This window comes from Streptomyces sp. NPDC054770, from assembly GCF_053611985.1.
In genome coordinates, this window is the sequence record NZ_JBSHBL010000025.1 from 72,878 (window position 1) to 125,606 (window position 52,729).

General features: G+C 71.9%; 48 protein-coding genes and 1 pseudogene (1 of these 49 only partly in view). 20 read left to right on the plus strand and 29 right to left on the minus strand.

Features of this window, described 5'->3' with window-relative positions:
* From ACWGKQ_RS22565 to ACWGKQ_RS22590, 6 genes are all read right to left on the minus strand, one after another.
* Positions 1-135: the 5' end (the start) of a 6-phospho-beta-glucosidase gene (locus tag ACWGKQ_RS22565; protein ID WP_453293735.1), read on the minus strand. It extends 1,134 nt beyond the left edge of the window; 135 of the gene's 1,269 nt are visible here — the first part of the coding sequence; the start codon lies at positions 133-135; its stop codon lies off the left edge, out of view.
* 6 nt (positions 136-141) lie between these two features.
* Complete coding sequence (locus tag ACWGKQ_RS22570) at positions 142-1,035, minus strand: carbohydrate ABC transporter permease (protein WP_453293736.1); 894 nt, start codon at positions 1,033-1,035, stop codon at positions 142-144.
* Positions 1,036-1,037: 2 nt separating this feature from the next.
* A complete protein-coding gene (locus ACWGKQ_RS22575) occupies positions 1,038-2,006 on the minus strand; it encodes a carbohydrate ABC transporter permease (RefSeq protein WP_453293737.1) in 969 nt (322 codons plus the stop codon).
* A 2-nt stretch (positions 2,007-2,008) separates the two neighbouring features.
* Entirely contained in the window at positions 2,009-3,352 is a 1,344-nt protein-coding gene (locus tag ACWGKQ_RS22580) for an ABC transporter substrate-binding protein (protein ID WP_453293738.1), read from the minus strand.
* An 83-nt stretch (positions 3,353-3,435) separates the two neighbouring features.
* On the minus strand, positions 3,436-4,647 hold the full coding sequence (locus ACWGKQ_RS22585; protein ID WP_453293739.1) for an ROK family transcriptional regulator: 1,212 nt from the start codon (positions 4,645-4,647) through the stop codon (positions 3,436-3,438).
* A 265-nt stretch (positions 4,648-4,912) separates the two neighbouring features.
* Entirely contained in the window at positions 4,913-5,740 is an 828-nt protein-coding gene (locus ACWGKQ_RS22590) for a hypothetical protein (protein ID WP_453293740.1), read from the minus strand.
* 250 nt (positions 5,741-5,990) lie between these two features.
* On the opposite strand from ACWGKQ_RS22590, the gene ACWGKQ_RS22595 reads away from it, so the two are divergent.
* The gene (locus ACWGKQ_RS22595; RefSeq protein ID WP_453293741.1) at positions 5,991-6,524 is read left to right on the plus strand and encodes a hypothetical protein; all 534 of its coding nucleotides are present in this window, start codon (positions 5,991-5,993) and stop codon (positions 6,522-6,524) included.
* A gap of 12 nt (positions 6,525-6,536) precedes the next feature.
* On the opposite strand, the gene ACWGKQ_RS22600 is transcribed toward ACWGKQ_RS22595, so the two are convergent.
* A complete protein-coding gene (locus tag ACWGKQ_RS22600; protein WP_453293742.1) occupies positions 6,537-7,172 on the minus strand; it encodes a Uma2 family endonuclease in 636 nt (211 codons plus the stop codon).
* A 135-nt stretch (positions 7,173-7,307) separates the two neighbouring features.
* Complete coding sequence (locus tag ACWGKQ_RS22605) at positions 7,308-8,411, minus strand: mechanosensitive ion channel family protein (RefSeq protein ID WP_453293743.1); 1,104 nt, start codon at positions 8,409-8,411, stop codon at positions 7,308-7,310.
* Between the two features lie 391 nt (positions 8,412-8,802).
* On the opposite strand from ACWGKQ_RS22605, the gene ACWGKQ_RS22610 reads away from it, so the two are divergent.
* Positions 8,803-9,339 carry an HNH endonuclease gene (locus ACWGKQ_RS22610; protein ID WP_089107458.1) on the plus strand — a complete coding sequence of 179 codons (537 nt, stop codon included), beginning with the start codon at positions 8,803-8,805 and terminating at the stop codon, positions 9,337-9,339.
* Between the two features lie 36 nt (positions 9,340-9,375).
* On the opposite strand, the gene ACWGKQ_RS22615 is transcribed toward ACWGKQ_RS22610, so the two are convergent.
* From ACWGKQ_RS22615 to ACWGKQ_RS22635, 5 genes are read right to left on the minus strand one after another with little or no spacing between them, the layout of a single operon-like run.
* Complete coding sequence (locus ACWGKQ_RS22615; protein WP_453293744.1) at positions 9,376-9,984, minus strand: hypothetical protein; 609 nt, start codon at positions 9,982-9,984, stop codon at positions 9,376-9,378.
* Positions 9,981-11,279, minus strand: a complete 1,299-nt coding sequence (locus tag ACWGKQ_RS22620; RefSeq protein WP_453293745.1) for a hypothetical protein — start codon at positions 11,277-11,279, stop codon at positions 9,981-9,983. Before ACWGKQ_RS22620 ends, ACWGKQ_RS22615 begins: the two co-directional genes overlap by 4 nt.
* The gene (locus ACWGKQ_RS22625; RefSeq protein WP_453293746.1) at positions 11,276-12,037 is read right to left on the minus strand and encodes an ABC transporter ATP-binding protein; all 762 of its coding nucleotides are present in this window, start codon (positions 12,035-12,037) and stop codon (positions 11,276-11,278) included. The genes ACWGKQ_RS22620 and ACWGKQ_RS22625 overlap by 4 nt, the downstream gene beginning before the upstream one ends.
* A complete protein-coding gene (locus tag ACWGKQ_RS22630) occupies positions 12,034-12,942 on the minus strand; it encodes a zf-HC2 domain-containing protein (protein WP_453293747.1) in 909 nt (302 codons plus the stop codon). The genes ACWGKQ_RS22625 and ACWGKQ_RS22630 overlap by 4 nt, the downstream gene beginning before the upstream one ends.
* Positions 12,939-13,520 (minus strand): RNA polymerase sigma factor, encoded by a 582-nt coding sequence (locus ACWGKQ_RS22635; protein WP_453293748.1) that lies wholly within the window; start codon positions 13,518-13,520, stop codon positions 12,939-12,941. Before ACWGKQ_RS22635 ends, ACWGKQ_RS22630 begins: the two co-directional genes overlap by 4 nt.
* Before the next feature lie 184 nt (positions 13,521-13,704).
* On the opposite strand from ACWGKQ_RS22635, the gene ACWGKQ_RS22640 reads away from it, so the two are divergent.
* The 3 genes from ACWGKQ_RS22640 to ACWGKQ_RS22650 all read left to right on the plus strand — a co-directional run bounded on the left by ACWGKQ_RS22640 (position 13,705) and on the right by ACWGKQ_RS22650 (position 17,036).
* Positions 13,705-13,890 carry a hypothetical protein gene (locus tag ACWGKQ_RS22640; RefSeq protein ID WP_453293782.1) on the plus strand — a complete coding sequence of 62 codons (186 nt, stop codon included), beginning with the start codon at positions 13,705-13,707 and terminating at the stop codon, positions 13,888-13,890.
* Positions 13,891-15,936 carry a 4-alpha-glucanotransferase gene (gene malQ, locus ACWGKQ_RS22645; protein ID WP_453293749.1) on the plus strand — a complete coding sequence of 682 codons (2,046 nt, stop codon included), beginning with the start codon at positions 13,891-13,893 and terminating at the stop codon, positions 15,934-15,936.
* A gap of 65 nt (positions 15,937-16,001) precedes the next feature.
* Entirely contained in the window at positions 16,002-17,036 is a 1,035-nt protein-coding gene (locus ACWGKQ_RS22650; RefSeq protein ID WP_453293750.1) for a helix-turn-helix transcriptional regulator, read from the plus strand.
* Here ACWGKQ_RS22650 and ACWGKQ_RS22655 read toward each other — a convergent pair.
* On the minus strand, positions 17,027-17,986 hold the full coding sequence (locus tag ACWGKQ_RS22655; protein ID WP_453293751.1) for an SDR family oxidoreductase: 960 nt from the start codon (positions 17,984-17,986) through the stop codon (positions 17,027-17,029). The genes ACWGKQ_RS22650 and ACWGKQ_RS22655 overlap by 10 nt on opposite strands.
* A 182-nt stretch (positions 17,987-18,168) precedes the next feature.
* On the opposite strand from ACWGKQ_RS22655, the gene ACWGKQ_RS22660 reads away from it, so the two are divergent.
* Complete coding sequence (locus tag ACWGKQ_RS22660) at positions 18,169-18,432, plus strand: hypothetical protein (RefSeq protein ID WP_453293752.1); 264 nt, start codon at positions 18,169-18,171, stop codon at positions 18,430-18,432.
* Between the two features lie 64 nt (positions 18,433-18,496).
* Here the strand turns inward: ACWGKQ_RS22660 and ACWGKQ_RS22665 are convergent, their stop codons facing one another.
* Complete coding sequence (locus ACWGKQ_RS22665; protein WP_453293753.1) at positions 18,497-19,096, minus strand: TetR/AcrR family transcriptional regulator; 600 nt, start codon at positions 19,094-19,096, stop codon at positions 18,497-18,499.
* Between the two features lie 185 nt (positions 19,097-19,281).
* Between ACWGKQ_RS22665 and ACWGKQ_RS22670 the strand changes: the two genes are divergently transcribed.
* Positions 19,282-20,745: an FAD-dependent monooxygenase gene (locus ACWGKQ_RS22670; protein ID WP_453293754.1), complete on the plus strand. Its 1,464-nt coding sequence runs from the start codon at positions 19,282-19,284 to the stop codon at positions 20,743-20,745.
* Between the two features lie 5 nt (positions 20,746-20,750).
* Here the strand turns inward: ACWGKQ_RS22670 and ACWGKQ_RS22675 are convergent, their stop codons facing one another.
* The 3 genes from ACWGKQ_RS22675 to ACWGKQ_RS22685 all read right to left on the minus strand — a co-directional run bounded on the left by ACWGKQ_RS22675 (position 20,751) and on the right by ACWGKQ_RS22685 (position 25,206).
* Positions 20,751-21,209, minus strand: a complete 459-nt coding sequence (locus ACWGKQ_RS22675; RefSeq protein ID WP_453293755.1) for a DUF5707 domain-containing protein — start codon at positions 21,207-21,209, stop codon at positions 20,751-20,753.
* Positions 21,210-21,410: 201 nt separating this feature from the next.
* Positions 21,411-23,984: an aminopeptidase N gene (gene pepN, locus ACWGKQ_RS22680; RefSeq protein WP_453293756.1), complete on the minus strand. Its 2,574-nt coding sequence runs from the start codon at positions 23,982-23,984 to the stop codon at positions 21,411-21,413.
* A 205-nt stretch (positions 23,985-24,189) separates the two neighbouring features.
* Complete coding sequence (locus tag ACWGKQ_RS22685) at positions 24,190-25,206, minus strand: aspartate-semialdehyde dehydrogenase (RefSeq protein ID WP_453293757.1); 1,017 nt, start codon at positions 25,204-25,206, stop codon at positions 24,190-24,192.
* Between the two features lie 321 nt (positions 25,207-25,527).
* Here ACWGKQ_RS22685 and ACWGKQ_RS22690 point away from each other — a divergent pair, with 321 nt between their 5' ends.
* The 8 genes from ACWGKQ_RS22690 (at position 25,528) to ACWGKQ_RS22725 (ending at position 33,920) form a co-directional block, all read left to right on the plus strand.
* Positions 25,528-26,055: an RNA polymerase sigma factor gene (locus ACWGKQ_RS22690; RefSeq protein WP_453293783.1), complete on the plus strand. Its 528-nt coding sequence runs from the start codon at positions 25,528-25,530 to the stop codon at positions 26,053-26,055.
* 2 nt (positions 26,056-26,057) lie between these two features.
* Positions 26,058-26,819: a hypothetical protein gene (locus tag ACWGKQ_RS22695; RefSeq protein WP_453293758.1), complete on the plus strand. Its 762-nt coding sequence runs from the start codon at positions 26,058-26,060 to the stop codon at positions 26,817-26,819.
* 82 nt (positions 26,820-26,901) lie between these two features.
* Positions 26,902-27,366, plus strand: coding sequence for an NUDIX hydrolase (locus tag ACWGKQ_RS22700; protein WP_453293759.1), 465 nt, complete (start codon positions 26,902-26,904; stop codon positions 27,364-27,366).
* A gap of 244 nt (positions 27,367-27,610) precedes the next feature.
* A complete protein-coding gene (locus ACWGKQ_RS22705; protein WP_453293760.1) occupies positions 27,611-29,395 on the plus strand; it encodes a TIGR03767 family metallophosphoesterase in 1,785 nt (594 codons plus the stop codon).
* Positions 29,396-29,488: 93 nt separating this feature from the next.
* A complete protein-coding gene (locus tag ACWGKQ_RS22710) occupies positions 29,489-30,646 on the plus strand; it encodes a serine hydrolase domain-containing protein (protein ID WP_453293761.1) in 1,158 nt (385 codons plus the stop codon).
* A 162-nt stretch (positions 30,647-30,808) separates the two neighbouring features.
* Positions 30,809-31,225: a YciI family protein gene (locus ACWGKQ_RS22715; RefSeq protein WP_453293762.1), complete on the plus strand. Its 417-nt coding sequence runs from the start codon at positions 30,809-30,811 to the stop codon at positions 31,223-31,225.
* Complete coding sequence (locus tag ACWGKQ_RS22720; protein WP_453293763.1) at positions 31,225-32,394, plus strand: RNA polymerase sigma factor; 1,170 nt, start codon at positions 31,225-31,227, stop codon at positions 32,392-32,394. The genes ACWGKQ_RS22715 and ACWGKQ_RS22720 overlap by 1 nt, the downstream gene beginning before the upstream one ends.
* A 311-nt stretch (positions 32,395-32,705) precedes the next feature.
* The gene (locus tag ACWGKQ_RS22725; RefSeq protein ID WP_453293784.1) at positions 32,706-33,920 is read left to right on the plus strand and encodes a glycosyltransferase; all 1,215 of its coding nucleotides are present in this window, start codon (positions 32,706-32,708) and stop codon (positions 33,918-33,920) included.
* Between the two features lie 86 nt (positions 33,921-34,006).
* Here ACWGKQ_RS22725 and ACWGKQ_RS22730 read toward each other — a convergent pair whose 3' ends face one another.
* The 3 genes from ACWGKQ_RS22730 to pepN (ACWGKQ_RS22740) form a co-directional block, all read right to left on the minus strand.
* Positions 34,007-34,549 (minus strand): GNAT family N-acetyltransferase, encoded by a 543-nt coding sequence (locus ACWGKQ_RS22730; RefSeq protein WP_453293764.1) that lies wholly within the window; start codon positions 34,547-34,549, stop codon positions 34,007-34,009.
* 200 nt (positions 34,550-34,749) lie between these two features.
* A complete protein-coding gene (locus ACWGKQ_RS22735; protein ID WP_453293765.1) occupies positions 34,750-35,799 on the minus strand; it encodes a hypothetical protein in 1,050 nt (349 codons plus the stop codon).
* 207 nt (positions 35,800-36,006) lie between these two features.
* Positions 36,007-38,592, minus strand: a complete 2,586-nt coding sequence (pepN, locus tag ACWGKQ_RS22740; RefSeq protein WP_453293766.1) for an aminopeptidase N — start codon at positions 38,590-38,592, stop codon at positions 36,007-36,009.
* Positions 38,593-38,727: 135 nt separating this feature from the next.
* On the opposite strand from pepN (ACWGKQ_RS22740), the gene ACWGKQ_RS22745 reads away from it, so the two are divergent.
* Positions 38,728-39,390: a mycothiol-dependent nitroreductase Rv2466c family protein gene (locus ACWGKQ_RS22745; protein WP_453293767.1), complete on the plus strand. Its 663-nt coding sequence runs from the start codon at positions 38,728-38,730 to the stop codon at positions 39,388-39,390.
* Between the two features lie 60 nt (positions 39,391-39,450).
* A pseudogene (locus ACWGKQ_RS22750) lies at positions 39,451-40,226 on the plus strand (SAM-dependent methyltransferase).
* Positions 40,227-40,338: 112 nt separating this feature from the next.
* On the opposite strand, the gene ACWGKQ_RS22755 reads toward ACWGKQ_RS22750, so the two are convergent.
* Positions 40,339-40,989 carry a superoxide dismutase gene (locus tag ACWGKQ_RS22755; protein WP_453293768.1) on the minus strand — a complete coding sequence of 217 codons (651 nt, stop codon included), beginning with the start codon at positions 40,987-40,989 and terminating at the stop codon, positions 40,339-40,341.
* 147 nt (positions 40,990-41,136) lie between these two features.
* Between ACWGKQ_RS22755 and ACWGKQ_RS22760 the strand changes: the two genes are divergently transcribed.
* Both ACWGKQ_RS22760 and ACWGKQ_RS22765 read left to right on the plus strand, forming a co-directional pair.
* Complete coding sequence (locus ACWGKQ_RS22760; RefSeq protein ID WP_453293769.1) at positions 41,137-41,556, plus strand: hypothetical protein; 420 nt, start codon at positions 41,137-41,139, stop codon at positions 41,554-41,556.
* On the plus strand, positions 41,553-43,736 hold the full coding sequence (locus ACWGKQ_RS22765) for a tetratricopeptide repeat protein (protein ID WP_453293770.1): 2,184 nt from the start codon (positions 41,553-41,555) through the stop codon (positions 43,734-43,736). The genes ACWGKQ_RS22760 and ACWGKQ_RS22765 overlap by 4 nt, the downstream gene beginning before the upstream one ends.
* Here the strand turns inward: ACWGKQ_RS22765 and ACWGKQ_RS22770 are convergent.
* The 7 genes from ACWGKQ_RS22770 to ACWGKQ_RS22800 all read right to left on the minus strand — a co-directional run bounded on the left by ACWGKQ_RS22770 (position 43,682) and on the right by ACWGKQ_RS22800 (position 51,671).
* Positions 43,682-45,130, minus strand: a complete 1,449-nt coding sequence (locus ACWGKQ_RS22770; protein ID WP_453293771.1) for an amino acid permease — start codon at positions 45,128-45,130, stop codon at positions 43,682-43,684. The two genes, ACWGKQ_RS22765 and ACWGKQ_RS22770, sit on opposite strands and share 55 nt — an antisense overlap.
* Before the next feature lie 113 nt (positions 45,131-45,243).
* Entirely contained in the window at positions 45,244-46,134 is an 891-nt protein-coding gene (locus ACWGKQ_RS22775) for a TauD/TfdA dioxygenase family protein (protein WP_453293772.1), read from the minus strand.
* A 30-nt stretch (positions 46,135-46,164) separates the two neighbouring features.
* Positions 46,165-47,505: an LLM class flavin-dependent oxidoreductase gene (locus ACWGKQ_RS22780; protein WP_453293773.1), complete on the minus strand. Its 1,341-nt coding sequence runs from the start codon at positions 47,503-47,505 to the stop codon at positions 46,165-46,167.
* Positions 47,506-47,636: 131 nt separating this feature from the next.
* Positions 47,637-48,350, minus strand: coding sequence for an ABC transporter ATP-binding protein (locus ACWGKQ_RS22785; protein WP_453293774.1), 714 nt, complete (start codon positions 48,348-48,350; stop codon positions 47,637-47,639).
* Positions 48,326-49,168, minus strand: coding sequence for an ABC transporter permease (locus tag ACWGKQ_RS22790; RefSeq protein WP_453293775.1), 843 nt, complete (start codon positions 49,166-49,168; stop codon positions 48,326-48,328). The genes ACWGKQ_RS22785 and ACWGKQ_RS22790 overlap by 25 nt, the downstream gene beginning before the upstream one ends.
* Entirely contained in the window at positions 49,165-50,232 is a 1,068-nt protein-coding gene (locus tag ACWGKQ_RS22795) for an ABC transporter substrate-binding protein (RefSeq protein ID WP_453293776.1), read from the minus strand. The genes ACWGKQ_RS22790 and ACWGKQ_RS22795 overlap by 4 nt, the downstream gene beginning before the upstream one ends.
* 194 nt (positions 50,233-50,426) lie before the next feature.
* On the minus strand, positions 50,427-51,671 hold the full coding sequence (locus tag ACWGKQ_RS22800; protein WP_453293777.1) for an ROK family protein: 1,245 nt from the start codon (positions 51,669-51,671) through the stop codon (positions 50,427-50,429).
* 435 nt (positions 51,672-52,106) lie between these two features.
* Between ACWGKQ_RS22800 and ACWGKQ_RS22805 the strand changes: the two genes are divergently transcribed.
* The gene (locus ACWGKQ_RS22805) at positions 52,107-52,691 is read left to right on the plus strand and encodes a biotin transporter BioY (protein WP_453293778.1); all 585 of its coding nucleotides are present in this window, start codon (positions 52,107-52,109) and stop codon (positions 52,689-52,691) included.
* Positions 52,692-52,729 lie beyond the last annotated feature (38 nt).

A 52,729-nucleotide genomic window follows, 5' to 3' on the forward strand; every position in this document is an offset into this window, starting at 1 on the left:
CACCAGCTCCAGGCGTTCGGCGGCCGGGTCGACCAGGACGAGTTCCTCGATGGGCAGGGTGTCCCGCAGGCGGGCGAAACCGTCGATGAGTTCGGGGGTGTAGGTCGAGCCTCCGCCGACCACAGTGAGTTTCATACGTGGTTAACCCTTCACTCCGGTGAGCGTGACGCCCTCGACGAACGCCTTCTGGGCGAAGAAGAAGACGAGGATCACGGGGGCCATGACGAGCACGGTCGCGGCCATGGTCAGGTTCCAGTCGGTGTGGTGCATGCCCTTGAACGACTCCAGGCCGTAGGAGAGGGTCCAGGCGCCCGGGTTCTCCGAGGCGTAGATCTGGGGGCCGAAGTAGTCGTTCCAGGCGTAGAAGAACTGGAAGAGGGCGACGGCGGCGATGCCGGGCCTCGCCATCGGGATCACCACCCTGAGCAGGGTCCTGAGGTCCCCGCAGCCGTCCACCCTCGCCGCGTCCAGGTACTCGTTCGGGATCGTCATCAGGAACTGGCGCAGCAGGAAGATGGAGAACGCGTCGCCGAACGCCATCGGCACGATCAGCGGCCACAGGGTGCCGGAGAGGTCCAGCTGCTTCGCCCAGAAGAGGTACATCGGGATGATGACCACCTGCGGCGGCAGCATCATCATCGAGATCACCAGCATGAGCGAGAGATTGCGGCCGCGGAAGCGGAACTTGGCGAGCGCGTACGCCACCGGGATGGACGACACGACGGTCAGGACGGTGCCGAGGCCCGCGTAGAGCAGGGTGTTCTTCCACCAGGTCAGGAAGCCCGGCGTGTCGAACACCTTCCGGTAGTTGCTCCACTCCCAGGTGTGCGGGATCAGGTCCCGGCTCAGTGCCTGGCTGTCGCTCATCAGCGAGGTCAGGAACACGAACACGAAGGGGAGGGTGAAGAACAGGGCGGCGGCGACGCCGAGGGAGTGCACCGCCACCCAGTTGAGCAACGCCTTGCGGCGGGCGGTGCGTTCGGCGTCCGACACGGGGGCCCGCAACTGCGCGGGCCGGTCGAGTACCTGGGTCATCGTCAGTCACCTGCCTGGATGAGACCGCCCCGGCGCCGCATCAGGAACGCGGTGAACACCATGGACAGGACGAAGAGGACGAGGGCGACGACACACGCGGAGCCGTAGTCGAAGCGCTGGAAGCCGAGGTTGTAGACGAGCTGGGGAAGGGTGAGCGTCGACTTCTCCGGATAGCCGGGTTCGAACTGCGTCCCCGCGCCCTGGATCACGCCCGAGGCGACCTTTCCGGCGATGAGCGGCTGTGTGTAGTACTGCATCGTCTGGATGACACCCGTGACGACCGCGAACATCACGATCGGCGAGATGTTCGGGAGCGTGACGAACCGGAACCGCTGCCAGGCGGACGCGCCGTCCAGCTCCGCCGCCTCGTACTGCTCCGTCGGTACGTCGAGCAGCGCGGCCATGAAGATGACCATCAGGTCGCCGACGCCCCACAGGGCCAGCAGGGTCAGGGCCGGCTTGGACCAGGTGGGGTCGTTGAACCAGCCCGGGGCCGGGATGCCGACCTTCTCCAGGATCGAGTTGACCGGCCCGGTACCGGGGTTGAGGAGGAACGCGAAGGCCATGGTCGCCGCGACCGGCGGGGCCAGGTAGGGCAGGTAGAAGAGGGTGCGGAAGACCCCCGTACCCGTCTTGATCTTCGTGATGAGCATGCCGACGCCGAGTCCGAAGACGACCCGGAGCGACACCATCACGACCACCAGCCACAGGGTGTTGCGCAGCGCGGGCCAGAAGTACGGGTAGTGCTCGAAGACGTACGTCCAGTTCTTCGTGCCGGACCACGTCGGCGGTTTGAAGCCGTCGTAGTGCATGAAGGAGAAATAGACCGTGGAGATCAGCGGGTACGCGAAGAACACCGCGAAACCGATCAGCCAGGGCGACATGAAAGCGACCGTGCGCAGTGCCTGTTTCCGCTGCTTCGCAGCGAGGCCGGACGGGCGGCGCTGCGACGCCGACGTGATGGTGCTCATCGCTACTTCGCCTGCGCGATGTCGGTGTCGATCTGCTTGGCCGTGGCCTCCAGACCGGACTTGAGGTCCTTGACCTTGCCGCTCTCGTAGTCGTATCCGAAGTTCTGGATCGTCGCCAGGTACACACCGCCGTTGATGGAGGCGGGAGACGTCGTGGAGTTCGGGTTGGCGGCGATGTCCAGGAAGGTCTTGAACCGCGGGTCGTACGTCAGCTTCGGCGACTTCAGGGCGGCGAGCGTGGACGGCACGTTGTGGATGGCGTTGGAGAAGCCCACCACCGCGTCCGTGTCCGTGGTGATGTACTTGACGAACTCCCAGGCAGCGTTCTGCTTCTTGCTGTTCGCGGCGATACCGGCGATCGTGCCGGTGATGTAGCCCTTGCCGTACTGCGCGACCTGGTCGTCCGGCACCGGCAGCGGGGCGACGCCGATGTCGAACTTCGGCTTGGTGGCGAGCGCCATGCCCAGCCGCCATTCACCGTCGAGCTGCATGGCGACCTGGCCGGTCTGGAAGGGGTGCTTGTCGCCCCACTCGTCGCCCAGCGTCGCCCGGTACTTCTCCAGCTTCTGGAATCCGCCGAGTTCGTCGACGAGGTTCTTCTGGAGCGTGAACGCCTCGGTGAAAGCGGGGTCCTTGGCGACGTTCGACTTTCCGTCGGCCGTGAAGTAGGTGGGCGAGAACTGCGCCTCGTAGTGCTCGGTCGTGGTCTCCCAGCCGTGGTAGTCCGGCATGAAACCGAGCTGCTTGTAGCTGTCGCCCTGGGTGATCGTCAGTTTCTTGGCGTCCGCCTGGAATTCGGTCCATGTCTTCGGCGGGCTGGTGATGCCGGCCTTCTTGAACGCCGTCTTGTTGTAGTAGAGGCCGTACGCGTCACCGAGCAGCGGAGCCGAGCAGCGGTTGCCGTCGTACTGGGTGTACTCGTTCATCGCCTTCGGGAACGTCGTCGTCGGGTCGATGCCGGACTTCTTGAAGAACGGGTTCAGGTCGACCAGCGCGCCCGAGGAGCAGAACTTGCCCACGTTGTTCGTGGTGAACGACGAGATGACGTCCGGGGCCTTGTCGCCGCCGCTGCGCAGCGCCTGGTTGATCTTGTCGTCGGTCATGTTGCTGACGGCGTTGACGTGGATGTTGGGGTGCGCCTTCTCGAAGCCGGCGATCAGCGCGTTGACCGCCTTCACCTCGTTCGGGGCGCTCCAGGCGTGCCAGAAGTTGATGGTGGTGTTCGCGGAGGCGTCGTCGTCGGCTCCGGAGGAGGACTGGCCGGTACAGGCGGTGAGCAGGGCCAGCGAACTGGCGGCCGCGGTCAGGGCAAAAGCCGTCTTTCGGGCAGCAGAGGGTATGGGCATGGCGGGATCTCCCGGGGGCGGGCGGTGACGGAAGGGAACGGCTGTGCGGGAAGCTGAGGGGTGAGAGGGCGAGGGGCAGGGGCTCAGCGCGAGGTGTCGAAGACCTCGTCGCGGGTGGTCGCGAGCGCGCTCTCCAGCGCGCCGCGCAGCACGGGGTGTGCACGGACGTCGCCGACGACGAGCCGCGGCCGGGCGGCCGCCAGTTCCTCCAGTTCGGCCTGGACGAGGGCGCGCAGCACCTCGCCGCCGGAGGTCAGGACGGTGCCGCTGAGGACGACGAGCTCGGGGTCGAGGACGGAGACGAGGGAGGCGAGACCGGTGGCGAGCCGGGTCGCGTAGGTGCGGAGCAACTGGTGGTGGGGCCCGGTGGCGTGGTCGGCGGCGCGGGCGACGAGTTCGGCGGCGGACTCCTCGGGAGGCCCGGGCGGCACGTCCTCGATGCCCAGTTCGCGGGCCAGCCGGGGCACCGCCTGCGAACCGGCGAGTTCCTGGTAGCCACCGCTGTTGGCCTTGGTGACCTGGCGGACCAGCGGGGTGCCCGGCACCGGCAGGAAGCCGACCTCGCCGGCGCCGCCGGTCCAGCCGCGGTGCAGCCGGCCGCCGAGGACCAGGGCGGCGCCGAGGCCCTCCTGGTTCCACAGCAGCACGAAGTCGCCGTGGCCGCGGGCCGCGCCGAGCCGCTGTTCGGCGATGGCGACGAGGTTGACGTCGTTCTCGTACTCGACCGGCATCGGCAGCGCGGCGGCGAGGTCGTCGAGCAGTGCGGGGGAGTGCCAGCCGGGCAGGTGCGAGGCGTACCGCAGCCGGCCGGTGTTGGGGTCGAAGGCGCCGGGCGTGCCGATCACGACCCGGTGCACGTCGTCCCGGGCCAGCCCGGCCGCCTTCACGGCGCCGTCCAGGGCGTCCGTGACCTGCCGTACGACGGACTGCGCGGAGCGCCGGCCGGGGGTGGGCAGTTCGTACTCGCCGACGGTACGGCCGGTGACGTCGGCGACGGCGGCCCGGATCCGGTCCGGGTTGACGTCAAGGCCGGCGGCGTGTGCCGCGCGCGGATTCACCGAGTACAGCTGGGCGTTGGGGCCCGGCCGGCCCTCGCTGGTGCCGGTCGCCAGCACCAGCCCGGCCGCCTCCAGGCGGGCCAGCAGCTGGGAGGCGGTCGGCTTGGAGAGGCCGGTGAGCTTGCCGATCCGGGTGCGGGACAGCGGGCCGTGCTCCAGCAGCAGGTCCAGTGCGGCGCGGTCGTTCATGGCGCGCAGCACACGCGGGGTGCCCGGCGTACCGGCGGTTCCTGCCATGGGTTCGACACCTGCCTTTCCAGCCGCTCAGTTTCCCAGTGATCGGGACGATCGGTCCACCCGGGTGACCCGCCTGAACAGGCCACTCGTTGATCACTGTTAGGAAAGTTTCCTGTTGGCTGGAAACGTAAGCCGCCGGAGAGGGAGCGTCAATAGCCCGCCGGGGCGGCAACCCAGTCGTTACCTGCGCTTGGGCATGCGAAGGGCCCGCCCGGAAGATCCGGACGGGCCCTGCGGATGCGTGGTCGGCCTGAGAGCAGGACCGTTACTTCACCTTGATGTAGTCGCCGGTGGCCGTCGCCGCCGCGGTGGTCGTCGTACCCGCGAAGACGTACCGGTAGTAGCCGCTCTTCGACGCCTTCACCGTGGTGGACAGGGCGCCGCCGGTGCCGGAGGTGATCCCCTTCACGTTCGAGTACGTCTTGCTGTCCGCGGCGCGGAACTGGAGGACGGCCTTCTGCCCCGTGTAGCCCTTGTACGACGAGGAGCCCCAGTCCGCCCGGGTCAGCTTGCCCTTGACGGTGATCGTCCTGCCCTTGGCCACCGGCTCCGGCGAGGCGTCGGCGGTCAGCCTGGCCGCGCGCTGCACCTTGGCCGTGGCCAGGCTGCCCCAGATGGCCACGTCGGACTCGGAGCTGAGGAAGTCGTCCGAGACGGTGCCGTCGATGTGGGCGTACAGGCCCCCGGCCTTCCACGTCGTGGCGTCCGCGGCTTCGTACAGGTACTCGCCCGGGTCGACCGGGATGCTCTCGGAGCAGCTCTCGGTGACCGTGGTGTCCGTGGTGGCGGTCGTCGTGCAGGCGGGCATGACTTCCGGGTCCAGCTCGTTGTCGAGCGACTTCAGCGTGCCGCGGTAGAGCATCACCGCGGCGAACGTCTTCTCGTTGTCGATGACCAGGTCGGCGGGCCGGGTCAGGGTGTATGTCACCGGCACGCTCACCGTCTTGGTGGTGCCGACGACGATCGCCTTGCCCTTGTTCACGGTCACGTCGGAGAAGACCAGGTTCGGAGTCGCCGCGGAGGCGGCGGGCGCGGCGAGACCTGCGAGGGCCAGGGCACCGGACAGGGCGGTGCCTATGGCGAGCTTTCTCATGTATCCCCACAATCGAGACGGGTCCCCGGGCGACGTCGCGCTCCAGAACAAGGACCCGTAGTGGGGCGACCTTAGATCATCATCGACGCGGGGAGAATGCGGGGGGCCTGTGAAGACCTTCTGAATCCGGCCGCTGGCCGATTTGCGATCACGGCTGCGTCACGATATCCGTCGCCGCTGGTCACAAGGCTCCTTCTCACAGTTTCCTGCTCTTTGATCCCGACACGGACCAGGAGAACGGCGACTGACGATGTCCCCTCGAAGACGGTTGTTCGCACGGCTGTGGCGCAGTGCCCTGGGCGACTTCGCGGTGCCGGTCCTCACGCTGTGCATCCTCGACTTCGTCGACGACGGCTTCTCCTGGACGACGGTCGTGCGTGCCGTCGTCGGGTACCCGGTGGCCTGGATCGTGCTCTCGCTGCTGTGGGCCGGCCGGCGGGCCGGTTCGCTGGTGCGTCGTGCGCGCGGTCTGGGCGTCGAGGCCACCGAGAAGATCCTGGACGGCACCCAGACCCACACCCTCACCGGGATCCCGTTCGACCGCATCCACGCCGGACTGGACGCGGCGCGGCGGGCGTCGGACCTCACCGACGGCAACCCGCTCGACTTCCGCTGGCACCCCTACCGCACCCGGGTGTCCGTCCCGTGCTCGGTCACCTACGACCACACCTCCGGCGAGGCCCTCGTGGAGGTCCGCACCTCCGGAAACCTCGAGAGCGGCCTCTTCCTGGGCACCGCGTTCACGGCGCTCTGCCGGATAGTGCGCACGCTGGAAGGCCGTTGAGCCGAGGGTCGCTCAGTCGCGGAGGAACGGGGCCGTGTCGAGGGTGGGGTAGGGGGCGGGTAGGCGGAGGGGGCGGCCGAGGGATACCGTCACCTGCGCGCGGTAGCGACCGGCAGTGAGATCGTCGCCTGTGGATTCCGGGTCGTGGAAGCAGTACGCCTCCTGCTTCTTGCGGTGGACCAGGACATAGACGGGGACCCCGGAGTTTGCGTAGATGCGCAGCTTGGGGCCGGTGTCCGTTTCATGGTTCGTGGACGTCACCTCTCCCACGAGGCCGACCATGTCGATCGGGTACCAGCCCTTGTGGGTCTTGGCGTATGCCTCGTCCAGGTCTGTGGCCTTGCGGCGGCGGATGTAGAAGTCCGGGACGAGCAAGGCCTGGGTCCGGCCGTCCTTGTGCGCGGCGCGGAAGCCCATCCCGAAACCCGCAAGAGGGAACCCAGCGCTGTTGAGCTGGAGAAAGAGCTGTGCGACGACGTCGCTGTGTTCGGCGTCCGGCTGAGGCGGCACAATGCCCGTCTCCTCGAGGTATTCCGCCCGAATCGGCATTGGTGCAGCGGCCTCTTCGAACGAGATCAGCATGTCGATGGGGTCCACTTGCGGCACGACCGGCTCCATGACCTTCTCCATGATCGGCTCGGCGCTCATCCTGGTTCTCCTCGTCGCACTGGTGCCAGGCTAAGCCCGCGCTGGGCGCCCCGGCAGAACGATGGGGCACCCCGCGCGCCCGTGACGCCGGAATGCCCCACCTGTTCACTCGAACGAGTGTGCTGAACCGTTCCGCTACCTCCCCGCGGACGCCGACCGCTGCGGAGCTATCGGTGTCGTCGCCGCCGTCTGGGGCGAGTCCGAGTCGGAGAACGCCGACGGGGCGGCCACGGCCTCCGCGGGGTCCGGGGGCTCCTCACCCGAGAGGCCCGTGGGCACGCCGCCGACGATCCGGATGTCCGCCGCGTCGAACGCCCGCTTGATCCGCCAGCGCAGCTCGCGCTCCACGGTCAGCGCCTTGCCCGGCATGGTCTTGGCGGAGAGCCGGACCACCATCGAGTCGATGAGGACCGAGTCCAGGCCGAGGATCTGGATCGGGCCCCACAGCAGCTCGTTCCAGGGCTCCTCCTTGGACATCTTCTCGGCGACCTCGTCCAGGGTGGCCCGCACCCGGTCCAGGTCCTCGCTGGGCCGGAGCGTGACGTCGACGCCGGCCGTGGCCCAGCCCTGCGAGAGGTTGCCGATCCGCTTGATCTCGCCGTTGCGGACGTACCAGATCTCGCCGTCGGCGCCGCGCAGCTTGGTCACCCGCAGGCCGACCTCGACCACCTCGCCGGAGGCCACCCCCGCGTCGATCGAGTCGCCGACCCCGTACTGGTCCTCCAGGATCATGAACACGCCGGACAGGAAGTCCGTGACCAGGTTCCGGGCGCCGAAACCGATCGCGACACCGGCGACACCGGCGGACGCCAGCAGCGGGGCCAGATCGATCTGGAAGCTGCTCAGCACCATCAGCGCGGCCGTGCCGAGGATCAGGAAGCTCGCCACCGACCGCAGCACCGAGCCGATCGCCTGCGAGCGCTGCCGCCGCCGCTCGGCGTTGACCAGCAGCCCGCCGAGGGTGGTGCCCTCCGCCGACTCGGCCGTCCGGTTCATCCGGTCGATGAACTTGGTTATCGCCCGCAGCACGGCCTTTCTGAGCACCACCGCGATCACCACGACCAGCAGCACCTTCAGCCCGATCGCCAGCCAGGTCGACCAGTTCTGCTCGACCCAGCTGGCCGTGTGGGCGGCGCTCTCCTGGGCGTCCTGGAGCGTGGGCACGGTCGTTGTCGGCGACTCCGAGGGGGTCGGCGACGGCGACGAACCGGCGGCCAGTAGGACGGCGGGCAAGGACACGGCGGGTACCTCCAGGCGGTGCGCTACTGCCCTCCGGTACGGCGGTCAAGATCGGGTACGGCGTTCAAGGTCACGGAAAGGTCACCGGACGGACAGGAACACCACACTAACGGGGCATTGTGTGTGGGCCCCACCGATACGAGAAGGAGAGACCGTGCTCACGCCTGCTTCTCACCCGCGCGTGAACCGGCCCGCGGGAACCGGCCGCTGGAAAGGCCCGTTTGAAAGGCCCGCTTGAAAAGGGGGGCGACCGGGGGATGAATGCCGTGTGGTCGAAAACACTCCCAGCCCGTTACCGGGAGATGGTGGCGCGTCCACCAGCCAGGAGGGGAGACTGGCCACAGATCGTCCCGGCGCGAGCCACGCGCCGCCGACGCCCAAGGAGGCCCCCGTGCCGCATGTCCTGGTCCTCAACGCGTCGTACGAGCCGCTCGGCGTCGTACCGCTCCGCCGCGCGCTCGTCCTCGTCCTGGAGAACAAGGCAGTCGCCTTGGAGGAATCCGGCGCCTATATGCACAGCGCAACCGTCACAGTCTCCGCACCCAGCGTGGTCCGGCTCAAGCGATTCGTGCGGGTTCCCTACCGGGGCCCCGTGCCGCTCACCCGAAGGGCGCTCTTCGCGCGCGACGGGGGCCGGTGCATGTACTGCGGTGGCGTCGCAACCAGCGTCGACCACGTCATCCCGCGCAGCCGCGGGGGTCAGCACGTCTGGGACAACGTGGTGGCGTCCTGCCGCCGCTGCAACCACGTCAAGGCCGACCGCCATCTCTTCGAGATCGGCTGGCGGCTGCGGCACAAACCGGCCCCGCCCACCGGACTCGCCTGGCGCATCATCGGGACCGGCCATAGGGACCCGCGCTGGCTGCCCTACTTGCAGCCGTACGGCGCGGACGACGCCCTGGCCCGGATCGACGGCATCTCCGCCTGACGATCCGGGCCTTCGCATACCCCGTGGCTGGCCGTCTCAGCCACGGGGCCCTTCGGCACGCGCACCCCGTACGACGAACAGCGCGCCGCCCACCGCGAACGCCCCCAGCGCCGCCGCCCAGGCGCCCGGTTGCGCCCCAGGTTGCACCGGCCACGCCCACACCGCCACCGCGCTTCCGTGCGCCCCCGCCGAGCCCAGGTACACGGCACTGACGTAACCGAAGGCCGGCAGCCAGCTCAGCCGGGCCCCGAGCAGCACGGCCGCGGCCGCCGTGACACCCGTACAGCCCAGCGTGTTGCGGATCATGGCCGGTGGCCCGAAGGTCTCCGGATGCCCCAGCACCGCCACCGGCAGCAGCACGGCCGCCAGCGCGGTCAGCCCGGCCAGCTGAGCCAGCCGCCGCGGCCACCACGGCCGGACCGCCGTCCGGTCCAGTTCCTCACAGGGCGAGGCGAGGCTCACCCCGATCACCGCGGCCGCCAGCAGCGGGGCCAGCGCCACCACCGGCACCCGGCGGTCGGGGTCGAGGTAACTGTCGAGACGGGCCGCCGCCCAGACCGCGAAGGCGGCCGTCCCGGCGAGCGCGACGACAGCGGTGGGGACCGCGCGGGAGCGGGCGTGCAGAAGGAACGGGTTCGTGCTCACAGGGCCGGCGCTCCCTTCGGGTCGCAGGCCGCCCGGGCCGCGAAGTACGCCGACAGCCAGGCCCGGCGCTCCCGTTCGCCCATCGCCACCAGCCGGGCCCGGGCGGCGCGGCGGTCGGCCAGTGCGTCCCGGCGCTGCGCGTCGGCCCGGGCGTCCAGACCGTCGAAGTGCCGCTGGGCGGGGGAGGGCGCGAGGTAGTTCTCGACGGCGTCGTCGGCCACGCCGTCCGGATCGTCCGGACAGTCCCGCAGCAGCGCCGCCACGGCCTCCCAGGCGAACTGCTCCGGATCGGTCAGCCGCCCCCGCACGAACGACCAGCCGAGCGGGGTCAGCGACGGCAGTGCCACCTCGTCGTGACGCGTCCCGCCCGCCCGGCCCGTCCAGCGCACCGGCAGGTTCCGTACCCCCGCCAGCTTCCCCGTGACCCCCGACAGCGCCGCGCTGACCTGTGGCAGCGCGTCCGCGTACCGGGCGTTCACGCACACCGCCGGGGTGACGGACGTGTCGCACACCTGGCGGCCGGCCAGCGGGTCGGTGTGCCACAGCCCGTCCCCGGTCTGCACGAGCAGCGCGCCCGCGGCGGCCGCGGCGGCCAGCGGCAGCACGGCCGTCCACCGGCGCCGGGCCGCGTACGCCAGCACGGCCGCCCCCGTCAGACCGCCGGCCCAGACCGCCATCGCCACCGGCTGCCACCACACCGGCACCCACGTCGCCATGAACTGGCACGCGGGGTTCAGAAACCGCCCGGACCCCTCGTGCGCCGCCGCCGTCACCCCCAGCCCCACATACCCGGCCGTCGCCAGCAGCGGCGCCGCGAGCCGCGAGGGCACCAGCCGCCCCACCGCGTGACCGGCCACCACCGCGGCCCCCGACACGAACGCGTCGGTGGGCACGAGGGCCAGGCGGGGAGCGTCCCCCAGGGCGTACGGCCAGGTCGCGAGCAGCGCCAGACCCGCCGCCACCGCGTACCCGGCGGCCACCCAGAGGGCCACCGGCAGCGCGGACACCAGGAAACGGGACAACGGCGGCCGTACGACCGTCCCCCACAGCTCCTCCGTACGGCGCCGCCGCTCCCGGCCGCCCTGCCAGCAGCCGGCCGCCGCGGCCGCCGGGACCGTGACCAGCACGGCGTTGTGCAACTGCGCGGCCGTCTCCGCCCAGCCGCCCTGCCACCGGTCGGCCGACGCGGCCAGCACCACGCCCAGCGTCAGCAGCACGGTGAGCCCGGCCCAGGGGGCGAAACCCCGGCGGGCCTCCGTCCGGAGCGGCGCCGACGCCTGTGTCGTGACGCTCATCGCAGCACCCCCGTCGTGCGGTGGGCGCGCAGGGCCGCCGTGTAGCCGCGCTCGATCGGATGGTCGCCGGGTCCGTCGGACGCCTCGCCCAGCGCGGTGAGGGTGTCCGGTGTCCCCCGGTAGGCGACCCGGCCCGCGTCCAGCAGGGTGACCTCCGTGCAGGCCGCCGCGACGTCCTCCACCAGGTGGGTGGAGACGACCACGGTCGCCGAGGCGCCCAGCTCGCGCAGCAACTCCCGGAACTCCACGCGCTGTTCGGGATCCAGTCCGGCGGTCGGCTCGTCGAGCAGCAGGACCTCCGGTTCGTTGACGACCGCCTGCGCGATGCCGACCCGGCGGACCATGCCCCCCGACAGCGTCCGGATCTTCGCGTCGGCACGGTCGGCGAGTCCGACCCGTTCCACCGCCCGTTCCACCGCGGCGGGGGTCCGGTCGGCGGGCAGCTCCTTCAGCCAGGCCACGTACGACACGAACTCCCGCACGGTGAACCCCGGGTAGTAGCCGAACTCCTGCGGCAGATAACCCAGCCGGCCACGGACCTCGCCCAGGGCGCGGTGCTCCGCGGTGTCCCGGCCGAGCAGCTCCACCCGGCCGGCGGCCGGCCGGGCGACCGTCGCCAGCACCCTGATCAGCGAGGTCTTCCCGGCGCCGTTCGGGCCCAGCAGCCCGTGCACCCCCGTGCCGAGTGCGAGGTCGACCGAGTCCAGGGCGACGGTCCTGCGGTGCCGGACGCGCAGGCCGGTCACTCGTATGCTCAACGGTTCTCCAGGTGGTCGTAGGCGCGCCGGCGGGCGGCCAGCAGCGCGGCGCACACGGCGGCGGCCACGGCCCAGCCGGCCTGGGCGCCGTCGAAGCAGACGGCCAGCTGTCCGGCCAGCCGTGCGGTGAGGGGGCCGCTGTGCGCGGCGAGGGCCGGGACGAGGACGGCGGCCAGCCAGCCGCCGCCGGTCACCGCGGTCGCGGTACGGCAGCCGACGTAGGACGCGAGCGTGAGGGAGCCGAGGGTCAGTGCCAGCGCCGGCAGCAGCCAGGCGGCGGCACCGGGGGCGCCCGAGGCGGGCAGCGCGGCGCCGGTGAGGGTCAGGGCGGGGAGGCTGACGCCGAGGACGGCGGCGGTGCGGGTGAGGGCGAGGCGGAGGCCGCCGGAGGGGGTGGCCGCGGTGATCTCGTGCAGGGCGTCGGCGTGCGGGCCGTAGGAGAGGGCGACGCCGGCCACGGGGATCACCGGGGCGAGGGTGAGGAGGAGGGTGCGGGTGGCTTCGTAGCCTGCGGCCCGGTTCAGGAGGAGGGCGCCGAGGACGACGGTGAGGACAGCGAGGAGCCAGGTGCCTCGTAGGGCGGGGCCGAGGGACCAGAGGGTGGGGCGGAGGTGGGTGGTCGGCTGCCGGCCGGTGGGGGCTGGTCGCGCCAACGCGGCGGAGCCGCAAATGCCAGAGCCCCGCGCCCCTTCGGGGCGCGTTGCGGTCGTCGTCAGTATCAAGTCACGTACCTCGTCGAGGACTACTCCCGCCGGTGTGTTTCGTACCGCTGTCGAGACCCGGGTCGCGCAGGACGTGCAGGACTCCAGGTGTTTCTCCAGGGAGCAGGCGTCCGCCTCCGGCAGGGTGCCGGCGGCGTAGCGCGCGGCCAGGTTCTCGGAGGCGTGCCAGGGTGTCGTCGTCATGCCGGGCCTCCCGTCGGTGCAGGGTTCAGCTGGGACAGGGCCGCGCGGAGTTCGGCCCTCGCTCTGAGGGCTCGGGACTTGACCGTGCCCTCGGGTATGCCGAGCAGGCTCGCGGCCTCCCGGGTGGTCAGGCCGTCGACGACCGTGGCCCGGAGGACCTCGCGCAGTTCGGGGGAGATCCGGTCGAGGGCGGTGCCCACGTCGCCGTACTCGAGGGCGGTGAGGACCCGGTCCTCCGCCGACGGGGCGACGGCGGCCGGCGCGGGCAGGGGCACCACGCGCGCCACCCGCTCCTGCGCCCGGCGGGCGTCCACCAGCCGGCGGGCCGCGATGGTCCACAGCCAGCCGCCGGCCTCCTGCCCGCGGTGCCCGGCCGCCGACCGCCACACCGTGACGAAGGTGTCCTGGAGCACCTCCCGAACCACCTCGGGATCGGCACAGCGCCGGGTCAGCCGGGCGTGCAGCCAGCCCGCGTGCCGGTCGTACAGCTCGGCCAGTGCCGAGGCGTCCCCGGCCGCGACGGCCCGCAACAGCGCCGGGTCCCCGCCCGCGTCGTCGTTCTCACGGTGGCCCCCCATGGGGCGGAACAGTCTCACACCGTCTCTATCGATCACCCGGACGCGGTCGGTTCGCGGGCCGGCATCCGGCCGTCACGCGTGTCCTCGCGACGACGGGGTAGGGCTCCTCTGACCCGGCAATCGCCGGGGTACCCGACGTCATGACAAGGAGGCCGCCGTGGCCGCCGCAACGGTTCATCATCCGATCCCGGCCCAGTTCAAACCCCTGGTGGAGACCGTGGAGGAACCCCACCTGTGCGTGTTCAGCGCCGAGGGCGTCTGTGCCCAGGCCCCGCTGACCAGTGAGCCGCCGCTGCCCGACGCCGAGCCCCTCACCAGCGAACCGCCGCTCGCCGACGCTGCCCCGCTGACCAGCGAGCCGGGGTTGTAGATGAACGAAGCCCTGGACCCGGGGCTGTGCCGGCTCGCGGAGCTGCACGGCGTCGCCACCTCCTACAGCCCCGCCCCGGACCGTACGGTCGCCGCCTCCGCCACAGCCGTGACCGCCGCACTGGGCGCCCTGGGCGTCGACGCGAACGGCCCGGACGCCGTCCGCACCGCCCTCGCCGACCGGGAGCGGGAGCTCGCCGGACGGCTGCTGCCGCCGACGGTCGTCCACTGGGCGGACGCCGGCGAGATCGCCCTCGGCCTGCCCGCCGGCACCCGCCTGGAGGTGCGGACGGAGGACGGGGAGACCCGGGACGACGTGCGCGGCCTGCCGCTCGGGGTGCACCTGCTGACCGCCGCCGCTCCCGACGGCCGTACCGCCCGCGCCCACCTGATCGTCGCCCCCGACCGGCTCCCCACCCCCGCCGGCCGCTCGTACGGCATCCTCGTCCAGCTCTACTCGCTGCTGTCCCGCCGCTCCTGGGGCATGGGCGACCTCGGGGACCTCGCCGACCTGGCCGACTGGGCCGGACGCACCGCGGGCGCGGGATTCGTGCAGGTCAACCCGTTGCACGCGGCCGTACCCGGCGCCCCGACCGACCCGTCCCCCTACCGGCCGTCCTCCCGCCGCTTCCCCGACCCGGTCCACCTGCGGCCGGAGTCCGTCCCCGAGTACACGGCGACCGGCTCCGTCACGGACCGTGCCGGGCATCTGCGCTCCGCCGTCCTCGACCAGGGCGCCCTCATCGACCGGGACGCGGTGTGGGAGCTGAAGCGGGAGGCGCTGGAGACGGCTGCCGCCGCTCCGCTCACCCCCGACCGGCAGGCCGCCTACGACTCCTTCCGCGCCGCCGAGGGGCAGGCCCTGGAGGACCACGCCACCTGGTACGCGCTCGCCGAACGGCACGGCTCCGACTGGCACCGGTGGCCCGAGGCCCTGCGCGACCCCCGCTCACCGCAGACCGCCCGCGCCCGCGCCGAGCTGGCCGACCGGGTCGGCTTCCACTCCCGCCTCGCCTGGCTCACCGTCACCCAGCTCACCGCGGCCCAGCGCGCCGCCCGCGAGGCCGGGATGCCGGTCGGGATCGTGCACGACCTCGCCGTCGGGGTGCACCCGGCCGGCGCCGACGCCTGGGCCCAGCAGGACCACTTCGCCGCCGGGATGTCCGTCGGCGCCCCGCCCGACGCCTTCAACGCCCGCGGCCAGGACTGGGGCCTGCCGCCCTGGCGCCCCGACCGCCTCGCCGCCTCCGGCCACGCCCCCTTCCGCGAGCTCCTGCGCGCCCTCTTCCGGTACGCCGGCGCCCTGCGCATCGACCACGTGATGGGCCTGTTCCGGCTCTGGTGGGTACCGCAGGGCAGCCCGCCCACCGAGGGCACCTACGTCCGCTACGACGCCGAGGCCATGCTCGCCCTGCTGGCCCTGGAGGCGACCCGGGCCGGAGCGGTGGTGATCGGGGAGGACCTCGGCACGGTGGAACCGGGCGTGCGCGAGACGCTGGAGCGCCACGGGGTGCTCGGCACGTCCGTCCTCTGGTTCGAACGGGACTGGGCCGGCGACGGCCGCCCGCTGCCCCCGGAACGCTGGCGCGCCGACTGCCTCGCCACCGCCACCACCCACGACCTGCCGCCCACCGCCGCCCGCCTCACCGGCGAGCACGTCGAACTCCGCGACCGTCTCGGCCTGCTCACCCGACCCCTCGCGGAGGAACGCGCCGAAGCGGCGGCCGACACCGCGGAGTGGCTCGCCCTGCTGACCCGCCTCGGCCTGCTCGCCGCCTCCGAGTCCGGCGACGAGGAAGCCGAGATCCGAGCCGTCCACCGCTTCCTGCTGCGCACCCCGGCCCGCATGATCGGCGTCTGGCTCCCGGACACCGTCGGCGACCGCCGCCCCCAGAACCTCCCCGGCACCTGGGACCAGTACCCGAACTGGCGCCTGCCGATCGCCGACGCCAAGGGCCGCCCGGTGACACTGGAGGAGCTGACGGCCTCGGAGCGGGTACGGGCACTGTTCCGGACCCTGCACACAGACCGCCCTTCCCCACTATGACGACGCCCCGGCCCCCGGCGTGCGGAGGAAGGCCGTCCGGGGCGCCGGTCCACCATCCTTGAGCCATGCGTGCCGCCCGCCTGATCCGCATGGCGCTTCTCGTCCAGTCGAGCCCCGGTCTGACCGCCGTCGCCCTCGCTCGCGAGCTGGGCGTCTCCAGACGCACTGTGATCCGCGACGCCCAGGCTCTGCAGGAGGCAGGCGTTCCCATCCGGTCCGAGCGCGGCCGCGCGGGCGGCTACCACCTGGCGCCGGGCCACCGGACCCGGCTCACCACCCTCCATCCCACCGAGGCGGAGACCCTCTACCTCTCCGGTCTGCCTACGGCCCTGCGCGATCTGGGCCTGTCGGGCGCGGCGAGCACCGCCCGGCTGAAACTGTCGGCCACCCTGCTCCCCTCGCTGCGCGCGGCGGCCGAGTCGTCGGTGCGCCGCTTCCACCTGGACGCCCCGGCCTGGTTCCGTGAGCCGTCGGCACCGGAGCTGCTCCCGGAGCTGGCCCGCGCCGTATGGTCCGACCGAACGGTCGGACTGGACTATGCGCGGCCGGCCCGGGACGGCGCGCCGCCCCGCACGGTGACGCGCCTGCTGGAGCCGTACGGGCTCGTCCTGAAGGCAGGGGTCTGGTACGTCGTGGGCCGGGTCCCGGCCGAGCGGGCGGGCCGGGACGGCGCCTGGCGTACCTACCGCGTCGACCGTGTCACGGCACTCTCCCCCGCTCCCGGCGCCGGCGAACCCTTCGGCCGCGACCCGTCCTTCGACCTGGCCGCGCACTGGCAGGCCCAGGCCGCCGGGTTCGCCCGGGCGCTGCTGCGCACGACCGTCACCGTGCGGCTGACCGGGCGCGGCCTGCGGCGCCTGCCCTCCGTGGTGGACCCGGCCGGTGTGGCCGAGGCGCTGGCGTCCGCGACCGCGCCGGACGCCGCCGGGCAGGTCACGCTCGACCTGCCGGTGGAGTCGGAGGACGTGGCCTTCGGGCAGCTGACCGGGCTGGGCGCGGACGTGGAGGTGCTGGCCCCGGCGGGCCTGCGCGCCCGCTTCCGCGAGCATGCGCGGGCCCTCGCCGCCGTGTACGGCGCGGAGCCGGAGGATCAGCGGTAGTCCTCCGGCGAGCCGTCCTTCCCTCCGTACGTGACCTCCTCGAAGTACGCCAAGGCGTCCGGTCGGCTGCCGTCCACGTCCCGTACGCCGTATGCCCGGGCGAGGTCCGCGCTGGAAACGGACTTGCCGTTCCAGCGGGCGGCCCGGTCCGGGTCGGCGGCGAGCGCGGCGACCCCGCGGGCGAGGTAGTGCGGCGACTCGGCGATGGCGAAGTCCGGTTCCCGGTCGACCGCGTCGCGCCAGTTCTCCTCGCTCACGCCGAAGTGGGCGAGCATCTGCTCCGAGCGCAGGAAGCCCGGCGTGACGGCGACCGCCGTGCCCCCGTACTCCGCCAGTTCCTCGCCCAGCCCGAAGGCGATGCGGATCGGGGCGTTCTTCGCGAGGTCGTAGTAGAGGTTCCCGCGGTAACGGCGGTTGAAGGCCGCTGTGCCGTCGGTGACCTCCACGTGCAGCGGCGCGTCCGAGCGGAGCAGGAGCGGGAGGGCGAGCGCCGCGGTGATGACGTGCGAGCGCACCCCGAGGTCCAGGATGCGCAGGCCGTCGGCGAGCGGCGTCTCCCAGCTCTTCCTGCCGAAGACGGAGCCGACGAGCAGGTGCTCGCCGCCCCAGAGGTCGTTGACGAGGATGTGCAGCCGCCCCTGTTCGCGGCCGATCCGCTCGACGAGGACACGGACCTGGTCCGGGTCCAGATGGTCGGTGGGGACGGCGATGCCGGTGCCGCCGGCCCCCGTGACCAGTTCCGCGGTCTCCTCGATCGTCTCCGTGGTCCGGCCGACCTCGCTGGCGTGCCCGCGGGTGGTGCGGCCGGTGACGTAGACGGTGGCGCCGGCACGGCCCAGTTCGACGGCGAGGGCGCGTCCGGCACCGCGGGTGGCCCCGGCGACGAGCGCGACCCGGCCGGCGAGCGGGCCTTCCGGCCCGATGTCCTTGGTGCTGATGTCCTGTTCCATCCCACCACGGTGCCCGCCAAAGGTGACACCCCCCGTCACCTTTTTCCGGGGATCCGCGTGAGGAGGTCCCGAGGGCTCGGGGCCGGTCGCGCAGTGGCCGTGCGGAACACCGCACCCCGAGGCGGCCCGTACAGGTACCCCCGGACGCGCGCCCCCCAAGTCGGCCCGCTAGCTTTGGCTTCGTGGACAAGAAGAACGCCCTGCGCGCCGGCGCCCTGGCTGCCGGTACGACGCTGATGATGCTGCTCATGTCGTCGCCCGCCCTCGCGCTCACGCGTGACGACGGTGACGACCCCGGCAACGGCCTGAGCGTCATCCAGACGCTGGGTCTCTACGTCCTGACCCCGCTCGTGCTGTTCGCGGTCATCGCGGGCCTGGTGATGGTGCTGGACAAGTCCAAGGTCCGGGTCACCAAGCCGGGCGCGAAGGCCAAGGCGAAGGCCTGACACCCGTTTCTCCACCGAGGGCGCCGGTCTCCTGAGGAGCTGACCGGCGCCCTCGGCGCGTTCCTCAGGGGCTCGGCGCGGTCAGGTACCGCTGCACGGTCGGCCCGAGCCACGCCAGGATCTCCTCGCGGGCCAGCGCCACCACCGGCGGCAGCCGCACCACGTAACGGGTCAGCGCGAGCCCCATCAGCTGCGCGGCACACAGCCCCGCCCGCGTCGCCACCTGCTCGGGGTCCGGGCACACCCGCCGGGCCACCGGCACCACCTGCTCCCGGAAGATGCTCTGCACGCGCTCGGTCCCCGCCTCGTTGGTGACCGCGACCCGGAGCACCGCGGTAAGCTCCTCGTTCGCCTCCCAGATGTCCAGGAAGTGGCCCACCAGGGCCTGCCCGACCTCGGTGCGGGGCACCTGGGACATGTCGGGCATCCGCAGGTCGAGTGCGACGGCGGCCGCGAAGAGGCCGTCCTTGCTGCCGAAGTAGCGCATCACCATCGAGGGGTCGATGCGGGCGTCCTTGGCGATGGCGCGGATGGTGGCGCGTTCGTAGCCGTCGGCGGCGAAGCGTTCGCGGGCGGCGGCCAGGATGGCGGAGCGGCTGGCGTCGGAGCGGCGCGCCGCCGGGCCGTTCGCGGAATCTGTGCTTCTACTGGGGGTGCCGGTCATGCCAACGAGCGTAGGCCAACGGGCGTAGGCCAACAAGTGTTGACTGCGGAATGAGGCCGCTCTAGGCTGGTCAACAAGCGTTGGTCAACAGTCGTTGGCAATCAAGCGTCGGCAATCAATTGTTGGCCACCAGATGTTGGCAACCAGGTGTTGGCCAACGAGCGTAGGCATCCAGGAGGCCCCCCATGAACGGCACGACTGGCACCCCCGCCCCCGCCCCCGAACCCTCCCGCGTGATCGTCGTCGGCTCCGGCCCCACCGGCCTTCTCCTGGCCGGTGACCTCGCCGAGGCCGGCATCCCGGTCACCCTCCTCGAAAAGCGCCCCCACAAGATCAGCAACCTCTCCCGCGCCTTCGCCCTGCACGCCCGTGCCCTGGAGGAACTCGACGCCCGCGGCCTCGCCGACGAACTCGAGGCCGTCGGCGAGCCGCTCTCCCGGCTCAACCTCTTCGACGGCCTCACCCTCGACCTCGACGCCCTGCCCTCCCGATTCCGGCACGTCCTCGTCCTCCCGCAGTACGAGGTCGAGAAGGTGCTGGAGCGCCGGGCGGCCGAGGCGGGCGTCGACTTCCGCAACGAGTCCGAGGTGACCGGCCTGACCCAGGACGCGACCGGGGTCACCGTGCACGTCAGGGGCGCCAGGGGTGCCGAGAGCCTGCGTGCCGCGTACGTGGTCGGCGCCGACGGCATGCACAGCGCCGTACGGGAGGCGGTCGGGCTGCCGTTCCCGGGGCGGTCGGCGATCCGGTCCGTCGTCCTCGCCGACGTGCTGCTCGCCGAGAAGCCCCCGACGCTGCTGACGGCCGCCGCGGTCGGCGACGCGTTCGCGTTCCTGGCACCCTTCGGCGACGGCTACTACCGCGTCATCTGCTGGCACCGCGGCCACGACGTCCCCGACCACGAACCGGTCGGCCTCGACGAGATCAGGGAGATCACGCGGCTGGCCCTGGGCAAGGACTACGGGATGCACGACGCCCGCTGGATGTCCCGCTTCCACAGCGACGAGCGCCAGGTGCCCAGCTACCGGGTCGGCCGGGTCCTCCTGGCCGGGGACGCGGCGCACGTCCACACCCCGGCCGGCGGCCAGGGCATGAACACCGGCCTGCAGGACGCGGCCAACCTGGGCTGGAAGCTCGCCGCCGTGCTGCACGGCCACGCGGACCCCGGTCTGCTCGACACCTACCAGAGCGAACGCCACCCGGTCGGCAGGTCGGTCCTGCGCAGCAGCGGCGCCATCGTCCGCCTCGCGATGGCCAAGGGCCCCCTGCTGGCGGTGCGCGCCGTGCTCATCCGCGCGCTCGGCCACGCCGGCCCGGTCCGCCGCAGGATCGTCGGCCAGGTCACCGGCATCGGCTACCGCTACCCCGCACCGCGCGGCGCCCACCGTCTCACCGGCACCCGCGTCCCCGACCTGGCCCTGGCCGGTGGCGGCCGCCTCTACGAGGCCCTGCGCGGCGGCCGGTTCGTCCTGGTCACCCCGGACCCGGGCCCGGGCCCGCGGTACGGCGACGACCGGCTGGCCGTGGCGCACTGGAGGAGCGGCCGTCGTACGAGCGTTCTGGTGCGCCCCGACGGATACGTGGCCTGGGCGGGCGAGGACGCCCAGGCGCCGGACATCGAGAAGGCGCTGGCCACCCATGTCGGGTGACCGGTTCAGGCGAGGGTGAAGTCGGCGGCCTCGGTGTCGAGGGTGGTGTGGCCGTCCTTGGCCGTGGCGAGCACGGCGATGTGCCAGGTGCCGTGCGCGGACGACGCGACGTCGGCGGCGGACACCGTGTCCTGGTAGACGCACCGGACGGTGCGGCCGCCGGCCGGCGTGCAGGTCGCCGACTCCACCGAGGCCATGTCCCTGGCCGTCAGCGGCTTCGTCGCGAACTCGGACTTCTCCGGCCAGGCCAGCACCTTCAGGTTCTTGACGCCGGAGGGCGCGCTGACCTCGGTGGTGAAGGAGAGCGAGCCGTCCCGGCCGCCGTCGGGGGCGGTGTAGCGGACGGTGCTGTGTGCCAGGGCGGGCGACGGGGCCTGGTCGCCGGCGTAGGCGAGGGCGAAGGCCCCGGCGCCTCCGAGCACGACGACACCGGCGACCACGGACAGGGCGATACGACGGGACATGGCGAGTTCTCCGCAACTGGCTCAGGCTGTGTCAGCCGGATGGACCCGGCGCTCACTGCCGCGCCGTTGCGTCGATCCTCGCAACGCGCAGTAGCCCCGGGCGTGAGCACGGATACTCAACTCGTCCTGGGTGGTAGGTACTTCACCAATAAGGCGGGGCGCCCGGCGCAGATCGCACCGAGCGCCCCGCCGCCGCATCGCCTACTGGGCGGCCGCGTCCGCCGCCTGGGCCTTCAGGGCGCGCTCGACGCCCGCGCGGGACTCCGAGACGAGCCGGGCCAGTGCCGCGTTCGGCTGCGCCGAGGCCAGCCAGGCGTCCGTCCTGGCGAGGGTCTCCTGGGAGACCTGGAGGGACGGGTAGAGGCCGATCGCGATCTGCTGGGCGATCTCGTGCGAACGGGAGTCCCACACCGACTTCAGGATCTCGAAGTACCTGTCGGTGTACGGCGCCAGCAGCTCACGCTGGTCGGTCTGGACGAAGCCGCCGATCACCGCCTCCTGCACGGCGTTCGGCAGCTTGTCGGATTCGATGACCGAGGCCCACGCCTCCGCCTTCGCCTCCTCGGTCGGGCGGGCGGCGCGGGCGGTGGCCGCGTGCCGCTCACCGGCGGCGGTCCTGTCCCGCTCGTACTCGCCCGCGATCTCCGCCTCGTCGAAGCGGCCGACCGCCGCGAGCCGCTCCACGAACGCCCAGCGCAGCTCGGTGTCGACGGCCAGGCCCTCGATGGTGTGGGTGCCCTCCAGCAGGCTGTCCAGGAGGTCCAGCTGCTCCGGGGTGCGGGCGGTGGCCGCGAAGGCACGGGCCCAGGCCAGCTGGTGGTCACTGGCCGGCGCGGCGGACCGCAGGTGGGCCAGGGTGGCGTCGGTCCAGCGGGTGAGCAGGGCCTCGCGGGCGGCCGGGTCGGCGTACAGCTCGATGGCCAGCTTCACCTGGCGCTGCAGGGACTGGACGACACCGATGTCCGACTCCTTGCCGATGCCGGACAGCACGAGGGACAGGTACTCGCGGGTGGGGAGCTCGGCGTCCCGGGTCATGTCCCAGGCCGAGGCCCAGCACAGCGCGCGGGGCAGCGAGGACTCGAAGTCGCCGAGGTGGTCGGTGACGAAGCGCAGCGACTGCTCGTCGAGGCGGACCTTGGCGTACGACAGGTCGTCGTCGTTGAGCAGGAACACCGCCGGGCGACGGCGGCCGGCCAGCTGCGGTACGGCCGTCAGCTCGCCGTCCACGTCCAGCTCGATCCGGTCGGTGCGCACCAGCTTGCCGGTCGCCTCGTCGAGGTCGTACAGGCCGATCGCGATCCGGTGCGGACGCAGAGTCGGCTCGCCCTTGGCGCCGGCCGGGAGCGCCGGGGCCTCCTGGCGGATGGCGAAGGAGGTGACGACACCGTCGGCGGCCGTCTCCACCTCCGGGCGCAGGATGTTGATGCCGGCCGTCTGCAGCCACTTCTGCGACCAGGTGCTCAGGTCACGCCCGGAGGTCTCCTCCAGGGCGCCCAGCAGGTCGGACAGGCGCGTGTTGCCGTACGCGTGCCGCTTGAAGTACGCCTGCACGCCCTTGAAGAACTCGTCCATGCCGACGTACGCGACCAGCTGCTTCAGCACCGACGCGCCCTTGGCGTACGTGATGCCGTCGAAGTTGACGAGCACGTCGTCCAGGTCGCGGATCTCGGCCATGATCGGGTGAGTGGAGGGCAGCTGGTCCTGCCGGTACGCCCAGGTCTTCATGGAGTTGGCGAACGTCGTCCACGAGTGCGGCCAGCGCGATCCGGGGGCGTACGCCTGGCAGGCGATGGAGGTGTAGGTGGCGAACGACTCGTTCAGCCACAGGTCGTTCCACCACTCCATGGTGACCAGGTCGCCGAACCACATGTGGGCCAGCTCGTGCAGGATGGTCTCGGCGCGCGTCTCGTACGCCGCGTCGGTCACCTTGGACCGGAAGACGTACTGGTCGCGGATGGTCACCGCGCCCGCGTTCTCCATCGCGCCCGCGTTGAACTCCGGCACGAACAGCTGGTCGTACTTGGTGAACGGGTAGGCGTAGTCGAACTTCTCCTGGAACCAGTCGAAGCCCTGCCGGGTCACCTCGAAGATCGCGTCCGAGTCGAGGAACTCGGCGAGCGAGGGCCGGCAGTAGATGCCCAGCGGGACGCTCTGCCCGTCCTTCTCGTAGACGCTGTGCACCGAGTGGTACGGGCCGACGATCAGTGCGGTGATGTACGACGAGATGCGCGGCGTCGGCTCGAAGACCCAGGTGTCGTCCTTGGGCTCGGGCGCCGGCGAGTTCGAGACGACCGTCCAGCCGGCCGGCGCCTTCACGGTGAACTGGAAGGTCGCCTTCAGGTCCGGCTGCTCGAAGGAGGCGAAGACCCGGCGGGCGTCCGGCACCTCGAACTGGGTGTAGAGGTACGCCTGCTCGTCGACCGGGTCGACGAACCGGTGCAGGCCCTCACCCGTGTTGGTGTACGCGCAGTCGGCCACGACCCGCAGGACGTTGCGGCCCGCGAGCAGGCCGGGCAGCGCGATCCGGGAGTCCGCGAAGACCGCGGCGGGGTCCAGCGGATCACCGTTCAGGGTGACCTCGTGGACCGCGGGGGCCACCAGGTCGATGAAGGATTCGGCGCCGGTTTCGGCGACGTCGAAGCGCACCGTGGTCACGGACCGGTAGGTACCGCCCTCCTGCGCGCCGGAGAGGTCGAGATCGATCTCGTACGAGTCAACGGTGAGCAGCTTCGCCCGCTGCTGTGCCTCTTCGCGAGTCAGGTTTGTGCCAGGCACGCGGTCATCTCCTCGTTATGTGTGGGTTGCGCCATCCTTCCACGGCATCCCGGCGGGGGGCGACGAGGGAAAACCCGCGAGATTCACGCGCCCCGTAGGGGCGCGGGGCTGTGTCGATATGCGGCTCCGCCGCGTGGGCGCGATCGGGCACGACGGCGCCGCAGCCGCACGACGGCAGCTGCGGCACCCCCTTGGGCGCCCGGCCCTACTTCGACAGCTCTTCCGCCACCAGCTCCGCGATCTGCACGGCGTTCAGCGCAGCCCCCTTGCGGAGGTTGTCGTTGGACACGAACAGCGCCAGCCCGTTCTCCACCGTCTCGTCCCGGCGGATCCGCCCGACGTACGACGGGTCCTTGCCCGCGGCCTGCAGCGGCGTCGGGATGTCGGACAGCTCGACCCCGGGCGCGTCGGACAGCAGCTCGGTCGCCCGCTCCGGGGAGATCGGACGCGCGAACCGGGCGTTGAGCTGGAGGGAGTGCCCGGAGAACACCGGGACGCGGACACAGGTGCCGGAGACCTTCAGCTCGGGGAGCTCCAGGATCTTGCGGGACTCGTTGCGCAGCTTCTGCTCCTCGTCGGTCTCGTTCAGACCGTCCTCGACGAGGTTGCCGGCGAAGGGCAGCACGTTGAAGGCGATGGGCCGCTTGTAGACCTGCGGCTCGGGGAAGTCGACCGCCCCGCCGTCGTGCGTGAGCCGGTCCGCGTCGGCGGCGACCTTCTGCACCTGCCCCTGCAGCTCCGCGACGCCCGCGAGACCGGAGCCGGACACGGCCTGGTAGGTGGTGGCGACCAGCGCCTGGAGGCCCGCCTCCGCGTCCAGCACCTTCAGGACCGGCATCGCGGCCATCGTGGTGCAGTTCGGGTTGGCGATGATGCCCTTGGGGCGGGCGGCGATCGCGTGCGGGTTCACCTCGGAGACGACCAGCGGGACCTCGGGGTCCTTGCGCCAGGCGGAGGAGTTGTCGATCACCACGGCACCCTGGGCGGCGACCTTCTCCGCGAGCGCCTTCGAGGTGGCGCCGCCCGCCGAGAACAGCACGATGTCCAGGCCGGTGTAGTCGGCGGTCGCCGCGTCCTCCACCGTCACACCGTCGAGCACGGTCCCGGCCGAGCGGGCCGAGGCGAACAGGCGCAGCTGGGTGACGGGGAAGTCGCGCTCCGTGAGGATCCTGCGCATGACCGTGCCGACCTGACCGGTGGCTCCGACGATTCCGACCCTCACGGCGACTCCCTCTGCATACGTTGACCTGTGCCTGCGGCCTTTCCATCATGCGGCCGACCCGGGTCCGCCTGTCCAGTTCTTTGCGCGCCATGCCCACCGACTGGACCAACCGACCCGTGGAACTCCCGTTCACACCCCCGCTGAGCTGCATAAATTACCTCCGCCTGGCCGTCGTACCGCAAGCTGTGCTGCGCCGCGCGCCGGTGTGACGTACGCCTCCAAGGCCCGCCCGCGGACGCCGCGGAAAAGATTTCCGGGAATCCGGCCGAACGTTTCCGGGGGCTGCGGCGTCGTAGGAGAAACGCGGTGAGGGGGTGGGTTGTGCTGCGCAGAAAGGCCCGCCGCGCCCAGGGGGACCAGCACGGTGATCCTCTGGACGCGGACCAGGAGCGCCGGGTGCGGGCGGTGCTCGCGCTGGGCGGCGTACCGCAGGCGGACCTGCCGGACGGGGTACAGCAGGTACGTCTGCGGTTGCTGGAGCGGGCCGCCGGCGGCCAGGAGGCGCCGCGGGACGTGTCGGCGTGGGCGGCGGTCGTCGCCTCCCACCTGGCCATGGACTGGCACCGCGCCAAGCGCCGCCAGGAACGCCTCGGCGAACGGCTCGCCGCCCTCCGCCAGCCCGACCCCACCGCCGGAGAGGACAGCAGGCTGCTCTCCGTCGCCGTCGCCCGCGGCCTGGACGAACTGCCCGACGCCCAGCGCCAGATCCTCGTCCTGCGCTTCTACGCCGACCTGCCGGTCCGCGGGATAGCCGAGGAACTGGGCATCCCCGAAGGCACGGTGAAGAGCCGGCTGCACACGGCGGTACGGGCCCTGCGCGCCCGCCTGCACGAGGACGAGGTGGTGTGAGCATGACCGCCGAACACGACGACAACCCGGGTGGGCCGGGCGAGATCGATGCCCTGTTCGCCGTCCTCGCGGACGAGCCGCTCACCGGTGAGCAGCGCGCCGACCCCGCCTTCATGGCCGAGCACCGGGCGGCCACCGCCGATGTGGCGCTGCTGCGCGAGCAGCTCGGGATCATCGGGGACACCCTCGCCGCACCACCCCCGCGGCCGGAGCCCCGCCCCCGCCCGGCCGCGCGCCGCCGCCCCTGGCAGCACCCCGGTGTCCGCGCCCTCGGCCTCGCCGGCGCCCTCGCGGCGGCGTTCACCGGGGCCGTGTTCGGCATCGGCTGGCTCGCGGCGAACGGCGGTTCGAGCGCGATGTCGAACGGTGCCGGTTCCGACAGAGCCGCCGACAGCGCGTCGAGCGGGGCGAGCCAGGGCGGCAAGGAGCAGGCCGGCGGCCCCGGCTACCTCGCCTGCGCCCGCCTCGTCGTCGAGGGCACGGTCACCGGAGTGCGGCAGCTCGCGGACACCGGCACGGAACGCGTCACCCTGCGCGTGACCCGTGCCTACAAACCGGCGAAGACCGCTGAAGAGGTGCAGTTCCTCTTCGGATCCGGCACCGACGCCCGGGTCCGCACGGGCGCCCGCCTCCTGGTCGGCATCACAGGCGGCCGGCAGATCCCCGACCGGTACGCGGTCGGGGAGGCGGAGATCGCCCGGGAGCGGTCCTGGATCGTCCAGGACCTGCCCGCGTCACGGACGACGACGTGCCCGGACAGGTGAAGGGAGGGGCGGCCGCGAGCGCGCAACGGCGGTGGACGGAAAACCCGTTGGCCGCCGGCTCCGGGAGCCCTAACGTGCCGATGTGCGCGAGAAGCTCAGGGTGGCGGCCTACGCTGTGTGTGTCCGTGACGGTCAGATCCTGCTCGCCCGGTCACCGGCCGACGACGGCACACCCGAGTGGGTCCTGCCCGGCGGCGGTATGGAGCACGGCGAGGACCCGTACGACACGGTCCGCCGCGAACTCACGGAGGAGACCGGCTACCGCATCGAGGTGACCGGGCTGCTGGGCATCGACTCCTTCCGGCACCACTTCGCCGCCGAGGGCCCGCTGCGCCTCCCCACCGACCACCACGGCGTGCGGATCATCTACACCGGCGAGATCGTCGGCGGCGAACTGCGCAACGAGGTCAACGGCTCCACCGACATGGCCGCCTGGCACGACCTGGACGCCGTACCGTCTCTCAGGCACATCCGGCTGGTCGACGTAGCGCTGCGGCTGTGGCGGGAGCGGCCGGCGGCGGGACGGTTTGCAGAAGAGCACTCGTAAGCGCCGGAGACCCTCCCCTACCCCGGCAGATGAACGCGGAGTGACCGGGTCCCGGACTCCCGCGATCCGCTCCATGGCCGGTCCCCACCTCGGCTGATCCACGTACGGTGATCGGCGCTGCGCGTTGCCGCCGCGTTCACGCACAGGTCACCCCCGGTGCCAACGATCCAGAGTGAGCGGGAAGTTCGCGGAAGCGATCGCCCGCGACCACTGCCGACGCGTTCGTACTCGGGGAGATCGCGCCATGTCGCGCATACGCTCTGTCGCCACCTCCGCTGCCCACAAGGGCCGCGAGGCACTGGAGATCAACCGCCGTACCGTGCTCGCCGCCGCCGGAGCCGTCACGCTCTCCGCAGGCGTCGGCTACGCCCTGCGTCCCACCGACAGCGAGGCCGCCCCCGCCGCGGCCACGGCCGCGGAGCCGCAGCCGGTCGCCGAGGGCCGCCGGGCCGCCGCGGCCCCGCTCGCCCCCTACACCAAGGGCACCACCCTCGCCTCCGTCGCCGCGCCCCGCACCAGCTCCGGCTACCGGCGCCTCGGCGACGGCGCCGGCTGGTCGCGCGTGGTGCGCTCCGACCTCGCCGCCGCCAAGTCCGGCCGCGCGAACCGCCGTACCGCGCTCGCCGCGTTCGTGCAGTTCACCGACCTGCACCTGATGGACGTCCAGCACCCGCTGCGTCTCGAGTTCCTGCGCGCCCACGACCCGCACGCCTGGCGCCCGCACGAGGCGCTCACCGTGCCCGGCGCCATCTCGCTCGTCGAGCGGGTCAACGCGCTGCGCGGCGCCCCGGTCACCGGCTCGCCGCTGCACTTCGTGATGACGACCGGCGACAACACCGACAACAACGCCCACTCCGAACTGGAGTGGTTCATGAAGGTGATGAGCGGCGGCCGGATCACCCCCAACACCGGTGACCCCAAGCACTACGAGGGCGTCCAGAACAGCGGCCTCAAGCTGTACTGGCAGGCCTCCTCGACCGTCCGCGACCAGGACAAGGCGCTCGGCTTCCCGCACCTCGCCGGCTTCCTGGCCGCCGCGGTCCGCGAGGTGAAGAGCCCCGGCCTCAACCTGCCCTGGTACTCCACGGTCGGCAACCACGACGCCCTGCCGCTCGGCTGCTACGGCTCGCACGCCGACCCCTACCTCGCCGCGGCCGCGATCGGCGGCAAGAAGCTGATGACGGTGACCGACGCCGAGGCCAAGAAACTCCAGGACGCCATCCGCACCGCCAAGGACCCCAAGGGCAGCGGCTATCGCGACTTCCTGAAGGCCCACGCCCGGTCGATGCGCTCGGTCACCGCGGACGAGAAGCGCGCCCCGTACACCTCCGCGGACTACCTCAAGGCCCACCTGGACCCGGCCTACCAGGGCCTCGGCCCGGTCGGCCACGGCTACTCCAGCGCCAACGTGGCCGCGGGCACCCAGTACTACGCCTTCCGTATCTCCGACGACGTCATCGGCATCAGCCTCGACACGACGGACGCGGGCGGCCACTACGACGGATCGATCGGAACGGCCCAACTGGCCTGGCTGGAGCAGACCCTGAAGGAGAACAAGGACTCCTACGCGGTCGTCTTCAGCCACCACACCAGCAAGACGATGACCAACACCCGCCCCGACCCGGCCCACCCGAGCGACGGCCGCCACACGGGCGCCGAGCTGGTCACCCTGCTCAACCGTCACGCCAACGTACTGGCCTGGGTGAACGGCCACATCCACCGCAACCTCATCACCCCGCACAAGGCGTCGAACGGCAACTCCTTCTGGGAGATCACCACCGCCTCGCACGTCGACTACCCCCAGCTCGCCCGGGTCGTCGAGCTGACGGACAACAAGGACGGCACGATCTCCCTGTTCACCACCCTGATCGAGTCCGCCGCCCCGCACCGCACGGACTTCTCCGACCTCTCCCAGACCGGCCTCGCCGCCCTCTACCGCGAACTGGCCTTCAACGCCCCCGGTTCCAGCAAGGTCCTGGGCGGCAGCACGACGGACCGGAACACGGAGCTGGTCCTGAAGAAGGGCTGAGATTCACTCAACCGGCCCAACGTGGGCAACCTCGCCGATCAGGACGGTGTCCCTCCCCCCGACCGAGTACGACGACTCCACTGGGGGAGAGACATGTCCGTACGTACGACGCTGGTCGCGGCCACCGCACTGGCCCTGTCGGCAGCGCTCGCGGGACCGGCGCTCGCGGCCCCGGCCGGCCGGGCCCCGGCGGCACCCGCGGCCGGCCACCAGGCGGCCCGCAAGGCGATCGAGGCCGCCGTCGAGAGCGGTGTCCCCGGCGCGACGGCCACCGTCCGGGACACCCGCGGCACCTGGTCGGCGACCGCCGGGGTGGGCGACACCCGCACCGGCGCCCCGCGCTCCCCGTCCGACCGCTACCGGGCCGGCAGCATCACGAAGACCTTCGTGGCCACGGTGCTGCTCCAGCTGGAGGCGGAGGGCCGGCTGTCCCTCGACGACACGGTGGACAAGTGGCTGCAGGGCGTGGTCTCCGGCAACGGCAACGACGGCCGCCGCATCACCGTCCGCCAGCTCCTCAACCACACCAGCGGCATCTTCAACTACACGTCCGACGCCGACTTCGGCCGCACGTACTTCCTGAAGGACGGCTTCTTCGAGCACCGCTACGACACGCTGACCCCCGCCGCTCTGGTGGCGATCGCGACGAAGCACGCGCCGGCCTTCGCGCCGGGCACCAGCTGGGCCTACTCCAACACCAACTACGTGCTCGCCGGCATGGTCATCAAGGCCGTGACGGGACACTCGTACGCCCAGGAGATCACCGACCGGGTGATCAGGCCCCTGCACCTGACCGGCACCTCCCTCCCCGGCACCCGCACCACCCTGCCGCGCCCGAGCAGCCGCGCCTACTCCAAACTCGCCGAGACGACGACGGGCCCCAACTACGACGTCACCACCCTCAACCCCTCCATGGCCTCCTCCGCCGGCGAGCTGATCTCCACCTCCGCCGACCTGACCCGCTTCTACGAAGCCCTCCTGCGCGGCAGGCTCCTCCCTCCGCACCAGCTGAAGGAGATGAAGACCACCACTCCCATGCCCGGCGACCCCAACAGCGCGTACGGCCTCGGCCTGATGGACGTCACCCTCCCCTGCGGAGTCCACGTCTGGGGCCACGACGGCGGCATCCACGGCTCCTCCTCCGTGGCGGCCGGCACCTCCGACGGCCGCCACGCCCTGGCCCTCGACTTCAACGCCGACTGGACCGGCGACAAGGACGCGGTGGTCGTGGCGGAGTTCTGCGGGGGCTGATCCGCGGAGGGCGATCCGCAGGGGCTGATCCGGAGGGGCCGAGCACCGGCCACCGGAGCCCGGAAAAAAAACTTGGGCGGGGATGTCGAGATCCCGTGGCCGGCTCCGTCCCCGGGGTGAAGGCGACCACAATGGGCCGCACGAGCACCGAGGAGAGCCACCATGGCCAAGTACCTGCTGCTGAAGCACTACCGGGGCGCCCCGGCCGCCGTCAACGACGTACCGATGGACCGGTGGACGCCCGAGGAGATCTCCGCCCACATCCGGTACATGAACGACTTCGCGGCCAGGCTGGAGAAGACCGGCGAGTTCGTCGACGGCCAGGCCCTCGCCCCCGAGGGGCTGTGGGTCCGGTCCGACGGCGAGGGGCGCCCGCCGGTCACCGACGGCCCGTTCGCCGAGACCAAGGACCTGATCGCCGGCTGGATGGTGATCGACGTCGACAGCCAGGAGCGCGCCGTGGAACTGGCCGGTGAACTGTCGGCCGCTCCCGGGGCCGGCGGCAAGCCGATCCACGAGTGGCTTGAGGTGCGCCCGTTCCTGACCGCGCCGCCCACCGTCACGGACTCCTGCCACTGATGGACGAGGTCCTGCTCAGGAGCCTCACCCCGAGCGTGCTCACCGTCCTCGTCCGCCGCGGAGCCGACTTCGCGGCGGCCGAGGACGCCGTGCAGGAGGCACTGGTCGAGGCGGTCCGCGTCTGGCCCGCCGACCCGCCGCGGGACCCGAAGGGCTGGCTGGTCACCGTGGCCTGGCGGCGGTTCCTCGACGCGACCCGCGCGGACACCGCCCGCCGCCGGCGCGAGGACCGCGTGGACGAGGAACCGGCGCCCGGCCCGGTCCCCGCGGCGGACGACACCCTCCAGCTCTACTTCCTCTGCGCCCACCCCTCCCTCACCCCCTCCGCCGCGGTCGCGCTCACCCTGCGCGCCGTCGGCGGGCTCACCACCCGCCAGATCGCCCGGGCCTACCTGGTGCCCGAGGCGACCATGGCGCAGCGGATCAGCCGCGCCAAGCGCACGGTCTCCGGGGTCCGCCTCGACCGGCCCGGCGACGTCGCCACCGTGCTGCGCGTCCTCTACCTGGTCTTCAACGAGGGCTACTCCGGCGACGTCGACCTCGCCGCCGAGGCCATCCGGCTCACCCGGCAGCTCGCGGCCGCCGTCGACCACCCCGAGGCGGCCGGGCTGCTCGCCCTCATGCTGCTCCACCACGCCCGGCGGGCCGCCAGGACCGCGCCCGACGGCAGCCTGGTACCCCTCGCCGAGCAGGACCGGAGCCGCTGGGACACCCGCCTGATCGCCCAGGGCGTCGAGATCCTCCAGGCGGCCCTCGCCCGCGACCGCCTCGGCGAGTTCCAGGCCCAGGCCGCCATCGCCGCCCTGCACGCGGACGCGCCCACCGCCGGGGAGACCGACTGGGTGCAGATCGTCGAGTGGTACGACGAGCTGGCCCGCCTGACCGACAGCCCGGTCGTCCGGCTCAACCGCGCGGTCGCCGTCGGCGAGGCCGACGGCCCCCGGGCCGGTCTCGCCGCCCTCGCCGAGCTGGACACCGCCCTGCCCCGGTACACCGCGGTCGCCGCCCACCTGCACGAACGCGACGGCGACCGGACGACCGCGGCACGCCTGTACGCCGAGGCGGCCCGCAAAGCCACCAACCTCGCCGAACGCGACCACCTGACCCGCCGGGCCGCCCACCTCAACGCCCACCTCGACGCACAGCTCGACACCGACCGCGGCAGGTGACATCGTCGCGCGTCCGGGTGTTCTCACTTGCCGTTTTTTTGCCGTCGGCCGCGCTCGTCCGGAGGCTGCGGGGGAGTCGGATCCCCTCGTAAAAGCGCAGGTCAGAGCGGTGTCTGCGAGGCAAGTGGAATGATGTTGCCGACCGGAGGCGCGGCGCTCGCCGTGTAAACGCAGCCGACTCCGGCCCGAGACATTCTGTTCATCCGAATGAAACGTCCGTACCGCCTCATATCGGCTAACCCGCGGTTCGCGGTAATGGCTCGATCTGGTGCAAGGCAGGTGGTCGTGTGGGCGCTCGGCTCGGACTTCGTGTGCTCTCGGTCTACGAGGGCTTTTTCTCCGGGGGAGCCCGGATCGTGCACAGCGATGTGCTGCTCGGCCTGGTAGAGGGCGGACAGCAGTGGCATCGCGTGCTGAGTCTGCACGGTGAGGTCCACCGAGAAGCCACCACACAGCGCATGGAGGACGACGCCTGCTACCGCGCGCTCACGGCCGGTGGCATCGAGGTCACGTCGCTGGGCCGCACCGCCGGCCTCGTCGACGGCACCGTCGCGGCGTCGGTTTTCAGCGGGCCCGAGCTGGCCGATACGGCGCGGGCCATGGCCGGCGCGGACGTCATCCTGTCGCTGAAGGAGCAGCCGCTCGCGCTGCTCAACCAGGCCGGGCTGCCGCGCCGCCCCGTCGTCGTCTGCCTGCACCGGTCCGACCCGGAGAACCAGGGCCGGGCCCTGGACGAACTCAAGGCCGCCATCGCGGACGGCACGGTCGTCGCCTGCGTGTGCTGCGCCGAGTCCACGCGGGACGCGTACGAGGCCGCCGGGATCCCCGGTGAGCTGCTGCACGTGATCCCCAACGGGGTCGACCTGCTCCGCTTCCGGCCGGACCCGGCGCTGCGGCTCGCCTTCCGCGAGTCCCTCGGCATCCCCGCCGGCGCTTCCGGCACCCCCGTGGTCGTGTTCGCCGCCCGGTACGCCGGCATGAAGAACGTGCCGCTCTTCCTGCGGGCGGCCAGGGCGTGGCTGGCCCGCGAGGGCGGCGGGCACGTCGTCATGTGCGGGGCCGGGATGACCGAGGACAACCCCGCCCTCTGGGCCGACATCGAGGTCGCCTTCGGCGCCGACCGGGCCGCCCTCGGCGACCGCGTGCACCTGCTCGGCGTACGGCACGACATGGAGACCGTCTACGCCGGCTCCGACGTCGTCGCCCTCACCTCCGCCTCCGGGGAGGCCGCGCCGCTGTGCCTCATCGAGGGCATGATGTGCGGCGCCGTCCCGGTCACGACGGACGTCGGCGACAGCGCGTCGATCGTCGAGGGGCACGGGTTCGTGACGCCCTTCGACCCCGACGCGATCGCCTTCGCCTGGTCGGCGGCGGTGGCCGACAGGGAGCTCTTCGCCCCGGCGCTGGCGGCGAGCCGCGAGCGGTTCAGCCGCACCCGGATGATCGCCGCCTACGCCGACCTGCTCGCCCACGTCGTCGGCGACGACGTCCGCGACGAACTGCGTCCGGGCGTCAGCGGGCAGTAGCACCCGAGCGGTCCACGCCGCCGGTCCACGCCGCCGGTCCGTCCCGCCCGCCGCCTCCGCGGCGCGGGCGGGGCCGACCGGGCGGGTCACCCGGGCAGCGGGTCGTCGCGCAGGACGCCGTACAGGACGCAGTCCCGCCAGTGGCCGTCCCGGAACACCATGCCGCGCATGACGCCCTCCCGGGTGAAGCCGGCCTTCTCCAGGGCGCGTTGCTCGGGGATGTTCTCCAGGTCGGTGTCGGCCTGGATCCGTTGCACCGGGGTGTGGGCGAACAGGTAGCGGACGAGGAGCTGTTGGGCGCGGGTGCCCACGCCCCGGCCGCGGGCCTCCGGTGCCAGGGCGATGCCGGCGCTCCAGCAGTACGACGTGGGGCCGGTCGGCAGCTTGCGCCAGGACACGAAGCCGAACGGGCCCTCGGACGCGGTGCCGTCGGCGGTGTCGACGATCAACTGGCCGCCGTCCGGCCCGAGCAGACCGTTCTCCGCGAAGCGGCGCCGGAAGCGGTCGGGGTCCTGCCAGCCGAACCACTGGAAGCGGCTCGCCGTCTCCGGGTCGAGGAGGAACCGCTCCAGCAGAGGCAGGTCGCCCTCGCGGGCGGGGCGCAGTATCACGGAGGCGTCGTCGCTCATCCCGGTCACTGTAGACCGCGCAACATCCGATCCTGGCGCCGCTCCGGACGACGGCGAAGAGGCCGTCGGTCCCCCTCCGAACCGGCGGCCCCTCCCTTTTCCGGGTCCGGCGCCTGAGTGCTGCCGCTGTGCGTTGTCGTTCGGGTGCGGCGCCGTCGTGGCTGGTCGCGCAGTTCCCCGCGCCCCTTCGGGGGCGCTGTTCAGCGAGGTAGTACCACCACGTGGGCGGCCGGGTCGCGGTCGGCGGATGCCATCAGGGCCGTGCGGATCACCGCCGCCTGCTGTTCCATCGAGTCGCGGAGCTTCTTCGGGGTGACGTACACGACCGTGATGCCGAGCCGCTCCAGGTGCTCCCGCTTGCGGGCGTATTCGGACCACAGGGCGTCGTCGTCCTGCCGATGGCCTTGGCGCGGTGCGCGGGTGTCGAGCTCGACGGCGACCGCCTGCTCGGGCCAGTAGGCGTCGAGGCCGCCGAGGTGGGGGCCGCCCGGCAGCCGCAGGTCCACGTTCCAGACCGGGTCGGGGAGGCCGTACTCCTGGACCATCCGGTAGAGGCGCTGCTCGGCGATGGCCCGGCCCTCGGCGACCAGGGAGTCCACGGCGTCCACCACATGCGGCCGGGAGAGCAGCTTCGCCTGGTTCAGCTCCCGTACCACCGCCGCCGGTTCGCAGTGGCCGCCGCGCACCGCCTCGGTCAGCAGCCGCCGTACCGCCTCCGCGTCGGTCAGGTCCGCCACCGCGTCCGCGAGGGCGCGCGGGACCGGGGCGACCGGGAGGCCCGTCACCGTCCGGGGGGCAGGCATGGCCGGGGTGCGGAGCACGCGGACGTAGGAGGTGGAGCGCAGCCGGCGCATCCGCGGGACCAGGACGTCCACGTGGTCCAGGGCGAGCAGCGGCGGGGTGGCGGAGAAGCCGTGCAGGGTCAGCGCCGCCAGGCCCGTGATCATCGTGTCCGCGTAGACCGGGCGGTGCGGGGAGTCGGGGGCCGGCTGCGCCGGGACGCCCGGGGCCGGTTCGCGGGAGGTGAAGAGCAGTGCTCCGTGCAGGCGTTCCTCGCTGGTCGGCGGGCCGGGGTGGAGCAGGACCACGCCCGGGAGCAGTTGCTGCCAGGGGCCGCCCGGCCGGCACTGCTCGGCGATCTCGGTGGCCGCGACGCCGTGGGAGCGGAGCTGGGCCGTCGTCAGCACCCGGCGGCGGACGTCGGAGAGGTGGCGGAGCGGGCGGGGGGAGAGCGGGGTGTTGTGGGTCATGGCCTCGGGATTCCCGCGGCCGGCCGGGTCCTTAACCGGTGTTACGTGTTCGTCGATGAATGCGGACAAGACGGGACTAAAGGACGGGTGTTCGGGTGCCGACTAGAGGCCGGAAACCCCTGGTCCGGATGGGTGGGGACCAGGGGTTACGGCCATGATTGACTGAATTGCGTAACGGTCACCTGGAGGGTGACCCGTGGCCAAAGGTCAGCCCGCGGAGGCCCCCGCGGCCCGTGCGTCGCACTCCTGTCCGCGCAGCGCCCGTGCCAGGTCGTCCCGGGCCTCCAGGACCAGCCGGCGCAGCGCGGGCGGCGCGTCGGCGTGTGCCGTCAGCCACGCGTCCGTCGCCTCCAGGGTCTCCGGACGGTCCTGGAAGGAGGGGTACAGGCCCCGGACCACGTCCATGCCGATCTGGATCGAGCGGTCCTCCCAGATCCGCGCGATGACCTCGAAGTACTTCTCCGCGTACGGCGCCAGCAGCTCCCGCTGCGACGGCTGGGCGAAGCCCGCGATGGTCGCCTCCACCAGCGCGTTGGACAGCGCCTGCGACTCCACGACCTGCGCCCACGCCTGCGCCTTCACGGCCGCCGACGGACGGGCGGCCAGACAGCGCACCTGGTGGCGCTTGCCGGACGCCGTGTCGTCCCGGGCCAGTTCGGCAGTCAGCGCCGACTCGTCGGCCACGCCGTGCGCGGCGAGGGGTTCCAGGAACGCCCAGCGCAGCTCCTGGTCCACGTCCAGACCGTCGATCACCTCCGCCCCCGACAGGAGGTCCTGGAGCAGCCGGAAGTCCGAGTCGTCCGCCGCCGTCGACGCGAAGAACCGCGCCCAGGCCAGCTGGTGCTCGCTGCCCGGCGCCGCCTGCCGCAGCTCCCGCAGGGCGCCCTCGGCGAGCAGCCGCCCGGCCGTCTCCCGCCACTCGGGCGCCGCGTAGTGCACCAGCGCCGACTCGGCCCACGCCTGGAGCATCTGGAGCACCCCGATGTCCGACTCGCGGTTCGCGAACCGCAGCACCAGGTCGATGAAGTCCCGGGCCGGCAGCAGCGCGTCCCGGGTCAGGTTCCACAGCGCCGACCAGCACAGCGCCCGGGCCAGCGGGTCGGTGAGCGAGCCCAGCCGGCCGCGCAGGGTCGCCAGCGACGTCTCGTCGAAACGGATCTTGCAGTAGGTGAGGTCGTCGTCGTTGACCAGGACCAGCTCCGGGGCGGCGGCACCGGCCAGGTCCGCGATCACCGTACGCGGGCCGTCGACGTCCGCCTCGGTGCGCGCGTACCGGACCAGATCGCCGCCCTCCAGCCGGTACAGGCCGATCGCGACCCGGTGCGGACGCAGTTCGGGATGCGACTCGGCGGCCTCCTGCAGCACGGCCAGCTCGGCCACCCTGCCGTCCCCGTCGAGCAGCACCTGCGGGGTCAGCGAGTTCACCCCCGCCGTCTGCAGCCACTTCCCGGCCCAGGCGCTCATGTCCCGGCCGCTGGTCTCCTCAAGAACCGACAGCAGATCACCGAGCTGCGTGTTGCCGTACGCGTTGCGCTTGAAGTAGCGGCGGGCGCCCTCCAGGAACGCGTCCTGGCCGACGTACGCCACCAGCTGCTTGAGCACCGAGGCGCCCTTGGCGTAGGTGATGCCGTCGAAGTTGAGCTTGGCGTCCTGGAGGTCGCGGATGTCGGCGGTGATCGGGTGCGTCGAGGGCAGCTGGTCGGCGCGGTACGCCCAGGCCTTGCGGCGGTTGGCGAAGGTGGTCCAGGCGTTCTTGAAACGGGTCGCGCCGACGTTCGCGAAGGTGCCCATGAAGTCCGCGAAGGACTCCTTCAGCCACAGGTCGTCCCACCACACCATGGTGACCAGGTCGCCGAACCACATGTGCGCCATCTCGTGCAGGATCACGTTGGCGCGCGCCTCGTACGACGCCTGCGTCACCTTGCCCCGGAAGATGTACTCCTCCCGGAAGGTCACCAGACCCGGGTTCTCCATCGCGCCGAGGTTGTACTCGGGCACGAACGCCTGGTCGTACTTCCCGAACGGGTACGGGTAGTCGAAGTGGTCGTGGAAGAAGTCCAGGCCCTGCTTGGTGATCAGGAAGACGTCGTCCGCGTCGAAGTAGGGGGCGAGGCCCTTGCGGCACAGGGCGCCGAGCGGGATGTCGAGCGTCGTACCGTCCGGGAAGGTCCGGGAGTAGGAGTCCGTCACGTAGTGGTACGGCCCCGCCACCACGCACGTGATGTACGTCGAGATCGGCTTCGTCTCCGCGAACCGCCACACGCCGTCGGCGAGTTCACCGGCCCCGTTGCTCCACACCGTCCACTCCTCGGGCGCCCGCACCTCGAAGCGGAACGGCGCCTTGAGGTCCGGCTGCTCGAAGCCCGCGAAGACCCGGCGGGCGTCGGCCGGCTCGTACTGCGTGTAGAGGTAGACCTCGCCGTCCTCGGGGTCGACGAAGCGGTGCAGGCCCTCGCCGGTGCGGGAGTAGGCGCACCGGGCGTCCACCACCAGCTCGTTCTCCGCGGCCAGGTCCTCCAGGGTGATCCGGGTGCCGTCGAAGACCTCGCCGGGGTCGAGGTCCTTGCCGTTCAGGGTCACGGCGGTCACGCTCGGTGCGATCAGGTCCACGAAGGTGGCCGCGCCCGGCTCGCTGCAGCGGAAGCGGATCGTGGTCACCGAGCGGAAGGTGCGCGGCTCGTCCCTGGCCTCCCCGACGGCGGACCGGACGTCCAGCGACACGTCGTATCCGTCGACCGACAGCAGGGCGGCCCGCTCCCGGGCCTCGTCGCGGGACAGATTCTCACCGGGCACGGGCGGCACTCCCTCATCGTTGTCGGTACGCCGGAACAGCACCGATCCTCCCATGCGCTCCTGACGGCGGGTACCGGGAATGGGGTGGCCGGTGCCGGTGTTGCCGCCGGAAAGGACCGCATTCCGAGGAGACCCATGTCCGAGACCGTGACCAGTTCCGGCAAGACCCCCGTCGACTTCTGGTTCGACCCGCTGTGCCCCTGGGCCTGGATGACCTCCCGGTGGGTCCTGGAGGTGGAGAAGGTCCGCGACATCGAGGTCCGCTGGCACATCATGAGCCTCGCGGTGCTCAACGAGCCCAAGCTGGACGAGCTGCCCGAGGAGTACCGCGAGCTGCTGGAGACCAAGGCGTGGAAGCCGATCCGGGTGGTCACCGCGGCCTGGCAGAAGCACGGCTCCGACATCCTCGGCCCGCTGTACACCGCGCTCGGCACCCGGATCCACAACAACGGCGAGGGCCCGACCCTGGAGGCCATCGCGGGCGCTCTCGCCGACGTCGGCCTGCCGGCCGACCTGATCGACTACGCCGACCAGGAGGACTTCGAGTTCGACGCCCAGCTGCGCGCCTCCCACAAGGAAGGCATCGAGAAGGTCGGCCAGGACGTCGGCACCCCGGTCATCGCGGTCCCCGGCCCGGACGGCGAGCAGATCGCCTTCTTCGGCCCGGTCGTCACCCCGGCCCCGAAGGGCGAGGAGGCGGCCCGCCTGTGGGACGGCACGGTCGCGGTCGCCTCCGTGCCCGGTTTCTATGAGATCAAGCGGAGCCGTACCAAGGGCCCCGACTTCAGCAACCTGTAGGACCCGGCCTGTGGCGCCGAGGTGTCCCGCGATCCCCATCTCCCGTAGCACCATGGGCACATGACGGAGACCGACACCTCGGTGCCGCATTCGCCCGCATCTGGAACTACTGGCTCGGCGGCAAGGACAACTACCTCGTCGACCAGGAGGCCGGCGACGCCTACACCGCCGTCTTCCCCGGGATCGTGACCGTCGCCCGCAGCAGCCGCGCCTTCCTCGGCCGCAGCATCGGGCACCTGGTCCGCGAGGCCGGCATCCGCCAGTTCCTCGACGTCGGCACCGGGCTGCCGACCGTCGACAACACCCACGAGGTCGCCCAGCTGATCGCCCCCGAGTCCAGGATCGTGTACGTCGACAACGACCCGCTGGTCCTCGCGCACGCCCGCGCCCTGCTCATCTCCACCGAGGAGGGCGTCACCGCGTACGAGGACCTCAGCCTCTACGACCCGGAGCGCATCCTGGAGGCCGCGGGCCGCACCCTCGACCTCACCCGCCCCACGGCCCTGATCCTCAGCGGCATCCTCGGCCACGTCGACGGCTACGACCGCGCCCGTGACCTGGTCCGCGCACTGCTGGCCGGCCTGCCCGCCGGCAGCCACCTCTCCGTCAACGACGGCTCCCGCGGCACCGACCCCGCCTACGAGCAGGCGCAGGACGCCTACAACGAGACCGGCGCGGTCCCCTACTACCTGCGGCCCGTCGACCAGATCGAGGGCTACTTCGAGGGCCTGGAGCTGGTCGGTCCCGGGGTGGTGTCGGTGCCGCTGTGGCGCCCCGGGGCGGGGACGGACCCGCAGCCGATCGGCCGGCACGGCGGCCTCGCCCGCAAGCCCTGAGCCGGCGCACGGCAGGCCCCCGCGAGTCACGTCCTCGCGGGGGCCCGCCCTCTTTCCGCCTGCCCCCTGTGAACGGTGAGAAGACGATCACGAGGCAGGGCGCCTCAACGGCTCACGGAGCCGGCAGCAGCACATCCGCCCGGGACCGCGCCGCCGCGTACCGGCGGGCGACGTCCTGCCAGTTGACGACCGCCCACATGGCGTCGATGAAGTCGACCTTCTGGTTCCGGTACTGGAGGTAGAAGGCGTGCTCCCAGGCGTCGAAGACCAGGACGGGCACCGAGCCCTGGCCGACGTTGCCCTGGTGGTCGTAGACCTGCTCGACGATCAGCCGGCCGCTCAGCGGCTCGTACGCCAGGACCCCCCAGCCGGAGCCCTGGGTGGTGGCCGCCGCCTTGGTGAGCTGGGCCTTGAAGCCCGCGAAGGAACCGAAGGACTCGGTGATCGCGTCCGCCAGTTCGCCCACCCCGTCCGCGGCGAGCGGCTCGCCGCCACCGCCGTCCTTCGGGCCGGTCATGTTCTGCCAGTAGATGCTGTGCAGGATGTGCCCGGAGAGGTGGAAGGCCAGGTTCTTCTCCAGCCCGTTGACCGACCCCCAGCTCTCCTTGTCCCGCGCCTCCGCCAGCTGCTCCAGGGTGTCGTTGGCGCCCTTCACGTACGCCGCGTGGTGCTTGTCGTGGTGCAGCTCGATGATCTCGGGGCTGATCACGGGCGCGAGCGCGGAGTAGTCGTAGGGCAGTTCAGGAAGCGTGTAGACGGGCATGGGTGTGGGCCCCTCCGAACCTCTTATTGCAAATAGGTTGCAAGTGCAGGCTAGCAGCAAGAGTGTCGGGAGTGTTGTCCGGCACGCACGGGAATGTGCCGACCCCGGGGCACGACCTACTATCGAGACTCGTGGAAGGGGGAATCCATGGGGCCTGAGATTGCTGACCTCGCCCAGACGGCGGGCACGACGGTGGTGGCTCTGATGGCCACTCAGGCCTGGGAGGCGGCGCGGGAGGGTGTGGTTGCCCTCTGGCGGCGTCACCAGCCGGCGAGGGCCGAGGCAGTCGGCGGTGAGCTGGCGGCCGCGCGTGAGGACCTGCTGCTCGCTCGCGCCTCGGGCGACACCGACACCGAAGCCGAACTGACCGCCGAATGGCAGGCACGGGTCCGCCGGCTGCTGCTCGCACAGCCGGAGGTCGCGGACGAACTGCGCCGCATGCTCCGCGAGTTGGACCACCACCTTCCGCAGCAGCAGACGGCGGTGGAGGTACGTCTGCGCGCCGAGGTCTCCGGCAGCGGGCGTGTCTACCAGGCCGGCCGCGACCAGCACATCACCGAACGATGAGCGAACTCGGAGCCCGGGCGTCGGGGCAGGGCCGGATCTTCCAGACGTCCGGCGACCAGTACATCGAGGAACATCACCACCACTACGACGTCGGGGCCGCTCCGCTCTTCGCCGCCGCACCGCCGCCACCGGTCGTGGGCCCGGCCGGACCCGACTCCGTACGGGTACCCCTGGTCGGCCGCCCACCGGGCATCCTGCGCGATCGCGAGGACATTCTCGGCGTGCTGACGGCGGCCCTCACCGGGACCGGCGGCGACGTCCACGTCGTGCACGGTATGGGCGGCTGCGGCAAGACGGCTCTGGCGTACTGGCTGTTCACCGAGGCGGTCCGTGCCCACGGCAGGGCAGGCTTCTGGGTGAACGCCTCGGAGCGCATGTCCCTGCGCGCCGGGATGCTGGCGGTCGCGGGCGACCAGGGGGCGACGGCGGGTGAACTCGCCGCAGCCGCGGCGGGACAGCGGGCCGCTTCCGACCTGGTCTGGTATCACCTCGACCAAGCGGCCGATCCATGGTTGCTGGTCCTCGACAACGCCGACGACCCGGCTGTGCTGGAGGACGGTGCGTGGCTGCGGACCAGCCCCCGCGGCACGGTCCTGGTCACCACCCGCCATGCGGGATCCCCGCTGTGGCGCCGACCCGGAGTCTCCCGGCACGCCCTCGGTGTCCTTCCACTCGATCACGCGGCCCAGGTCCTGTGCGATCTGGCGCCGGATGCCGGCGATCTCGAGTCCGCGCGCAAGGTGGCCGAACGCCTGGGTCGGCTTCCGCTGGCGCTCACCCTGGCCGGTTCCCATCTCGCACACCAGCTGCTGGAGTCGTGGTCCATGGACGAGTACGACCGCAAGCTCGCCGAGGAGTCGACCGGCATCGTGGACCGGGGCGCGGCCGGCCAGGGCGGCAGCCAGTCCCGCCACCTGGTCGGCCGCACCTGGCAGTTGTCCCTGAACACCCTGACCCGGCAGGGCCTGCCGGAGGCGACGACGCTGCTGCGGCTGCTGTCCTGTTGGGCGGCGGATCCCGTGCCGCTGGACGCGCTGGCCCCGTTGGCGCAGGGGGCGCCGGCCGTCGAGGAACTCGAACCGGCCCGGGTGGAACCCGCCCTGCGGGCACTGCTCGACCACTCGCTGGCCGAACTGGTCGTCGTGTCCGAGGGGGTGCGCTGTGTCCGCGCGCACGGCGTCCTCCTCGACAGCGTCGCGGCCGGGGTCCCGGAGGGACGGAGACCGGCACTGGTGGAGACGGCGGCCGGGCTGCTGGAGGCGGCGCTGCCGGACCGGGACACCGCCTCACCCGAGACCCGTGACCGGCTCGGGCTGCTGGCGCCCCATGCCGTGGCGTTGCTGAGGGCAGCGCCCGGGGAACGTACCGTTGAGCTGGCGGTGCGCGTTGTGCGGCAGGTGTTCGACTCGGGTGACTTCGCCGGTGCTCTCGGGTTCGCTCCGGAGGTCGCCGACCGGGGCGAGGCGCTGCTCGGCGTGCAGCACCCGGTCGCCCTGCAGGCACGCGAAGTGGAGGCCGGAGCCCTGTTCCGGATGGGGCGTTACGCCGAGTCCGAGGAACTGCACCGCCGGGTCCTCGCGCGCCGCGAACTCGTGCTGGGGCCCGATCATCCGGACACCCTGCGCAGTTGTGTCGGCCTGCACCAGCCGCTCGACCTACAGGACCAGGACGAGGAGGCCGAACGCCTGCTCCGCAGGGCACTCGAAGGCCAGCGGCGGGTGCTGGGGAATCACGCACCGGAGACCTTGTTCACCTGGGTCTACCTCGCGGAGGTCCTTCCGCAGCTCGGCAAGGAGGCCGAGTTCAGGTCCGAGGTCGATGCCCTCACCGAGACCTGTGAGCGGGCGCTGCCGCTGGACGACCTCACGACGGTTGGGGCCTACCACTCCTACGGTGTCGGCCTGGTGGCCTTCGGACGGTACGAGGAGGCGGAGCCCATCGCCCGCCGCGTGCTGGCCGACCGGACGCGGCTTCAGGGGGCCGGTCATCCGGTGGCCGTGTCCGCCCTGTCCCTGAACGCGGTCGTCGCCCACGGTCTGGGCAGACGCCGGGAAGCCCTCACGATACTGAAGCGGGTCGCCCAGCTCCGGGCACAGGCGCTCGGCCCCGAGCACCCCTTCGTCGCCTACGACCGTGACCGGCTTGCCGCCTGGGAGGCCGAGGCCGAGGCCGGAGCCTGACCGGCCCCGGCTTTCCGCCGCCGCTGCCGCGCGTAGCCCACCGCCGCCAGGGCGGCCGTCATTCCGCCCGTGTAGTACAGCTGCACGCGGGTGTCCGCCTCGCGGGCCATCAGGACGAAGATCACCGCCATGCCCGCCAGCGCCAGCCAGGTCAGGTACGGGAACGCCCACATGCGCACGACCGGTTTGCCGGGGGTGCGGCGGCGCAGCAGCAGCTGGGAGACGGCGATGAGGATCCAGACGACCAGGATCACCGCGCCGATCATGTTGAGGAGCCAGGGGAAGACGTCGTCCGGGCGCCAGTAGCTGAGCACGACGCAGACGAAGCCGAAGACGCAGGAGGTGAGGACCGCCGGGCGCGGGACACCTCCGGAGATCCTGCCCAGCGTCCTCGGGCCCTGGCCGCGCTCCACCAGGGAGTAGGCGATGCGCGAGGAGCCGTAGATGTTGGCGTTCATCGCGGAGAGCAGGGCGACCAGCACCACGACGTTCATGAGCTGACCCGCGCCGGGGATGCCCAGGCGGTCCAGGGCGGCCACGTACGGGCCCTTCTCGACGAGTTCCTCCGAGTCCCAGGGGACCAGGGTGACGATGACCGCCATCGAGCCGATGTAGAAGAGCGCGATGCGCCACATGGCGGTGCGGACCGCGCTCGCCACGCCCCGGACCGGGTCCTCGGACTCGGCCGCCGCGATGGTGACCGTCTCCAGGCCGCCGTACGCGAAGATCGAGGCCAGCACGCCGATGATCAGGCCCTCGCCGCCGTGGGGGAGGAAGTCGGTCAGGTTCGAGGTGCCCGGGGAGTCGGTGCCGGGAAGGACACCGGCGAGGGCCAGCACGCCCAGGACCAGGAAGAGGCCGATCGCGCCCACCTTCAGGGCCGCGAACCAGAACTCGAACTCGCCGAAGTTGCGCACCGCGGCCAGGTTCGTGGCGCAGAAGACGACCATGAAGAGGGCCACCCACGCCCACTCGGGCGTCCCCGGCAGCCAGCCCGTGACGATCTTCGCGGCGCCGATGCCCTCCAGGCCCACGGCCGTGCACAGCAGCACCCAGAACGACCAGCCGGCCGTGAAGCCCGCCCACGGCCCGATCGCCCGCTCCGCGTGCGCCGAGAACGAGCCCGACGACGGATACGCGGCCGACATCTCGCCCAGCATCCGCATCACCAGCATCACCAGGAGCCCGGAGAGGGTGTAGGCGATGACCACGGACGGCCCGGCGGCGGCGATGGCGGCGCCGGAGCCGACGAAGAGGCCCGCGCCGATGACCCCGCCCAGGGCGATCATCGACAGGTGGCGCTGCTTGAGGCCGGGGGAGAGGGAGGGAGAAGGGGAGGCGTCGCCTTCGTGGTGCGTCGGCGGTGTCTCGACCGGGGTGCTGCGGTGCGGCATGGGCGCGGCTCGTCCAATGCGTGAGATGGGCAAAAACGCCCATAGTGTGGGCGGCCTCCCCGCCGTCCCGGGGAGGCCGCCCATTATCCGGACACGCCGTCAACGTGACGTGTTCACTCGGCTACGGAGGTGTAGTGCGAGGCGTCGCCCTCGATCGAGTAGCTCTCCTTGCCCTCGATGCCGGCCGGGACGTCACCGGCGACGGTGACGCGGTTGAGGCGGCGCGGCCGGCCGTCGTAGTTGTCGACGGCGTAGTGCTGGGTGATGCGGTTGTCGAACAGGACGAGCTGGTTCGGGGACCAGCGGTGGCGCAGGATGTTCTCGGGGCTGGTGACGTACGCCTGGAGCAGGTCGAGGATCCGGCGGGACTCGTCCTTCGACAGGCCGACGATCCGCTGTGCGAACCCCCCGATGAACAGGCCGCGCTCACCGGTCAGCGGGTGCACCCGGACGACCGGGTGGACCGTGCGGAACTTGATCGACGTGAACTGGGCGCGCTGCGCGGCCTTCTCCGCGTCGATCTCCTCGTCCGGTACCGCGTAGTCGTAGTCGTTGGTGTGCTCCGCCCACAGCGTGTCGGCCAGCGTCCGCAGCGGCTCGGGCAGGTCGCGGTAGGCGGCGGCCGAACTGGCGATCAGGGTCTCGCCGCCGTACGGCGGGACCGTGATGGAGCGCAGGGTGCTGGCCTGGGGCGGGTTCAGGACGAACGTCACGTCGGTGTGCCAGTGGTTGGCCCGGCCGCGCTCGCTGTCGACGGGCAGCACGTTCGGGGCGCCGTCGACGGCGGGCACCGTCGGGTGGGCGGTGGTGAGGTCGCCGAAGTGCCGGGCGAAGGCCTCCTGGCCCTCGTCGTCGAGGTTCACGTCGTCGAAGACCAGGGCCTTGTGGACGTTCAGGGCCTCGCGGATCGCGGCGACCTGCTCCTCGTCCAGCGGCTTGGAGATGTCCACGCCCAGGACCTGGGCGCCGATGTTCGCGGTGACCTTGCGGATCTCGATGGACATGCGGGGGCGTCCTTTCAGACTGTCGGACTTTCAGGCGGTGGCGAGTGCGGGGGTGACGTACTGGTTGGCGGGGCGGGGCAGGCCGTAGCGCTCCCGCAGGGTGCGGCGCGGGCCGTAGCCGGTGCGCAGCAGGCCGCGGGTGCGCAGGATCGGGACGACGTGCTCGACGAAGGTCTCCAGACCGGAGGGCAGCACCGGCGGCATGATGTTGAAGCCGTCGGCGGCGCCCTGCGTGAACCAGGTCTCGATCGCGTCGGCGACCTGCTCCGGGGTGCCGGTGAAGGTCAGGTGCCCGCGGCCGCCGCCGAGCCGCCCGATCAGCTGCCGTACGGTGAGCCGCTCGCGGCGGGCGAGGCCGACGACCAGCGTGTAGCGGCTCTTGGCGCCCTCGATGGCGTCCTCGGACGGCAGTTCGGCGGGGAGCAGGGCGTCCAGCTCCAGGGTTCCGGTGGGGAGATGGAGCAGCCGTTCCAGGTTGGCCACGCCGTGCCGGTGCACGATGTGGTCCTCCAGGAGCTGCTCGTGCGCCCGTGCCTCGGCCTCGGTCGAGCCGATCACGGGGACGATGCCCGGCAGCACCTTGATGTGGTCCGGGTCCCGGCCGGCCGCGGCGGTCCGGGCCTTGAGGTCGGCGTAGAACGCCCGCGCCTCCTCGACGGTCTGCTGCGCGGTGAACACGGCCTCCGCGTACCGGGCCGCGAACGCCTTGCCGTCCTCGCTGGACCCCGCCTGGACGAGCAGCGGGTAACCCTGCGGACTGCGGGGCACGTTGAGGGCGCCCTCGACACTGAAGTACGTGCCCCGGTGCCGGGGCGGATGGATCTTCGCGTCGTCACCCCAGACCCCGGAGGCCTTGTCGGCGACGATCGCGTCGTCCTCCCAGCTGTCCCAGAGCTTCAGGGCCACGTCGAGGAACTCGGCGGCACGCGCGTACCGTTCGGCGTGCGCGGGCTCCTCGTCGATGCCGAAGTTGCGGGCCGCCTCCGCGCCCGCCGTGGTGACGATGTTCCAGCCGGCCCGGCCGCCGCTGATGATGTCCAGCGAGGCGAACTTGCGGGCCAGGTTGTAGGGGGAGTTGTAGGAGGTGGAGGCGGTGGCGATCAGGCCGATGTGCTCGGTGGCGGTGGCCAGCGCGGTGAGCAGGGTGAGCGGCTCCAGGGCCCCGGCGGGCCGCTGCGCGACGCTGCCCCACAGGTGCGGGCCGTCGGCGAGGAAGAGGGAGTCGAAGGTTCCGCGCTCGGCGGTCCGGGCCAGCCGCACGTAGTGCGCGAGGTCGACGTGGGCGTAGGGGTCACTCTCCGGGAGACGCCAGGAGGCTTCGTGGTGACCGGTGGTCATGAGGAAGGCGTTGAGGTGGAGCTGGCGGGTCATGCGGGGTCCTTTGCTGTTTTCAGCGCCGGTGGATGCTTTTTCAGCCCGCCCGGCGTTTGAGGACGAGGCCGTTCAGGCCGAAGCGGGGGTCCGGGGGCGGCAGCCCCCGGGACGGCCACCGCGACCGACGGTCACGCGACGTCCTCCGTGACGCCCAGCGCCGCCAGCAGGCGGCCTCGGTACTCGCCGCGGGGGCGGTCGTGATCGACGGTCAGGTCGAGGCCGATCCGGCCCCGCTCCAGGACCAGCACCCGGTCCGCGAGGACGATCGCCTCGTCGACGTCGTGGGTGACGAGCAGCACGGACGGCCGGTGCCGTTTCCACAGCTCGCGCAGCAGATGGTGCATCCTGATCCGGGTGAGCGCGTCCAGCGCGCCGAACGGCTCGTCGGCGAGCAGCAGTTCGGGCTCGCGGACCAGGGACCGGGCGAGCGCGGCCCGCTGCGCCTCGCCGCCGGACAGCTCGCCCGGCCAGGCCCGTTCGCGGCCGCCGAGGCCGACCTCTTCGAGCGCGGCGCGGCCCCGGTCGAGCGCGTCCTTGCCGTCCAGGCCCAGCACCACGTTGTCCAGCACCCGGCGCCAGGGCAGCAGCCGGGAGTCCTGGAAGACCACCGACACCCGTTCCGGGGCGGTGAGTTCCCCGCTGCCGGAGACCCCGTGGTCGAGTCCGGCGACGGCCCGCAGCAGGGTGCTCTTGCCGGAGCCGCTGTGCCCGAGCAGGGCGGTGAACTGCCCGGCCGGCAGGTCGAGGTCGATGCCGTCGAGGACCGTACGGTCCCCGAACGACCGGGTCAGGCCGCGGAGTCGGACGGCCGGGCGGGTCAGCTGCTCAGTGTGCGGCGCCACGACAGCACCCTCCGTTCGATGAGTCGGACCACGGTGTCGGAGACGAGGCCGAAGACGCCGTAGATCAGCAGACCGACGAGGATGATGTCGCTGCGCCCGTAGTTCTGGGCCTGGAACATCATGTAGCCGAGGCCGCTGGTGGCGTTGATCTGCTCCAGGACGACCAGGCCGAGCCAGGAGCCGGTGACGCCGAGCCGGAGCCCCACGAAGAATCCGGGCAGCGCGCCGGGGATCACGATCTGCCGGATGAACTGGAGCCTCGACAGGTCCAGCACCTCGGCGAGTTCGACGTACCTGCTGTCGATGGCGGACAGCGCGGCATGCGTGTTCAGGTAGATCGGTATGTAGACGACGATCGCGATGATGGCGATCTTGAAGGTCTCGCCGATGCCCAGCCAGAGGATGAACAGCGGGATCAGGCCGAGAGTGGGGATCGCCCGGTTGATCTGCACGGTCCCGTCGATCAGCGCCTCGCCGGTGCGGCTGAGCCCGGCGGCCAGCGCCAGCAGCACCCCGGCGGTCAGACCGATCGCGAACCCGTACCCGGCCCGCTCCACGGAGGTCAGGATGTCGGTGCGCAGTGTCCCGGCCGTCCACAGGTGGACGGCGGTGTCCAGGACGGTCCAGGGCGCCGGGACCGCGCCGGGGTCGAGCTGCCCGGCGGCGGAGGCGATCGCCCAGGCGGCGAGGACGACGAGCGGACCGGCGAGCCGGGCGGCGGGCAGCCGGCGGCCGGGGGAGAGCCGGCGGCGCGGCCGGACCCGGTGCGCCTCCTCCGCGACGGGAACCGGCACGGTGCCGGTGGTCACGGCGGTCATTTCCGGTACTCCGCCGGTACGGCCTTCGCGGCGATGGACTCGAAGCGGTGGTCGAAGAGCGCGGAGACGTCGGTCTTCTTCACGAACCCGCCCTCCGCCAGCAGGTCCGCGGTCTCCTGCTCCCACTTGATCGCCTCGGCCCAGCTGGGCGGGAACAGCGGCTTGTTGGCGAGCCTGGTGATGCCCTGGGCCTGGGCGAGGGTCAGGTTCTGGGTCTTGACGTAGAACTCCTCGTTCCAGGTGTCCGGGTTCTCCCACTGCCAGACCAGGCCCTTGGCCCACTGCGGGATGTACGCGGCGACCGCGGCCGCCTTGGCCTTGTCGTTCAGTACCGCCTGCGGCGCCCACAGCAGGTTGAGCAGGTCGACGACGTCGGTGGCGATGGTGCGGGCGCCCTTCGAGCCGTACTGCTGGAGGTACGCCGGCGCCTGGGTGTTGGGGAGCGGCGCCACGTCCACCTGGCCGGACTGCAGGGCGGTGAAGAACTGGTTGCTGGTCAGCGGGACCAGCTTCACGTCGCCGTAGGCGAGCCCGGCCTCCTTGAGCGCCCGCAGCAGCACCACACCCTGGGCCTGCCCCTGCGAGAAGGCCAGCTTCCTGCCCTTGAAATCGGCGACCGTGTGGATGTCGCTGCCGGGCTTGGTGGCGAACGTGTAGTTCGGCTTACGGGTGAGCTCGATCGCCACGATCTTCGCGGCGAACCCCTGGTACTGCGCCTGGATCGGTGGAATTCCCGCGTTGTTCGCGAGATCCAGGGACTTGGCGCGGAATGCGTTGATGACGTCGGGGCCGGCCCCGATGTTCACCCAGCTCGACACCGTGAACGGCAGTGCAGGCAGCTTCGCCAGCTTGAACTGCAACTGCTGGGTGTTCAGATACGAGGCGATCTTCAGGCTGGTGCCGGACGGCACCTTGTCCGCCAGCGGAGCGGTCGAGGCGCCCGCGGTGTCGGCGGCGGCACTGCCGCCCGCGCAGCCGCTCAGCCCGGCCACGGCCGCCGAGGCGCCGAGCAGTGAGGTGAGGAAGAGCCGGCGGTCGATGCCGGGAGAGGACGCAGAAGGCATGGGAGTGCTCCGAGGGAAAAGCAGCAGAAAGGCAGGGCGAATTCCCGGCGACGGAAGGCCGGAAAGAGAGATCTCACGCAGAGGGAAATGCGCGCCCGGGGCGCGTCAAGACGTCAGCAACAGAGGGTGCGACAGGTCATGACCAGGATGTTCCTTGCCGTGTGCGACGGCTGTCAATATTCCGAGTTTCTGAATTAAATAAGCTCTGGTGACAGGGCCGGAGCCGCCGCCGGAGCCGTCGCCCGAGCTGCCGTCGGAGCCGTCGGGGACGAGGCGCTCAGCGGGTCCCGGTACAGCACGTCGAGGACCACCGAACCGCCCGCCACCGCCAGCACCGAGGCCCCGAAACTGGTCGGTGCGACCACGGCCGCCCGCTCCGTCCCGACCGCCTCGCGGAGCGCGCGCAGACAGTCCTCGCGGTACAGCACGCCGACCTCGGTGACGACCACGCTCTCCGGGTTGAGGACGTCGAGCAGCAGCGCCGCCGCCCGCCCGGTCAGCCGCGCCCGCTCCACCAGCAGCCGTACGGCCGCCGGGTCGCCGGTCCCGGCCGCCGCGAGGACGTCCATCGGGTTGCCGCCGTCCGTCACCCCGGCCGCCCGGGCCCGCCGCACCAGCGTGCGTTCGCTGAGCTCCACCTGGAGGCAGCCGGTGCGTCCGCAGTCGCAGGGCTCGGTGCCGCCCGGCACCGGGAGATGGCCGATCATGCCGGCCTGGGAGCGCGGGCCGTGGTGCACCTCGTCGCCGGTGGCGAAGGCCGCGTCGACCACGTTCCCGACGAACAGGTGCAGCACGCTCCGGCTGCCCCGGGCCCGCCCGAACAGCCGCTCCCCGTTGACCAGCGCCCGCGCGTGCCCGTCCACATGGACCGGCAGCCCGGTGTGCGCGCCGAGCAGCTCGCGCACCGGTACCTCGCGCCAGCCGAGCAGCGGGTGTTCGACGACGGTCCCGGAGTCCCGGTCCACCCACCCGCCGACGGCCACCCCGACGCCCAGCGGCCGGCTGCCGGGCACCTCGGCGAGCAGCGCGGCGAGCCCCGCGGCGGCCCGTGCCAGCACCCCGCGCGGATCGGTGGAGCGGTGCTTCAGCTCCCGCCGTACGACGACCCGTCCGCGCAGATCGAGCAGCGCGACCGTGGTGTACGGCACGGCCACGTGCACGCCGCCGACCACGAACCGCGAGTCGTCCAGGTCGACCGGGACGTGCGGCCGGCCCACGCCCTTGACGCGCTGGGGCGTCTCGGTCTCCCGGATCAGGCCGAGTTCGGTGAACCGGGCGCAGTAGTCGGTGACGGAGGCCGGGGACAGCCCGGTCAGCCGGGCGATGGTGGAGCGGGCGACCGGCCCGTGCTCGAGGACCGAGCGGAGGACCACACTGGCACTGGTCCGCCGCCGGTCACGGGGCGCAGGGGGAAGCGGGGGTGCCGCGGTACGGGGCATGGGAAACCGTCCTCGGGAACGGGGCCGACACGTCTCGGACGTCGAGGCGCGCCGGACCGGTCTCCCGCCGCGCGGCCTCAGGGCGTACGGCGACAGGTGGCAGCCCCCTGGCGTCGCAGGTCGACATAGCGACGCGACGTGAAGTTCCGGGACTGGGCGACCATGTCCAAAAGCGTAGGCCAGAAACCCTGAATCCCACCAGAGTGCTGGGATTCGATTGGTGGAACTCCACAGGCCTGTTCAATGCCGTTGACGTGACTGAAACATCTCTGCCTCAGTGATCGGCGTCACCCCGTACCGCGTGTAACCCGCATCCTTTGTGGAGAGCCCACCAAGTGCCGCTTCCGGCATTTGTCGATCGCTGACGTGTCCGGCTCAGACGCCCCGGGATAGCGTCACGGTGTCCCTTGCCTGCCCCCACCCCGCGGAGTCCCCATGAGCACCGCCACCGCCGCCGCGTCGACCCGCACCGGCACCGTCCTCGCCGACCTCCTGCCCGCGTCCCGGGTGCGCGACGCGGCCCTCGTGGCCGGCGGCGCCGCGCTCACCGGTCTCGCCGCCCAGATCGCCGTGCCCGTGCCCGGCTCCCCGGTCCCGGTGACCGGCCAGACCTTCGCGGCCCTGCTCGTCGGCACCGCCCTCGGCGCCCGCCGCGGCCTGCTCTCCCTCGCCCTGTACGCGCTGGCCGGCCTCGCGGGCGTGCCGTGGTTCGCGAGCGGCACCTCCGGTGTCTCCGTCTCCTTCGGCTACATCCTCGGCATGATGCTCGCCTCCGCCGTCGTCGGCGCCCTGGCCCGGCGCGGCGCCGACCGCGGCGTACTGCGGATGGCGGGCACGATGCTGCTCGGCGAGGCGATCATCTACGCCGTCGGCGTGCCCTACCTGGCCTACGCCGCCGACATGTCCGCGTCCGCGGCGATCGCGGCCGGCCTCACCCCGTTCCTGATCGGCGACGCGGTGAAGGCGGCCCTGGCGATGGGCGCGGTGCCCGCGGCGTGGAAGCTCGTCGACAAGCGCTGACCCAGCCCGACCGCAGCGGGGCCCGGGGTGCTTCAAGC

What these genes read in the sequence shown, in the direction of transcription:
- ACWGKQ_RS22570 (WP_453293736.1), bottom strand. Translation starts at nt 1,035, where the DNA reads ATGACCCAGGTACTCGACCGGCCCGCGCAGTTGCGGGCCCCCGTGTCG.
- ACWGKQ_RS22575 (WP_453293737.1), bottom strand. Translation starts at nt 2,006, where the DNA reads ATGAGCACCATCACGTCGGCGTCGCAGCGCCGCCCGTCCGGCCTCGCT.
- ACWGKQ_RS22580 (WP_453293738.1), bottom strand. Translation starts at nt 3,352, where the DNA reads ATGCCCATACCCTCTGCTGCCCGAAAGACGGCTTTTGCCCTGACCGCG.
- ACWGKQ_RS22585 (WP_453293739.1), bottom strand. Translation starts at nt 4,647, where the DNA reads ATGGCAGGAACCGCCGGTACGCCGGGCACCCCGCGTGTGCTGCGCGCC.
- ACWGKQ_RS22590 (WP_453293740.1), bottom strand. Translation starts at nt 5,740, where the DNA reads ATGAGAAAGCTCGCCATAGGCACCGCCCTGTCCGGTGCCCTGGCCCTC.
- ACWGKQ_RS22595 (WP_453293741.1), top strand. Translation starts at nt 5,991, where the DNA reads ATGTCCCCTCGAAGACGGTTGTTCGCACGGCTGTGGCGCAGTGCCCTG.
- ACWGKQ_RS22600 (WP_453293742.1), bottom strand. Translation starts at nt 7,172, where the DNA reads ATGAGCGCCGAGCCGATCATGGAGAAGGTCATGGAGCCGGTCGTGCCG.
- ACWGKQ_RS22620 (WP_453293745.1), bottom strand. Translation starts at nt 11,279, where the DNA reads ATGAGCGTCACGACACAGGCGTCGGCGCCGCTCCGGACGGAGGCCCGC.
- ACWGKQ_RS22630 (WP_453293747.1), bottom strand. Translation starts at nt 12,942, where the DNA reads ATGACGACGACACCCTGGCACGCCTCCGAGAACCTGGCCGCGCGCTAC.
- ACWGKQ_RS22635 (WP_453293748.1), bottom strand. Translation starts at nt 13,520, where the DNA reads ATGGGGGGCCACCGTGAGAACGACGACGCGGGCGGGGACCCGGCGCTG.
- malQ (WP_453293749.1), top strand. Translation starts at nt 13,891, where the DNA reads ATGAACGAAGCCCTGGACCCGGGGCTGTGCCGGCTCGCGGAGCTGCAC.
- ACWGKQ_RS22650 (WP_453293750.1), top strand. Translation starts at nt 16,002, where the DNA reads ATGCGTGCCGCCCGCCTGATCCGCATGGCGCTTCTCGTCCAGTCGAGC.
- ACWGKQ_RS22655 (WP_453293751.1), bottom strand. Translation starts at nt 17,986, where the DNA reads ATGGAACAGGACATCAGCACCAAGGACATCGGGCCGGAAGGCCCGCTC.
- ACWGKQ_RS22665 (WP_453293753.1), bottom strand. Translation starts at nt 19,096, where the DNA reads ATGACCGGCACCCCCAGTAGAAGCACAGATTCCGCGAACGGCCCGGCG.
- ACWGKQ_RS22670 (WP_453293754.1), top strand. Translation starts at nt 19,282, where the DNA reads ATGAACGGCACGACTGGCACCCCCGCCCCCGCCCCCGAACCCTCCCGC.
- ACWGKQ_RS22675 (WP_453293755.1), bottom strand. Translation starts at nt 21,209, where the DNA reads ATGTCCCGTCGTATCGCCCTGTCCGTGGTCGCCGGTGTCGTCGTGCTC.
- ACWGKQ_RS22695 (WP_453293758.1), top strand. Translation starts at nt 26,058, where the DNA reads ATGACCGCCGAACACGACGACAACCCGGGTGGGCCGGGCGAGATCGAT.
- ACWGKQ_RS22705 (WP_453293760.1), top strand. Translation starts at nt 27,611, where the DNA reads ATGTCGCGCATACGCTCTGTCGCCACCTCCGCTGCCCACAAGGGCCGC.
- ACWGKQ_RS22710 (WP_453293761.1), top strand. Translation starts at nt 29,489, where the DNA reads ATGTCCGTACGTACGACGCTGGTCGCGGCCACCGCACTGGCCCTGTCG.
- ACWGKQ_RS22715 (WP_453293762.1), top strand. Translation starts at nt 30,809, where the DNA reads ATGGCCAAGTACCTGCTGCTGAAGCACTACCGGGGCGCCCCGGCCGCC.
- ACWGKQ_RS22720 (WP_453293763.1), top strand. Translation starts at nt 31,225, where the DNA reads ATGGACGAGGTCCTGCTCAGGAGCCTCACCCCGAGCGTGCTCACCGTC.
- ACWGKQ_RS22730 (WP_453293764.1), bottom strand. Translation starts at nt 34,549, where the DNA reads ATGAGCGACGACGCCTCCGTGATACTGCGCCCCGCCCGCGAGGGCGAC.
- ACWGKQ_RS22735 (WP_453293765.1), bottom strand. Translation starts at nt 35,799, where the DNA reads ATGACCCACAACACCCCGCTCTCCCCCCGCCCGCTCCGCCACCTCTCC.
- ACWGKQ_RS22745 (WP_453293767.1), top strand. Translation starts at nt 38,728, where the DNA reads ATGTCCGAGACCGTGACCAGTTCCGGCAAGACCCCCGTCGACTTCTGG.
- ACWGKQ_RS22755 (WP_453293768.1), bottom strand. Translation starts at nt 40,989, where the DNA reads ATGCCCGTCTACACGCTTCCTGAACTGCCCTACGACTACTCCGCGCTC.
- ACWGKQ_RS22760 (WP_453293769.1), top strand. Translation starts at nt 41,137, where the DNA reads ATGGGGCCTGAGATTGCTGACCTCGCCCAGACGGCGGGCACGACGGTG.
- ACWGKQ_RS22765 (WP_453293770.1), top strand. Translation starts at nt 41,553, where the DNA reads ATGAGCGAACTCGGAGCCCGGGCGTCGGGGCAGGGCCGGATCTTCCAG.
- ACWGKQ_RS22770 (WP_453293771.1), bottom strand. Translation starts at nt 45,130, where the DNA reads ATGCCGCACCGCAGCACCCCGGTCGAGACACCGCCGACGCACCACGAA.
- ACWGKQ_RS22775 (WP_453293772.1), bottom strand. Translation starts at nt 46,134, where the DNA reads ATGTCCATCGAGATCCGCAAGGTCACCGCGAACATCGGCGCCCAGGTC.
- ACWGKQ_RS22780 (WP_453293773.1), bottom strand. Translation starts at nt 47,505, where the DNA reads ATGACCCGCCAGCTCCACCTCAACGCCTTCCTCATGACCACCGGTCAC.
- ACWGKQ_RS22790 (WP_453293775.1), bottom strand. Translation starts at nt 49,168, where the DNA reads ATGACCGCCGTGACCACCGGCACCGTGCCGGTTCCCGTCGCGGAGGAG.
- ACWGKQ_RS22795 (WP_453293776.1), bottom strand. Translation starts at nt 50,232, where the DNA reads ATGCCTTCTGCGTCCTCTCCCGGCATCGACCGCCGGCTCTTCCTCACC.
- ACWGKQ_RS22800 (WP_453293777.1), bottom strand. Translation starts at nt 51,671, where the DNA reads ATGCCCCGTACCGCGGCACCCCCGCTTCCCCCTGCGCCCCGTGACCGG.
- ACWGKQ_RS22805 (WP_453293778.1), top strand. Translation starts at nt 52,107, where the DNA reads ATGAGCACCGCCACCGCCGCCGCGTCGACCCGCACCGGCACCGTCCTC.